This is a genomic window from Pseudomonadota bacterium, assembly GCA_018823135.1.
Taxonomy (GTDB): Bacteria; Desulfobacterota; Desulfobulbia; order Desulfobulbales; family CALZHT01; genus JAHJJF01.
In genome coordinates this window covers 57,672-100,562 of the sequence record JAHJJF010000086.1, presented here as the reverse complement: position 1 = coordinate 100,562, position 42,891 = coordinate 57,672, and the positions used below count along the sequence as shown (strand labels likewise).

General features: G+C 48.2%; 42 protein-coding genes (1 of these 42 cut by a window edge). 29 read left to right on the top strand and 13 right to left on the bottom strand.

Annotation, left to right across the window (positions count from 1 at the left end; translation table 11 throughout):
- The 17 genes from KKE17_09370 to KKE17_09290 form a co-directional block, all read left to right on the top strand.
- The coding region (locus KKE17_09370; protein MBU1710199.1) for an electron transfer flavoprotein subunit beta/FixA family protein at nucleotides 1–767 on the top strand (767 nt) is incomplete at its 5' end.
- A 59-nt stretch (nucleotides 768–826) separates the two neighbouring features.
- Nucleotides 827–2,020 carry an electron transfer flavoprotein subunit alpha gene (locus KKE17_09365; protein ID MBU1710198.1) on the top strand — a complete coding sequence of 398 codons (1,194 nt, stop codon included), beginning with the start codon at nucleotides 827–829 and terminating at the stop codon, nucleotides 2,018–2,020.
- Nucleotides 2,017–2,763, top strand: coding sequence for a 3-oxoacyl-[acyl-carrier-protein] reductase (gene fabG, locus KKE17_09360; GenBank protein MBU1710197.1), 747 nt, complete (start codon nucleotides 2,017–2,019; stop codon nucleotides 2,761–2,763). The genes KKE17_09365 and fabG overlap by 4 nt, the downstream gene beginning before the upstream one ends.
- 61 nt (nucleotides 2,764–2,824) lie before the next feature.
- On the top strand, nucleotides 2,825–3,058 hold the full coding sequence (gene acpP / locus KKE17_09355; protein ID MBU1710196.1) for an acyl carrier protein: 234 nt from the start codon (nucleotides 2,825–2,827) through the stop codon (nucleotides 3,056–3,058).
- A gap of 200 nt (nucleotides 3,059–3,258) precedes the next feature.
- The gene (gene fabF, locus KKE17_09350; GenBank protein MBU1710195.1) at nucleotides 3,259–4,500 is read left to right on the top strand and encodes a beta-ketoacyl-ACP synthase II; all 1,242 of its coding nucleotides are present in this window, start codon (nucleotides 3,259–3,261) and stop codon (nucleotides 4,498–4,500) included.
- Nucleotides 4,501–4,502: 2 nt separating this feature from the next.
- A complete protein-coding gene (gene rpiB, locus KKE17_09345; GenBank protein ID MBU1710194.1) occupies nucleotides 4,503–4,925 on the top strand; it encodes a ribose 5-phosphate isomerase B in 423 nt (140 codons plus the stop codon).
- 248 nt (nucleotides 4,926–5,173) lie between these two features.
- Nucleotides 5,174–6,430: a serine hydroxymethyltransferase gene (locus KKE17_09340; protein ID MBU1710193.1), complete on the top strand. Its 1,257-nt coding sequence runs from the start codon at nucleotides 5,174–5,176 to the stop codon at nucleotides 6,428–6,430.
- Between the two features lie 8 nt (nucleotides 6,431–6,438).
- The gene (locus KKE17_09335) at nucleotides 6,439–6,885 is read left to right on the top strand and encodes a cytidine/deoxycytidylate deaminase family protein (GenBank protein ID MBU1710192.1); all 447 of its coding nucleotides are present in this window, start codon (nucleotides 6,439–6,441) and stop codon (nucleotides 6,883–6,885) included.
- 88 nt (nucleotides 6,886–6,973) lie between these two features.
- Nucleotides 6,974–7,447, top strand: coding sequence for a transcriptional regulator NrdR (nrdR, locus tag KKE17_09330; GenBank protein ID MBU1710191.1), 474 nt, complete (start codon nucleotides 6,974–6,976; stop codon nucleotides 7,445–7,447).
- A gap of 123 nt (nucleotides 7,448–7,570) precedes the next feature.
- Complete coding sequence (ribD, locus tag KKE17_09325; protein ID MBU1710190.1) at nucleotides 7,571–8,656, top strand: bifunctional diaminohydroxyphosphoribosylaminopyrimidine deaminase/5-amino-6-(5-phosphoribosylamino)uracil reductase RibD; 1,086 nt, start codon at nucleotides 7,571–7,573, stop codon at nucleotides 8,654–8,656.
- Nucleotides 8,657–8,682: 26 nt separating this feature from the next.
- The gene (locus tag KKE17_09320; GenBank protein MBU1710189.1) at nucleotides 8,683–9,348 is read left to right on the top strand and encodes a riboflavin synthase; all 666 of its coding nucleotides are present in this window, start codon (nucleotides 8,683–8,685) and stop codon (nucleotides 9,346–9,348) included.
- 97 nt (nucleotides 9,349–9,445) lie between these two features.
- Nucleotides 9,446–10,666 carry a bifunctional 3,4-dihydroxy-2-butanone-4-phosphate synthase/GTP cyclohydrolase II gene (locus KKE17_09315; protein MBU1710188.1) on the top strand — a complete coding sequence of 407 codons (1,221 nt, stop codon included), beginning with the start codon at nucleotides 9,446–9,448 and terminating at the stop codon, nucleotides 10,664–10,666.
- 29 nt (nucleotides 10,667–10,695) lie between these two features.
- Nucleotides 10,696–11,160, top strand: a complete 465-nt coding sequence (ribE, locus tag KKE17_09310) for a 6,7-dimethyl-8-ribityllumazine synthase (GenBank protein ID MBU1710187.1) — start codon at nucleotides 10,696–10,698, stop codon at nucleotides 11,158–11,160.
- A gap of 38 nt (nucleotides 11,161–11,198) precedes the next feature.
- Complete coding sequence (nusB, locus tag KKE17_09305) at nucleotides 11,199–11,615, top strand: transcription antitermination factor NusB (protein ID MBU1710186.1); 417 nt, start codon at nucleotides 11,199–11,201, stop codon at nucleotides 11,613–11,615.
- Nucleotides 11,616–11,701: 86 nt separating this feature from the next.
- Nucleotides 11,702–13,846, top strand: a complete 2,145-nt coding sequence (locus KKE17_09300) for a DNA translocase FtsK 4TM domain-containing protein (protein MBU1710185.1) — start codon at nucleotides 11,702–11,704, stop codon at nucleotides 13,844–13,846.
- 98 nt (nucleotides 13,847–13,944) lie between these two features.
- On the top strand, nucleotides 13,945–14,133 hold the full coding sequence (locus KKE17_09295) for a hypothetical protein (protein MBU1710184.1): 189 nt from the start codon (nucleotides 13,945–13,947) through the stop codon (nucleotides 14,131–14,133).
- Nucleotides 14,134–14,233: 100 nt separating this feature from the next.
- Complete coding sequence (locus tag KKE17_09290) at nucleotides 14,234–15,076, top strand: inositol monophosphatase (GenBank protein ID MBU1710183.1); 843 nt, start codon at nucleotides 14,234–14,236, stop codon at nucleotides 15,074–15,076.
- Nucleotides 15,077–15,174: 98 nt separating this feature from the next.
- Here KKE17_09290 and KKE17_09285 read toward each other — a convergent pair whose 3' ends face one another.
- Nucleotides 15,175–16,101 carry a radical SAM protein gene (locus KKE17_09285; protein ID MBU1710182.1) on the bottom strand — a complete coding sequence of 309 codons (927 nt, stop codon included), beginning with the start codon at nucleotides 16,099–16,101 and terminating at the stop codon, nucleotides 15,175–15,177.
- 441 nt (nucleotides 16,102–16,542) lie between these two features.
- On the opposite strand from KKE17_09285, the gene KKE17_09280 reads away from it, so the two are divergent.
- The 3 genes from KKE17_09280 to KKE17_09270 all read left to right on the top strand — a co-directional run bounded on the left by KKE17_09280 (nucleotide 16,543) and on the right by KKE17_09270 (nucleotide 20,144).
- On the top strand, nucleotides 16,543–16,743 hold the full coding sequence (locus tag KKE17_09280) for a cold-shock protein (GenBank protein MBU1710181.1): 201 nt from the start codon (nucleotides 16,543–16,545) through the stop codon (nucleotides 16,741–16,743).
- Nucleotides 16,744–16,996: 253 nt separating this feature from the next.
- Nucleotides 16,997–18,583, top strand: a complete 1,587-nt coding sequence (locus tag KKE17_09275; GenBank protein MBU1710180.1) for a peptide chain release factor 3 — start codon at nucleotides 16,997–16,999, stop codon at nucleotides 18,581–18,583.
- Nucleotides 18,584–18,638: 55 nt separating this feature from the next.
- Nucleotides 18,639–20,144: a radical SAM protein gene (locus KKE17_09270; GenBank protein MBU1710179.1), complete on the top strand. Its 1,506-nt coding sequence runs from the start codon at nucleotides 18,639–18,641 to the stop codon at nucleotides 20,142–20,144.
- A 248-nt stretch (nucleotides 20,145–20,392) separates the two neighbouring features.
- Here KKE17_09270 and KKE17_09265 read toward each other — a convergent pair whose 3' ends face one another.
- Both KKE17_09265 and KKE17_09260 read right to left on the bottom strand, forming a co-directional pair.
- Entirely contained in the window at nucleotides 20,393–21,442 is a 1,050-nt protein-coding gene (locus KKE17_09265; protein ID MBU1710178.1) for a WYL domain-containing protein, read from the bottom strand.
- A 752-nt stretch (nucleotides 21,443–22,194) separates the two neighbouring features.
- Entirely contained in the window at nucleotides 22,195–22,713 is a 519-nt protein-coding gene (locus tag KKE17_09260) for a nitroreductase family protein (protein MBU1710177.1), read from the bottom strand.
- Between the two features lie 388 nt (nucleotides 22,714–23,101).
- Between KKE17_09260 and KKE17_09255 the strand changes: the two genes are divergently transcribed.
- On the top strand, nucleotides 23,102–24,601 hold the full coding sequence (locus KKE17_09255; protein MBU1710176.1) for a DEAD/DEAH box helicase: 1,500 nt from the start codon (nucleotides 23,102–23,104) through the stop codon (nucleotides 24,599–24,601).
- 488 nt (nucleotides 24,602–25,089) lie between these two features.
- Here the strand turns inward: KKE17_09255 and gdhA are convergent, their stop codons facing one another.
- The 6 genes from gdhA to KKE17_09225 all read right to left on the bottom strand — a co-directional run bounded on the left by gdhA (nucleotide 25,090) and on the right by KKE17_09225 (nucleotide 32,837).
- Nucleotides 25,090–26,439: an NADP-specific glutamate dehydrogenase gene (gene gdhA / locus KKE17_09250; GenBank protein MBU1710175.1), complete on the bottom strand. Its 1,350-nt coding sequence runs from the start codon at nucleotides 26,437–26,439 to the stop codon at nucleotides 25,090–25,092.
- A 245-nt stretch (nucleotides 26,440–26,684) separates the two neighbouring features.
- Nucleotides 26,685–29,645, bottom strand: coding sequence for a phosphoenolpyruvate synthase/pyruvate phosphate dikinase (locus KKE17_09245; protein ID MBU1710174.1), 2,961 nt, complete (start codon nucleotides 29,643–29,645; stop codon nucleotides 26,685–26,687).
- 291 nt (nucleotides 29,646–29,936) lie between these two features.
- Entirely contained in the window at nucleotides 29,937–30,506 is a 570-nt protein-coding gene (locus tag KKE17_09240; protein ID MBU1710173.1) for a 2-oxoacid:acceptor oxidoreductase family protein, read from the bottom strand.
- A gap of 35 nt (nucleotides 30,507–30,541) precedes the next feature.
- Complete coding sequence (locus tag KKE17_09235; protein MBU1710172.1) at nucleotides 30,542–31,378, bottom strand: 2-oxoacid:ferredoxin oxidoreductase subunit beta; 837 nt, start codon at nucleotides 31,376–31,378, stop codon at nucleotides 30,542–30,544.
- 12 nt (nucleotides 31,379–31,390) lie between these two features.
- Nucleotides 31,391–32,533, bottom strand: a complete 1,143-nt coding sequence (locus tag KKE17_09230; GenBank protein MBU1710171.1) for a 2-oxoacid:acceptor oxidoreductase subunit alpha — start codon at nucleotides 32,531–32,533, stop codon at nucleotides 31,391–31,393.
- On the bottom strand, nucleotides 32,520–32,837 hold the full coding sequence (locus KKE17_09225) for a 2-ketoglutarate oxidoreductase subunit delta (protein MBU1710170.1): 318 nt from the start codon (nucleotides 32,835–32,837) through the stop codon (nucleotides 32,520–32,522). The genes KKE17_09230 and KKE17_09225 overlap by 14 nt, the downstream gene beginning before the upstream one ends.
- 225 nt (nucleotides 32,838–33,062) lie before the next feature.
- Between KKE17_09225 and KKE17_09220 the strand changes: the two genes are divergently transcribed.
- Nucleotides 33,063–33,488, top strand: coding sequence for an ankyrin repeat domain-containing protein (locus KKE17_09220; protein ID MBU1710169.1), 426 nt, complete (start codon nucleotides 33,063–33,065; stop codon nucleotides 33,486–33,488).
- Between the two features lie 32 nt (nucleotides 33,489–33,520).
- Here the strand turns inward: KKE17_09220 and KKE17_09215 are convergent, their stop codons facing one another.
- Nucleotides 33,521–33,739 (bottom strand): hypothetical protein, encoded by a 219-nt coding sequence (locus KKE17_09215; protein MBU1710168.1) that lies wholly within the window; start codon nucleotides 33,737–33,739, stop codon nucleotides 33,521–33,523.
- A 596-nt stretch (nucleotides 33,740–34,335) separates the two neighbouring features.
- On the opposite strand from KKE17_09215, the gene pckA reads away from it, so the two are divergent.
- The 4 genes from pckA to KKE17_09195 all read left to right on the top strand — a co-directional run bounded on the left by pckA (nucleotide 34,336) and on the right by KKE17_09195 (nucleotide 38,654).
- The gene (gene pckA, locus KKE17_09210) at nucleotides 34,336–35,946 is read left to right on the top strand and encodes a phosphoenolpyruvate carboxykinase (ATP) (GenBank protein ID MBU1710167.1); all 1,611 of its coding nucleotides are present in this window, start codon (nucleotides 34,336–34,338) and stop codon (nucleotides 35,944–35,946) included.
- Nucleotides 35,947–36,033: 87 nt separating this feature from the next.
- Nucleotides 36,034–36,366: a PilZ domain-containing protein gene (locus tag KKE17_09205; GenBank protein ID MBU1710166.1), complete on the top strand. Its 333-nt coding sequence runs from the start codon at nucleotides 36,034–36,036 to the stop codon at nucleotides 36,364–36,366.
- A 208-nt stretch (nucleotides 36,367–36,574) separates the two neighbouring features.
- Nucleotides 36,575–37,363 (top strand): AMP nucleosidase, encoded by a 789-nt coding sequence (locus KKE17_09200; protein MBU1710165.1) that lies wholly within the window; start codon nucleotides 36,575–36,577, stop codon nucleotides 37,361–37,363.
- Between the two features lie 217 nt (nucleotides 37,364–37,580).
- Nucleotides 37,581–38,654: a glycosyltransferase gene (locus tag KKE17_09195; protein MBU1710164.1), complete on the top strand. Its 1,074-nt coding sequence runs from the start codon at nucleotides 37,581–37,583 to the stop codon at nucleotides 38,652–38,654.
- Here the strand turns inward: KKE17_09195 and KKE17_09190 are convergent.
- Nucleotides 38,637–38,903 carry a hypothetical protein gene (locus tag KKE17_09190; protein MBU1710163.1) on the bottom strand — a complete coding sequence of 89 codons (267 nt, stop codon included), beginning with the start codon at nucleotides 38,901–38,903 and terminating at the stop codon, nucleotides 38,637–38,639. The two genes, KKE17_09195 and KKE17_09190, sit on opposite strands and share 18 nt — an antisense overlap.
- A 222-nt stretch (nucleotides 38,904–39,125) precedes the next feature.
- Here KKE17_09190 and KKE17_09185 point away from each other — a divergent pair, with 222 nt between their 5' ends.
- The 3 genes from KKE17_09185 to KKE17_09175 all read left to right on the top strand — a co-directional run bounded on the left by KKE17_09185 (nucleotide 39,126) and on the right by KKE17_09175 (nucleotide 42,365).
- A complete protein-coding gene (locus tag KKE17_09185; GenBank protein ID MBU1710162.1) occupies nucleotides 39,126–39,782 on the top strand; it encodes a hypothetical protein in 657 nt (218 codons plus the stop codon).
- Nucleotides 39,783–39,987: 205 nt separating this feature from the next.
- Nucleotides 39,988–41,901 (top strand): ATP-binding cassette domain-containing protein, encoded by a 1,914-nt coding sequence (locus KKE17_09180; GenBank protein ID MBU1710161.1) that lies wholly within the window; start codon nucleotides 39,988–39,990, stop codon nucleotides 41,899–41,901.
- Nucleotides 41,898–42,365, top strand: a complete 468-nt coding sequence (locus tag KKE17_09175; protein ID MBU1710160.1) for an SEC-C domain-containing protein — start codon at nucleotides 41,898–41,900, stop codon at nucleotides 42,363–42,365. Before KKE17_09180 ends, KKE17_09175 begins: the two co-directional genes overlap by 4 nt.
- 87 nt (nucleotides 42,366–42,452) lie before the next feature.
- Here KKE17_09175 and KKE17_09170 read toward each other — a convergent pair whose 3' ends face one another.
- Nucleotides 42,453–42,851 (bottom strand): response regulator, encoded by a 399-nt coding sequence (locus KKE17_09170; GenBank protein MBU1710159.1) that lies wholly within the window; start codon nucleotides 42,849–42,851, stop codon nucleotides 42,453–42,455.
- Nucleotides 42,851–42,891, bottom strand: the end of a protein-coding gene (locus KKE17_09165) for a two-component sensor histidine kinase (protein MBU1710158.1). Its footprint extends 1,696 nt past the window's final position; the window shows 41 of its 1,737 coding nt (coding positions 1,697–1,737); its start codon lies off the right edge, out of view; the stop codon is at nucleotides 42,851–42,853. The genes KKE17_09170 and KKE17_09165 overlap by 1 nt, the downstream gene beginning before the upstream one ends.

Here is a 42,891-nt window from a genome sequence, read left to right as displayed (position 1 = left end):
TTTGTGTAAAACAGGTTCCTGATGCCAAGGATGTCAGGCTTGACCCGAAGACCAACACCCTGGCCCGCGAAGGGGTTCAAAGTATAATGAATCCCTATGACCGCCATGCCTTGGAAGAAAGTGTCAGGCTTAAGGAAAGATTCGGCGGTACGGTAACCGTGATAACCATGGGGCCGCCTCAGGCTGCGGAAGTCTTGCGTGATGCAGTGGCCTGCGGCGCGGATGAGGCTGTGCTTGTTTCAGACCGGGCTTTTGCCGGGGCGGACACCTGGGCAACCACGTATACGTTGTCGCGGGCTATCAAGAAACTTGGCGGGTTTGACCTGATTCTCTGCGGCAAGCAGGCGATTGACGGCGATACTGCCCAGGTTGGTCCGGGTTTGGCCGAACGGCTTGATATTCCTTATATCACCTATGTCAGAAAAGTTTCGGACTGCAATGAAACCGTCATTTATCTCGAAAGAATGATGGACGACGGATACGATGAAGTGGAAATGCAACTTCCCGCCCTGCTCACGGTGGTCAAGGAGATAAATGATCCGAGGATTCCCGGACTTAAAGGGAAGATGAAGGCCAAAAAACTTGAAATCACCACGATGAACGCCTCTGATATCGGCGCTGACCCGGATTGTCTGGGGCTCAAGGGATCCACGACACAGGTTGTGCGGGTATTCTCTCCCGCAGCCAAGGCGGATCGTTCCATGTTGACCGGCACTGTTGAAGAACAGGTGGATCAGCTGCTGGATAAACTCGAAGGGGTGATTTAATCCATTGTCCTTCTTCGAATTTTAATGAAACCATTGACTTATAATTATACTATTTGGTTATGTTGAAGATAGATCTTGAAATATGTATCGGCTGTGGCGCATGTGCGGAAACCTGCACATTCGGCGCTATCGAAATGGTTGATGATCAGCCGGTTGTAAACGATAAATGCACCCTCTGCGGAAGCTGCGTCGATGCCTGTGAAGCTGAAGCAATTACTCTGGAAAGGGAAGAACGAGAAGCGCTGAACGATCTTGCCGATTGGTCCGGGGTATGGGTTTATGCAGAATTCAGAAACGGGCGGATTGCGCCTGTTTCTTTTGAACTCCTTGGAATTGGACGGGAACTGGCTGCGCAGCGCAAGGTGCGACTTTCCGCAGTGCTTATCGGTTCGGGGTTGGAGGGGCAGGCTGAAGAGCTGGTTGCTTACGGTGCTGATACGGTTTACCGGGTAGATGCCCCGGCACTGGAATACTTTACCGATGATGCCTATGGCAATGTTCTGGAAGATTTGATCCGTGAGCACAGGCCTGAAATAGTACTTGCCGGCGCCACGGCAATCGGCCGCTCATTTATCCCCAGGGTAGCTACCCTGATGGGAACCGGACTCACTGCAGATTGCACGAATCTGGAGATCCGGGAAGAAGACGGCGCTTTATTGCAAACCCGCCCGGCATTCGGTGGCAATGTTATGGCAACGATAGTCTGCCCTTATACCAGACCCCAGATGGCGACAGTCCGACCATTGGTCATGCGTCCCAATGAATATGACAAGGTTCGCCGCGGGGAGATTATTGATTTCACGCCCGCTCCAGGCAGGATGGATTCCCGGGTCAAGGTGTTGCGTAATGTCAATGAAGAGGCCGATCAAGTCAATATCACCGAGGCAGATATCATTGTCGCCGGTGGACGCGGCCTTGAAAGCGAAAAGGGTTTTTCCTTGATAAAAGACCTGGCGGATGTCCTTGGCGGAGCTGTGGCAGCATCGAGAGCTGCGGTGGACAGCGGCTGGATTTCTTATCCCCATCAGGTTGGCCAGACCGGCAAGACCGTATGCCCGAAAGTGTATTTTGCCTGTGGAATTTCCGGCGCCATTCAGCATGTTGTCGGCATGCAGTCGTCAAAAACCATAGTCGCAATCAACAGAGACTCGGAAGCATCGATTTTTGATGTGGCGACCTATGGCATCCAGGGTGATCTTTTTGAGGTGCTGCCTGTGCTGGTTGATAAATTGAAGCAAAGGAAAGGGCGATGAGTCTTGCTGGAAAAGTTGCCGTAGTTACCGGAGGCAGCAGGGGAATCGGTAAAGCAGTATCCCTGCGTCTTGCAGCAATGGGAGCCAGGGTGGTTGTCAACTATGTCAGCCGTCCGGAAATGGCCGAAGATACGGTAAGGATAATCCAGGATGCCGGAGGCGAGGCCGCTTCCATTCAATTTAATATTGCTCAGCCCGCCGAGGTTCAGGAGGCTTTTGCTACTATACTCGCAGAACATGGCCGGGTCGATATTCTGGTAAATAATGCCGGTGTGACCCGTGACGGATTGCTTTTGAAAATGAAGGACGAGGATTGGGATACTGTCCTTGATATCAATTTGAAAGGTGCGTTCAATTGTATCCGTTCCATCTACAGGCCGATGATGAAGCAGCGATGGGGGCGTATCGTCAACATTACCTCGGTGATCGGTTTTGCCGGAAATGCCGGACAGGCTAATTATGCCGCTGCAAAGGCAGGTCTGATGGGGCTGACCAGGTCGGTCTCAAAGGAATTGGCTACAAGAGCAATTACCGTGAATGCGGTGGCACCGGGCTATATCGATACGGATATGACTCGCGAACTGCCTGAAGCAGTTAAGGAAAAAGTGCTTTCCGAAGTACCCATGGGAACATTGGGTACCGGAGAGGATGTTGCCGGGGCCGTAGCATTTCTGGTTTCGGAAGATGCAAAATATGTAACCGGTCAGTGCATTCACGTCAACGGTGGCATGTTCATGGGATGAACGGACTGTTTATTATTATCTGATTCATTAGTTTTTATCATAAAAATAAGGAGAACACATTATGGCTGTAGAAGACAAACTCATTGATATTATTGCAGAGCAACTGAGTGTTGATAAAGATAAAGTTGTGCCAGGAGCTTCTTTTGTTGATGATCTCGGCGCTGACTCACTTGATCTTGTTGAGTTGATCATGGCGATGGAAGAAGCCTTTGATATTGAAATCGCTGATGAGATTGCAGAAAAGATCATCACGGTCCAGCATGCTATTGACCATGTAAAGACTGTAACCGAATAAGTTTTGCGGTTATACCGATAATTCGATTTTGTCATAAGCAAAATGTTTATGGCATGGAAGTGTTATTGGAATTATAGAATGCTATGCCCCTTTTTTGGGGCACTTGCATTTTAGAAGATGTTTCTGTAGACAGGCGTTGATCCAAGAGGATAAGGATTAATGATTTTGAATCGAAACAAGTTTTCTGAGAGGGCTTTAAGGTGAGCAGAAGAGTTGTTGTGACAGGGTTGGGACTGGTTACTCCACTTGGAACCGGAGTCGATAAAACCTGGCAGGCGATTTGTGCCGGTCAAAGCGGCGTCGGTCCAATCACCAAGTTTGATGCAAGTGACCACGGGGTCCGAATCGCCGCAGAGGTGAAGGACTTTGATGTAGAGAATTTTATTGATAGCAAGGTCGCCAAACATCTTGAGCTTTTTGTCCAGTATGCGGTGGCTGCTGCCGGAATGGCCATTGAAGATGCCGGACTTGAGATTACTGATGAAAATACCCATAGAATAGGGGTTGTTACCGGAAACGGCATCGGCGGACTTCCCACCATTGAAAAGTATCATCAGATTTTATTGGAAAAGGGGAATAAAAGGATTACGCCTTTTTTCATTCCCATGGTCATTTCCAATATGAGCGCCGGGCAGATTTCGATTATCTATAAGGCGCGGGGGCCGAATCTTTCGTTGACCACCGCCTGCGCTGCGGGTTCACATGCCGTTGGCGATGCGTTCAGAATGATCAGCCGTGGAGATTGCGATATGGCAATCACCGGTGGCAGTGAATCAACCATCTGTCCGTTGGCCGTTGCCGGGTTCAATAACATGAAAGCCCTTTCCCGAAACAATGATGACCCTCATGGAGCGTCCCGGCCCTTTGACGCCCAGCGGGATGGTTTTGTTATTTCAGAAGGCGGCGGCATGCTCATCCTTGAAGAATATGAACACGCCAAGGCCCGCGGTGCAAAAATTTATGCCGAGATGGCGGGATACGGCCTCACCGGTGACGGGTACCACATGGCTGCGCCCCCGGAGGACGGTGAAGGTGCTGTCCGCTGCATGCGGATGGCCATTGCGGATGCGGGGATGATCCCTGCGGATATCGATTATATCAATGCCCACGGCACGTCGACTCCTTTGAATGATGCAGGCGAAACCCGGGCCATCAAAGCGGTATTCGGCGAGCATGCATATAAACTTGCGGTGAGTTCAACCAAGTCAATGACCGGCCATATGTTAGGTGGCGCAGGTGGTATTGAAGCGGTTTTCACGGCATTGGCAGTGCATAATCAGATCATGCCTCCGACAATAAATCTGCACCATTCTGATCCGGAGTGTGATCTTGATTATGTTCCTCATAAGGCCAGAAAGGCCAAGATCCGCGCAGCTATTTCAAATTCATTTGGTTTTGGCGGCACCAATGCCGTACTTTTGATGAAACGGTTTGAGGGCTAACGGTGAGAGTTGCAATCGGCAGTGATCATGGCGGTTATGATCTGAAAGAACAGATAATTACTGTGCTCAAGGACCTGGGACATGAAGTGGATGACCGGGGATGCTATTCCACTGCTTCTGTCGATTATCCGGATTTTGCCAGACAGGTATGCAAGGTTGTTGAACAGGGCAGTTCTCAGCGGGGTATCCTGATCTGCGGCACCGGTATCGGGATGTCCATGGCGGCAAACAGGTATAAATCAATCCGGGCGGCATTATGCCACGAGCTTTTTACCGCCAGGATGAGCAGAGAACATAATGATGCAAATATTCTCTGCATGGGGGCAAGGGTTATCGGGCCTGGACTTGCCATTGAAATGGTCAAGACCTGGATGGCAACGGACTTTGCCGGGGGGCGACATCAGACCCGGATTGATAAGATTTGATATCAATATGCATTCAAATTCTAACTTCGCCGCTTTCGCTGCTGTTGGCTTCGTCATCGGCCTCCTCAACGTACTTAGTGTACACCTCCGGGGCCTTCTTCTTGCCGTCTTGTTAGAAAAGCGAGAGGATCGAGACCCGAACAGCACTCGTCCGACAGATATTCGTTTTTTATATATTTTATAGTATAAGGCCTTGTTGATAATTACTCGATTATTTATGAATTAATCTCTTTTGGAGTAACCTGTAAGTGTCTTTCCTCAAACAAACAGATCCCGAGGTATATCGTTCAATTCAATATGAACTTGAACGGCAGAGCTATCAACTTGAATTGATTGCCTCTGAAAACATAGTCAGCGAAGCGGTGCTTGAAGCGCAGGGCTCCATTTTCACAAATAAATATGCCGAGGGCTATCCCAGCAAACGCTATTACGGCGGCTGTGAATATGCCGATGTCATCGAGACCTTGGCCGTTAATCGGGCCAAGGAGATTTTTCAGGCTGAATATGCAAATGTTCAGGCGCATTCCGGCAGTCAGGCAAATATGGCGGTTTATTTCGCCACCCTGAAACCCGGCGATAAGGTGCTTGGAATGGATCTGGCCCATGGCGGCCATCTCACTCATGGAAGTCCTGTAAGTTTTTCAGGACAATTGTATGACTTTGTTTCCTATGGGGTTGATCGCCAGACTGAGTGTATCGATATGGCGGAAGTTGAGCGAATCGCCACGGAACAAAAACCCAAGATGATCGTTGCCGGCGCCAGTGCCTATCCGCGGATTATCGATTTTGCAGGCTTCAGGAAGATTGCCGACAAGGTGGGCGCTTTATTTATGGTTGATATGGCCCATATTGCCGGTCTGGTCGCCGGCGGTGTGCATCCTTCGCCAGTGCCCTATGCCGATTTCGTCACCTCCACCACCCATAAAACCATGCGCGGCCCCCGCGGCGGGATGATCCTTGCCCGGGAAGAATTTGCCAAGCGCCTGGACAGCAAGATATTTCCAGGTATCCAGGGCGGGCCTCTGGTTCATGTCATTGCTGCCAAGGCGGTAAGCTTTAAAGAGGCAATGACCGAAGATTTCAAGATTTATCAAGGGCAGGTGGTTAAAAACGCCCGGGTGCTTGCTGATAAACTAAAAGGTTTCGGCTTCAGAATAGTTTCCGGCGGCACGGATACTCATCTTCTGCTGGTTGATCTGAGCAATAAATCAATCACCGGCAAGGATGCGGAAAATGCCCTTGAGGACGCAGGGCTGACCGTCAATAAGAACGCCATTCCCTTTGATACCCAGAGCAGGTTTGTTACCGGCGGGGTTAGAATCGGCACGCCGGCGGTGACAACCCGTGGTTTAAAAGAACCGGAAATGGAACGGATTGCCGACTGGATAAACCGGACCATCAGTAATTTGCACAACAAGGAAGAGCATGCCAGAATCCGTTTTGAAGTACGTGATCTCTGTGAGAGATACCCTCTTTATCCAGGGCTGGAAAGGGACGACAGTTAACGATGCCGATGACTGACCGTCCATCATGGGACGAATACTTTATGGGGATTACTGAACTGGTTGCGCAAAGGGCAACCTGCACCAGGCGTCGTGTCGGCGCAATCCTCGTGCGCGATCGCAGGATTATCTCAACCGGATACAATGGCGCTCCTACGAGTATCCGTCACTGTGGGGAAGTGGGATGCATCCGTGAAGTACAGGGGATTCCTTCCGGGGAGAGGCATGAATTGTGCCGCGGCCTTCATGCTGAACAGAATGCAATAATTCAGGCTGCCCTTCATGGTGTCAGCGTCGAGGGAGCGTCCCTTTATTGCACCAACATGCCCTGTTCAATCTGCAGCAAGATGCTCATCAACGCCCGAATTCTTGATGTTTTTTATAAAGAAGGGTATGCTGATTCTCTTTCATCTTCGTTGATGTCCGAGGCAGGAATGTCGTTTACGCAGATCGGCTGAAAGACTTTCCGGGTTTCGAGTTGATACTCAACAATGATGATCTCGTTTGTCTATGATATCGACAAAATAAATCCTGGAGCAAATCACTATGAAATGTCCTTATTGTGGTCACCTGGAAAACAGAGTCATCGATTCCCGTCTTAACAAGGAATACACCATCACCCGCCGCAGGCGTTCATGTGATTCGTGTGGTCGCCGGTTCACAACTTATGAAAGGTTGGAGGTGACCATGCCGATGCTGGTGAAAAAGGATGGCCGCCGTGAAGCCTGGGATCGGCACAAGGTTGTCGAGGGGCTGAAGAAGGCATGCGAAAAACGACCAGTGAGCATGGCCCAGATCGATGATTTTGTCGATGCAATGGAAAGAGAGCTTCAGGATATGGGGGAAAGAGAGATTCCCATTAAACTTGTCGGTGAAAGGGTCATGGACGGGCTTCGCCAGATCGACGGTGTCGCCTATGTCCGGTTTGCCTCGGTTTACAGACAGTTTAAGGATCTGAATGAATTCATGGATGAACTTAAGGATATGCTCGGCGGACCGGTGCAGGATCTGAAGATTTGATGAAATCGTAACAGACTGATTTCATCGAGTATATGCCTTGTAACATGATGATTTTGTTTGGTGGGCCTTTTGCTGCAGCGACTTTTACGAGTTAATCAAGATTTGACAGAAGATTTTAATTTTATGAAGCTGGCCTTGCGTGAGGCCGCTAAAGGGATTGGCAAAACTTCTCCCAATCCATGTGTCGGGGCTGTAGTGGTTCGTGGCGGCAAGGTAGTTGGCAAAGGGTATCACCGGAAAGCCGGAACCCCGCATGCTGAAGTCAACGCCCTGCGAGCTGCGGGAGAACTTGCCCGTGGCGCGACAATTTATGTAACACTTGAGCCCTGTAATCACACCGGCCGGACACCGCCGTGCACCAAGGCTATACTTGAAAGCGGTATTAAAAGAGTGGTGGTGGGAATGCCAGACCCCAACCCGCAGGTTAAAGGCGGCGGGTGTGATTTTCTTACAAAAAAAGGGTTGTCTGTAACCAGCGGTGTCCTGGAAGAGGAATGCCGGGCGATAAACCGGCCGTTTATTAAACATATCCAGACAGGCCTCCCTTGGGTAATTTTGAAGGCTGGTTGCAGTCTTGACGGCCGGATTGCTGTTGCGAACGGCCAGAGCGGCTGGATTACCAATGACCAGTCACGGGCCGAGGTTCACAGGGTGCGGAACCGGGTTGATGCCATCCTCATCGGTGTGGGGACGGTCTTGGCTGATGATCCGTCTTTAACCGCCCGCTTGCCGAATCGTCGTGGCAAAGATCCCTTGCGGGTGATATTGGATACGCAGTTGAGAATGCCGCCACAGGCGAAAATGCTTAAACAGAGGTCAGCTGCGGCCACCTGGATTTTTTGCGGTAAACAGTATGATAAGGCCCGGCGCAATATGCTGGAAGACGCCGGGGCTATTGTCAGGCCGGTGCGGGTCACTAATGGTCGGCTTGATTTAACAGCGGTGTTGGAAATACTTGGCAGCCAGCAGCTGACATCCGTTCTGGTTGAGGGCGGCAGTAAAGTGCACGGATCATTTTTGCGGGCTGATCTTATTGATCAAGCCTTGATTTTTCTGGCGCCCATACTTATTGGTTCTGATGGTATTCCTTTGATTGATACAATGGGCCTTCAGTCTGTTCAAAACGCAAGACGTTTTAAAACGATTCGCACCAGGCGTTTCGGTGATGACATCATGATCGACGCGCTTGTTAATCAGGATTTCTGTTGAAAATTTTTGGGTTGGCTTGAGTCGCTATGTTTACAGGCATAATAATGGGAAAAGGCAGGTTAATCGAAAAACGTCCGTCCGGCGGCGGCATGATTTTCGGACTTAATGCCGACTTTGATCTGAATGATCCCCAGGAGGGTGAGAGCATAGCGGTAAACGGAGTTTGTCTGACTGCCAAGCAGATTTCAGGCCGTATTTTTACCGTGGATGTCTCCCCGGAAAGCCTTTCAAGGACCAACCTCGGTGAGCTGGCCACTGGAAGTGTTGTCAATCTCGAAAGAGCGCTGCGCTTGAGTGATCGTTTGGGCGGGCATCTGGTAAGCGGTCATGTGGATGCTGTAACCACGATACTTACCCGTAAACCTCAGGGGGATTTTGTCCGGTTTACCTTCGCCGTTCCCCACGGATTAGGGAAATATATCATTGAAAAAGGCTCGATAACCATCGACGGTATCAGTCTCACGGTAAATCATTGTGATGATGCTTCCTTTTCTGTGGCGATAATCCCCCATACCCTGGAAATTACCACATTGGGGCAAAGGAAGCAGGGTGATACGGTAAATATTGAAGTTGATCTGATTGGTAAATACGTTGAGAAGCTGCTTTCAGTTCAGGATGCAAACGGTTCAGAAACCGGCTCGGAATCAAGGATCAATCCTGCTTTTCTCGCAGAGCACGGGTTTTTAAAATAAGGCTTAAAGTAGTATCGTAGTTACAATACGGTATTGTAAGAATGAACTATTAGAACTCCTGTTGATTCAGTCAGGAGTTTTCAAATTGGTGGTACAGATGGCAGTAAATACGATTGAGGAAGTAATAGAGGATATTCGCGCCGGCAAGATGATCATTCTTGTGGATGATGAAGACCGGGAAAATGAGGGTGATCTTTGCATGGCGGCGCAGATGGTAACCCCTGCCGCGATTAATTTCATGGCCACCCACGGCAGGGGGTTGATTTGTCTTACCATGACTCCTGAACAGATAGAAAAACTGCAATTGCCGATGATGGTAAGGAACAATAAGTCGCCTTTTGAGACCGCCTTCACCGTAAGCATTGAGGCCAGAACCGGTGTGACCACCGGTATTTCCGCCGCAGACCGGGCCAGGACCATCCAGGTTGCGGTTGCCCCTGACGTGAAAGCAGAAGACATTGTCAGCCCCGGGCATATTTTCCCATTACGGGCACGGCAGGGAGGTGTTCTGGTCAGAACCGGACAAACTGAAGGTTCCGTCGATCTGGCCAGGCTTGCCGGTTTGCGGACCGCTGGAGTTATCTGTGAAATCATGAAAGAAGACGGCACAATGGCACGGATGCCGGACCTTGAGATTTTTGCCAGGGAACATGATCTCAAGATTGCAACCATTGCCGATCTTGTTGCCTATCGTCTCCAGAAAGATCTTCTGGTTCACCGGGCGGCAGAGACCATACTGCCTACCCGTTACGGCGGCGAATTCAAGGCCATCGTCTATACAAACGACGTTGATGACTACGAGCATCTTGCGTTGATAAAAGGTGACATAACTCCTGATCAGGAGGTCATGGTTCGCGTTCATTCCGAGTGTCTCACCGGCGATGTCTTCGGCTCGCTGCGCTGTGATTGCGGCAGTCAGCTGCATGCGGCGATGCGGATGGTGGGTGAGGCCGGTTGCGGCGTCATCCTTTACATGCATCAGGAAGGCAGAGGGATCGGACTGGTCAACAAGCTGAAGGCATATGCTTTGCAGGACCAGGGGATGGATACGGTGGAGGCCAATCTTTCGCTGGGTTTCAAGGCAGACCTCAGGGATTATGGAATCGGCGCTCAGATATTGAGAGATCTCGGAGTCGGCAAGATGAAACTGATGACCAATAATCCGAAGAAAATCGTCGGTCTCGAAGGCTATGGACTTGAAGTAAGCAGTCGAATCTCCATTGAAATGGAGCCGGTGCCAGAGAACCTCAATTATCTGAAATGTAAAAAAGATAAAATGGGGCATATGCTTGATTTAATCCCCGCTAGCAAGGGATAACATAGAGTTTTTAATCTCGGGAGGAAAACATGGCTAAAAATATTGAAGGAAAACTGCGGGCGGACGGTAAGAAATTCGGAATAGTGCTTTCCCGCTTCAACTCATTTATTTCCGAAAGACTCCTTGAGGGTGCCCTTGACACGCTTATCAGGTTCGGTGCTTCTGATGATGCAATTGCAATCGTTCGAGTGCCCGGGGCCTACGAAATTCCCCTTATTGCCCAGAAAATGGCAAAATCCGGCAAGTATGATGCGGTTATTTGTCTCGGCGCAGTTATCCGCGGCGCAACACCGCATTTTGACTTTGTTGCCAATGAGGCGGCAAAAGGGATTGCCCAGGTCGGCATGGAAACTGAAGTGCCGGTTATTTTCGGTGTCCTGACAACCGATACCATCGAGCAGGCTATTGAGAGGGCAGGGTCTAAAGCAGGCAATAAGGGTTCTGATTGCGCCTCTGCAGCCATTGAAATGGTTAACCTGCTTGAGCAGCTTTAAGAGAAGCCATCACTTTGCAATCCGGACAACAGAAAGGAATGGGACTGAGACGAAGGGCCAGAGAAATGGCCCTGCAGGTCCTTTATCAGAGTGAACTCACTGACGTTGTTGCGACTGACGTTTTTGAGCAGTTCTGCGATAATTTTGAATTCAACAAAAAGGCCATTCCATACGGGCGGCAGCTTGTTTACGGCGTCACTCAGCACCTTGAGGATGTCAATGGCCTGATAAAGAAACATGCTGTGAACTGGCGGATTGAGCGCATGTCAATGATTGACAAATGTATTCTGCGCATTGCCGTTTTTGAGATGATTCACCTGGAACAGGTTCCTGAGTCCGTGGCGATCAATGAAGCCTTGGAAATTGCCAGACGTTACAGCACCGACGAAGCAGTCCCTTTTATCAACGGCATACTGGACGCAATTCATTTGTCGCTTAAAAAGACAAAGGATTAGCCCGAATCCTTGATCGCACGCCTCTTTTCCTGTTAATGGGATGAAATTATTGGTGTTTTTTTTCGATAAAGGATTACAATTACCGCATGGCGCAAGAAAAAAAAAATAAGGAGACGCCGGCATTCGGCCAGGAGATTGTGGCGGTCTTCGGTATTTTTATAGCTTTATTTCTCCTCCTGAGCCTGCTCAGCCTTTCTACCGGAAAATTCACATTGACTCCGGACGCTAATTCCGGCAACTGGTGTGGAATTGTTGGTGAATTTACTGCCAGCCTTCTGATAAGTTTTCTGGGGTTGAGTTCCTTCTGGTTCCCCTTCCTTCTTTTCATTTACGCAATTCAGCTTTTTTCTCCCCATTCTTCACTGAAACGACTGCCTTATATAATTGCCGGATGCAGCGGCATTGTCATTACCAGTGCCGGGCTTTGGGCCAGCATCGAAAATGATTCCATATCCCTGTTCGGCAGGCAATATCAAGTTGGAGGTAATCTCGGCGATTTGTTAGCGGTTTATTCCGGCAAAGCCTTGGGTGGTCCCGGGTCGTTATTATTTTTCATTGCGGTTTTTCTTATTTCCATGATGGTTGCCATTCGGTTTTCTCCGTATCTATGCAGCTTGAAAATATCCCAGATCGCAGAACGGCTTCGAGACAGAATTCGCCAGAGAATTAATCAACGTGAAGCACTCAATGCCTCTCAGCCTGTATCCGCAGTGTCCCCGGTTGACGGGCGGCCAGTGGCGGAGGGAAAGAGACAACTGGTTCCCAGGGTGCACGAGCCGGTGAAACTGCTTACCGATGATGAGGATGATGATTTTCATCCGTTGCCTGTGACATCAGGTGAATACCGGCTACCGGGTATCGGTCTTCTGGATAAAATTGAGGAACAGGATTTCCAGCTGGACAAGGAATATTATTATGCGGTGAGTAAAAAGCTTGAGGAAAAACTGAAAGATTTCGGAGTGGAGGGTTCTGTCTCGGGCATTTCACCAGGGCCGGTGATTACCACATATGAATACTCCCCGGCTCCGGGGGTAAAGATTAATCGTGTTGTCGCCCTTGCAGATGATCTGGCTTTGGGCCTTAAAGCCGAGAGTGTTCGAATTGTCGGGTCCATCCCGGGGAAAGCAGCTCTTGGCATAGAGATTCCCAACCCGGTGCGCCGGGTGGTTCAGATCCGCGATATTTTGGGCAGTGAGAATTTCCAGAAAGCCACATCAAAATTGACTATCGGCCTGGGCATGGATGTCGTGGGAAATCCGGTCATGGCCAATCTTGCAAAGATGCCCCATCTTCTCATTGCCGGAGCCACCGGTGCTGGGAAAAGTGTCGGGATCAATTCGATAATCTGCAGTATTCTTTTCAAGGCGTCTCCGGAAGAGGTCAGATTGTTGATGGTTGATCCCAAGCGCATAGAGTTGTCTTCCTATGAAGATATTCCTCATCTGCTTCATCCGGTGGTGGTAGATCCCAAGCTTGCCAGCCGCGCCTTACAATGGGCGGTCCGGGAAATGGAGCGGCGCTATAAATTGATGGAAGAAAAGCGGGTTAAAAGTCTGGCGGCATATAATGAAGTGTCGGAAGAGAAATTACCTCTCATTGTTATCATTATTGATGAACTGGCTGATCTCATGATGGTTTCTTCCCGGGAAGTCGAAGACGCTGTTGCCCGTCTTGCGCAAATGGCCAGAGCCGCTGGCATGCATTTGATTCTTGCAACCCAGAGACCTTCGGTTGATGTTCTGACCGGCTTGATCAAGGCTAATTTCCCAACAAGAATTTCCTATAAGGTATCCTCAAAGATCGACTCCAGGACGATTCTTGATTCTAGTGGCGCCGAGCATCTTTTAGGCGCCGGAGACATGCTCCTGCTACCTCCTGGTTCAGCAAAACTTCAGCGTATTCATGGCGCTTATATTACCGAGAAAGAGATTGAGCGGATTGTCACCTTCCTCAAGGAGCAGGGCGTTGCCCAATATGATGATTCGGTTTTGGCCATCTCGGAAGAAATTGACAGTGCTGATTTTTCAGAAGACGATTATGATGAAAAATATGATGAAGCAGTCGCCCTTGTCTGTGAAACAGGGCAGGCATCAATTTCCATGTTGCAGCGCCGGATGAGAGTTGGTTATAACCGGGCCGCACGCATGGTTGAAACCATGGAAAAAGAAGGAATCGTCGGCCCTCCTGACGGATCAAAGCCCAGGGAGGTACTGGCAAGGAAATCGTATTGATACTCCTTTCATATCTTGCCAACAAAAATTTAATGATTACTTTTCTCAAGTAGCACAGGGGAAGTTCCGATAGGTTAGTTAATACAGGAGGTGACGGAATGCAATTGTTCTCCAAACCAGTAAATATGAAAAAAGTGCGTACGGTTATTTATCATCTGCCCGATGGTGAAGCATTGGTCATGAAGGTTGATGGCGTTGTGGATGATATGAAATTCGGCTTGGGTAAGATTTGCGATACATCTGAAATTGATGGGATCATTCATTTCTATCCCCGTGGTTACGCCTGATAAATACAACAATAACGAATCAACCATAGGGCATGCTTCAAAAAGAAGCGTGCCCTTTTTTTATTGTGTGCAGATCATAAATGTGATGTTATGTGATACCATGGACCTGAGAAATAAAAGTTTTGGAAAGCCAGATGATAAGAGACTCTCTCCTATTCTTCAACTTGCCGGCAGGGCGGCCCTTGAAGCAGGGAAAGTCGTTCGGGACCTCTACGGCAAACCCCATGATATCAGGCGTAAAGGCAATATCGATCTGGTTACTGAAGCGGATACCGCTGCGGAAGTGGTTATTCTCGATATTTTAAAAGCATCATCCATCCAGGCTGATTTTCTTGCCGAGGAATCATCAGGTTTGGGAAGCTTTGCGATTCCTCAGGGCCCGACATGGGTCATTGATCCCCTTGACGGTACAACCAATTTTGCCCACGGATTTCCCTGGTTCGGGGTTTCCATCGGTTATATGGAAAAAGGGAAACCCATGGCCGGGGTGATCTACTGCCCGATGCAGGATGAGCTTTTCTCTGCAGCGGCCGGCTGTGGCGCATGGCTCAATAATGATCCGATCAAAGTTTCGGAGGCGGATGCACTTGGCATCTCGCTCATGGCAACAGGTTTTCCGTATACAATCCAGGAAGATGCCGAAGCGGTTATGGCGGCCCTTAAGGCAGTGTTGACAAAATGCCAGGGCGTTCGCCGCGCCGGGGCTGCAGCCCTGGACCTTGCCTATGTCGCCTGCGGCAGGCTTGACGGGTTCTGGGAAATACAACTCAAACCCTGGGATACGGCAGCAGGGCAGATTATTCTTGAAGAGGCAGGGGGCAAGCTTACTGATTTCAAAGGGAAAGGTTACTCACCGTTTGTCCAGGAACTGTTGGCCACCAACAGTTTAATCCATGCGGAACTCGTTGAAGTTCTTGGCCGGTTCAGTGTGGATGAAAAGTAAGCACACTTTAGTGATCGAATCCCAACAAACATGTTTTGTGCAGTTGTATTTTTTGCCGTAGGGCTTGTCCGTGAACAGTTACACTGTCGTAATCCGCTTTATATCTTTGATCCTACTTTTTCATAATGCGCATTCCTTTCTGCTTCGGGACGGGCAAGAAAGGCATTCACTTCATCAAGCATTTCCTTTTGATCGTCAGCAAGACTTCCTGAAACATGCACGTAATTATTCTCATGGTCGCACGCTAAAAAAGTTGCGGGACTATTGAGTTGTTCAAGAAGCAGTTTCAGTTCTAAAACTGTACCTTCCGGTGTTTGAGGGATAAAGTGTCCTGCTCGAATTTTTTTTATGAGCGGGCTTTCCGGTCCGCCAAAAGGGGTGTTTTCACCATAAATCCACAACCTTCTTAAGCGGATAAATTCCGGTTGGGTTTGATTGATGATTTTTGCTGTTTCAATAATATGTCGCTGCCAGTTGGTTTTACCGCCCAGTCCCAATAAAACATAAAATGATGTCTCGATTCCCGCCTCTTTGAGCCAGGGTGCGATATCGGTTATCATTTTTGCAGACTGGCCTTTACGATGATATCGGAGGGTTTCAGGGTCACCTGACTCCAGACCGATATGGACACGACTCAGGCCGTTTTCAGCAAGCGTCAGGATATTTTCCCTGCCAAACTTTTTTAGCGTTGATGCCCTGGCGTAGGTGGTAATTCTTTTTAGCGGTGAGCTTTTTTTCAGATAATCTAATATTGTCACGATTGTTTCAATGCCTGCCTGCAAAGGATCGGCATCCCCCAAAAAAACGGTATCCGCCCTGGGGCGCAGGTGAAGAAGAAGATCGATATCATTTTTTATTTCCTGCACTGTTCGTATGGAGAAAACAGGTTCACCGAGATGCGGATAGATGCCGCAGAAACAGCAGCGATTCCATTTGCAGCCGCGGGTGATCCGTACAAGCATGCTTCTCCACTCACTGGGCGGACGAATCAGGGGGATTTCCGGGAGATTCTGGTGGTCAATCATAGGGGAAGTTTAATATGCCTTTAAGTTGGTTTGGAAACATTACCATCGGTTTATTTATGAAATAATCAATGGAAAGACACAATCAATACAATAGCAGCATTTCTAAATTGTCGGTCGCGCGAAAAACCGCGATACTGATTCATCTTTTATCTGTAACCTATTGGTAGTATTTTTTGCAATTTTCTCAAATTGGTCTTACTGAAAAATCTTTACTTCTGCTCATACGGTGTGCTATCTTTTTGATATTATTTGTGCAGGCATCTATGTAGCAAAGAGATTACAGAGTATGTAACCGCACAATTCAGATACAATGAAAGTGCGGTTTTTTTTGTATAAAGCTCTTTGTGAAAGCTGGCTGCAGGCCCTTTTTATCCTTTGATAGCTGGGCACTTTTATTAAGTGGGCCATGCATGGCCCAACATTATTAAGGAGTATGTTGTTGTGAAAGAAGGCACTGTGAAATGGTTTAATGCGTCAAAGGGGTTTGGATTCATTGAGCAGGATGGGGGCAATGATGTTTTTGTTCATTATTCTGCGATCAAATCGGAAGGGTATAAAAGCCTTGAAGAGGGAGCAAGGGTGCAGTTCGAAATTGTCGACGGTCCTAAGGGGCCGGCAGCAGACAATGTTGTGCCACTGTAAGATCATAATTTGATCGGATTTGAAAACCCCGTGCAAAGCGGGGTTTTTTTTGCTGGTTCGGTTGGGTTATTGAGTGCGCAGTTCCGTATGATTGCCTCCTCTGAAAAAACGAAAGATAAGGACTCTCAGCACGCTTCAGACAAGTGGACTTTTCATAATAAATGGTGTATGATATTAAATTCTTGCGGGCCGGAAATCCGGCCCGTTTTTTTTTACGCGATGATATGAAATTAACAGGATACAGGGAAACAAAGTGAGCAGTGCACTTATAAAGGAAATCAAGCGTCGCCGGACCTTCGGGATTATCAGTCATCCCGATGCCGGCAAAACAACACTTACTGAAAAGCTCCTGCTTTTTGGGGGTGCAATCCAGATGGCCGGCGCGGTGAAATCACGTAAAACCGCAAATCACGCAGTCAGTGACTGGATGGCCATTGAACAGGAACGTGGGATTTCAGTCACCTCCTCGGTGATGAAATTCAATTACCGTAATTATGAAATAAATCTCCTGGACACCCCGGGGCATCAGGATTTCTCAGAAGACACCTATCGGGTACTCACTGCTGTGGACAGTGCCCTGATGGTGATCGACAACGCCAAGGGCGTAGAAACCCAGACCAAAAAACTCATGGAAGTATGCCGGATGCGAAACACGCCGGTAATCACCTTTATAAACAAGCTCGACCGTGAGGGGATGGATCCCCTGGAGATCCTTTCAGATATTGAGGATAAACTGCAGATCGAATGTACGCCCCTTTCGTGGCCCATCGGCATGGGGAAAGAGTTTAAGGGTGTGTATAATATTTTCAAAAAAGAAATCCACCTTTTTAAACCTGGCAAGACCACACGACCTGAAGATGTCTTGGTTGTCAGGGACATCAATGATCCGAAGCTTGACGAGATTCTGGGGACCAAAGCCGACAAGCTTCGTGAGGATCTGGATCTTCTTGAAGGCGCGGCCAACCCCTTTGAGCATGATGAATATCTCAAAGCAAGCCAGACTCCGGTGTTTTTTGGAAGTGCGATAAATAATTTCGGGGTTAAAGAGTTACTTGATTCTTTTGTTGAGCTTGCCCCGGCACCCGGGCCACGTGCAACCACGGTCAGGGCGGTGTCTCCTGAAGAGCCGCATTTTTCAGGCTTTGCGTTTAAAATCCAGGCCAATATGAATCCTGCCCATAGAGACAGAATCGCCTTTTTCCGTATCTGTTCAGGAAAATTTACCCGCGGCATGAAAGTCCGGCATCATCGGCTTGGCAAAGAAGTGGCTCTTGCCAATGCAACCATTTTCATGGCTCAGGACCGGAGCAATGTGGAAGAAGCATACCCCGGTGACATTATCGGTATCCATAACCATGGGACCATTAAGATCGGCGATACCTTTACGGAAAAGGAGGAGCTCAAATTCACCGGCATACCGAATTTTGCCCCCGAACATTTCAGAAGGGTATTGTTGAAAAATCCTCTGAAGGCAAAGCAGCTTAACAAGGGCCTCATCCAGCTGGCCGAGGAAGGCGCGGTGCAGATGTTCAAGCCGGTTATGGGCAGTGATTATATTCTCGGGGCGGTGGGGGTTCTGCAGTTCGAGGTGACAATGTCAAGGCTCAAGGCTGAATACGGGGTTGACGCGATCTACGAGGGTGTGAATTTTGCCACTGCCCGCTGGATCAGTTGTGATAATCGCAAGAAGCTTGAAGAATTCAAACACAAGAATCAGAACAATCTTGCCATGGATGCCGAAGGCCATCTGGCGTATCTGGCTGACAGTGAATGGCGCCTGGGTCGGACTATGGAGCTGTATCCGGATATTGTTTTTCATAAGACGCGAGAGTATTCATAATTTATTTACAGACACATGTTTTCATTTAGAAACGGCCTGTTTTAACAATTAAATCATGTTGCTAGTTTTCCCTCCCATTGCCAAAGCCTGTGAGCCGCCCGCCGGTATAGCGCGGCTGGCCGGAGTTCTGCGCTTTCATGATTTTCCCTGCACCTTGCTTGATGCCAATATCGAGGCGCAGCTTTTTCTGCTTGACCACCCAGTGGTTTCAACGGACACCTGGAGCCGCCGCGCCGTAAAAAACCTTTCAGCAAACCTCAGCGCCCTGCAATCCCAAGCTATTTATAATAATATTTCCCGGTATCAGCGGGCGGTGGCAGATGTCAACCGGATATTGGAGATTAACGGAAAACCCTTCGGTTTGTCCTTAAGTCTGGAAAATTATCAGGACAACGCCTTATCTCCGCAAAAAAGCAAGGATCTTCTCGCTGCGGCGGAGACACATGACAGGAATATCTTCTATCCCTATTTTTCCCAGCGACTTTCAGGACTGATTTTTGCGCAGCACCCGGCATCTATTGGATTTTCCTTGAATTATCTCAGTCAGGCGATTACCACCTTTGCGATGATCGGTTTTGTCAGGAAGCATTATCCGGAAATTACAATCATTCTGGGTGGTGGTCTTGTCACTTCCTGGTTGAGAAACCCCGCCTGGGAAAATCATTTTGCAGGCCTCGTGGATCATCTCGTTGCCGGGCCAGGTGAAGAGCAATTGCTGGCGATTCTTGGAAAGAAAGGAAAGTCTATCTCCTGTATGCCTGATTACAGCGATTTACCTCAAGGTGATTATCTGGCGCCTGGATTTATCCTTCCCTATGCAGCCTCATCAGGGTGTTATTGGAGTAAATGCTCATTCTGCCCGGAAAAGGCTGAAGATAATCCCTATCTGCCGCTGGCCCCAGATCAGGTCATGGCGGATATTCAGGCGTTGGTCAAGCAGACCGGGCCGATTCTCCTGCATATGCTTGACAACGCCATAAGTCCTAAGCTTTTACAGGCTTTTATTGATCAGCCTCCAAGGGTTGACTGGTATGGTTTTGCCAGGGTTTCCGCGAGGCTCGCAGATCTTGAGTTCTGCCGGGGGCTGCGCAAATCAGGATGTGTAATGCTTAAGCTCGGCCTTGAGTCCGGCGACGGGCAGGTGCTTGAGGCAATGAATAAAGGGATTGATCCTGGTCTGGTGTCAAAGGCCCTGGTCGCGCTTAAAGAGGCCGGGATTGCCACCTACGTTTATCTGCTGTTCGGCACGCCGCAGGAATCAATTGCCCAGGCGAGAAATACCCTGGAGTTTATTGTGCAGCATAAGGAGGCGGTGAATTTTTTTAACCTGGCAATTTTCAACATGCCGGTGTGCGGCCCGGATGCGGATGACCTTGAGTTGCGGGATTTTTATGAGGGGGACCTTGCACTGTACAGGGATTTTGTCCATCCCCGAGGCTGGAATCGTAAAGAAGTACGGAAGTTTCTCGATCAGGAGTTCAGGCGTCATCCGGATATCGCGGCAATTTTAAGGCGAGACCCGCCCCATTTCACCTCGAATCACGCGCCGTTTTTTATATAGCATTTAATCTTTTTGGTAGGCTTAACTATCTGAAATAAAATGAATTAATCCGCAACATGGATCATGTTGCACAATTTGAATTTAGATTTTTGTAGTCAGGAGTCAGGAGAAACGCTGTAAAATTTTTTATTCTGAATTCTACATTCTGACTTCTGGGTACCTAAGGCAGTGAATTAATGGCACTGATTTTTTAAAATAACTCCAGTAATTTCAGTAAATTAGAAATAATCAGAAAGCTGAGTATAGTCTTAAAACCCCGGCAGGGTTTGCATGCCAGGAGCTTTCTTTTTGGTGGATGGTTGTTTAGGCTGGGAAGCAGAATATGTTTTGGCCAGACAATTCACTTCATCCCTGATATCCACGACAAGCTGATCCGGCGCTAAAACCAAGGCGCCCCTTCCCCAGGACAATACCCAGCGTTTTACCTCGAACAGGTGGTCTGTTTCAAAACCAAGGACAAGGCTGCCATCATCATATTCTTCCATAGTCTGTTCCTTGTGCCATTCTCTCTCTTTGATGTATATCGCTGTTTCCGGGTTGAATCGTATTTTTACCTGCTGGGTTTGCTCACCGGAAAAAATCCCAAAGCGTTTTGCAGAGTATTGTGTTGAGTCGAAATCGTCGGGAATGGTGAACTCCTCCGGCAGAAGGTCAGCCTGCGTTATTCTCGAAACCGCAAAGGTCAGGGTTTTGTTCCGCAGGCCGCAATGGCCGACCAGATACCATTCACCCTGGAAACTCACGACCTGATAGGGATTTACTTTGCGTTTGCTTGGCGCATCCCCCCCAGGTTTATGATAGCTGATTGATAGAGCCAGGTTTTTCTGAAGGGCTTTGGATATTGTTTCCCAGATTTGCGGATCAATGCGGGTGCTCCGTTCACCGATGACGGTAAATCGACTGTCTATCCAGGTAGGGTCTACAATAATTTTATCCGGGAGAGCCTTTTCTATTTTTTTGAACACTGAAACAAGGTTTCCATATATCGGGGTATTTTCATGCTGCTTCAGTGCTTTTTCAGCGATCAGCAGCGCAAAGAGATCGCTTTCATTAATACTGATTGCCGGCAGGGCGTAGTTTTCTTCCGTATAATAATATCCTCTTTTCTGCGGGTCGTATTCGATGGGCGCATCCCGCTGGTTTTTCAGATAATCCATGTCCCGTAGAATGCTTTTTCTGCTCACCTCGTATTCTTCTGCCATGCTTGTGCAGTTGGCAAGCCTTCCTGATTTCATACCTTGTCTGATTTTCTGATCAATAAAAATATGGCGTAATAACTGAGTCTTATCTTTGGGCATTTTAACTATCCTTTAGGGTAAATACCTGCGGCTCGCAAAGTAGTCACGGGATTATCTGATTAAATGGTGCATGGTCAAAACATTTTGAATACAGGAGCCGGTAGTAGGAATTCAGAAGATAAGCTTGAAAAAGAAAGATCTACAGATTTTTTTTCTGGCTCCTGGCTCCTGGCTCCTGGCTCCTGGCTCCTGACATTGATGCCCCGTAGCTAGAAAATCATAACGTATCTGCCGCAGGGAAGGTGACAGTCAAAAGAATTTCCAGCATGGGACAGTATTTGTCCCACCATGGTCTTTATAGTGATAGTAAATTTTACACAAAAGATAAAGACCTGGAGGTGGAAAATGTTTGGGAAAATGAAACTTTTTTTGGGATTGCACAGGGATGAAGGGAAAATAGTACATGAAGAACATGCACATTGCTGCACTCAAAGACTGAATAGCCCAGGCTTCGCGCGAGATCAGGTAGCGATTAATCAGCAAAGGGAGTATAGTAGTGTGAAGCTTCTTGACCGGCCTACTTATCTTCGCCGCGGTATTTCCATATCATTGAGTTAATGTCGAGTAGTATTTCTCAAGACAGTATTCATTTTTGTATGCAGGAGCCAGGGGCCGGAATTCAGAAGATAAACTTAAAGGAAGCAGGAAGGCTTTAAAGATTTTGTTTCTGACTTCTGGTTTCTGAATTCTGACTGCTAATTTCTGATACCCCGTAGCCTGAGGTCATAGCGCATTTGCCGCGGGGGAGTTCCTTACCATTTCCCCATGTGTACGCAATCTTCATTATAGCGGGTTCTGGGCGGATGGTTTTCCGCCGGCCATCCCAGTGCAATGCCGCACATCGGGATGATATTTGCCGGCAGATCAAATAATTTTGTGATGTCATCCATTCTTTCCGGTCTGGGATGAACCCCGAGCCAGCAGGAGCCAAGACCAAGAGCGGTGGCGGCAAGCAGGATGTTTTCAACTGAAGCGCTCAGGTCTTGCAGCATGTAGGATTCCTGTTGGTCATGGGCTTTGCCTATCTCGCCGCAGACGATAAATGCGGCCGCAGCATTTTTGAGCATTCTTCCATGGGGCAGGACATTGGCAATTTTACCAAGGGTTTCTTTATTATTGATTACCAGGTAATGCCAGGGATCTCTTGCTACGGCTGAAGGTGCGGCCATGGCAGCTTCAAGAAGGTCGGTAATGAATGAATCCGGGATGGGTTTTTCTGTAAACTTGCGTACACTGCGTCGCTTAAAGATAAATTGCAGATCAGGGTTCATCTTGGCCTCCTTTTTGACTGCATGTCGCAATGGATAATTGTATGAAAAGATTTATTTAGGTTTTATAAGCAAACAATATAGGGTAAAGAACAGTTCTTCTATTTTAAAAGAATAGTTGTTAAAAGGAACGTAAAAAAGGTAACATCCTCGACAATTGTTTTCTGGAAACTCCCCGGAGACCAACTAGTGGTTGTCCACAAATGGTCCTTTCGTCCTCTCTCTTTGTAATACTTGTAACCGCTTTCCAGATTGACGTTCAGCTTCCTCGGAAGAAGGTGTGTTTACGAGATATCGAAAACCCATATTTTTGGACAGACACGAGGTGTTTTATTTTGCCAATAACCTCATTTATTAATCGCTCGGAGAAAAGATTCAGGATATCGATTTAATGTTTATCAGAAAAATCATCAATAAATTTACCAAGAAAATCAGTGAATTAACTCAAGGGAAAAAAGAGAAGGCTCCGATTGTGGCTAGTGCCTCGAGGTCTGAGACAGTGGATGTCTCAGGGTCGCCCCAAATTGTTCGAAAAACAAGGAAGCGCCGGCCACCTAAACGAGTACAGGACAAAACTCTTGTTTCGGAGCATGAGCCTATTTTATGGGATGAATCCCAGTTTCAGGTCCCGGTTCAAGAGGGTAAGACCCGATTTCACGACTTGAGTCTTCCCAATGAGATCATCCACGCAATTGCCGATACCGGGTTTCAGTATTGTACACCGATCCAGGCCGAGATGCTCTCAAGCACTATTACCGGAAGTGATGCTACCGGACGCGCCCAGACCGGCACTGGTAAAACCGCGGCATTTCTCATCACAATTCTGACAACGATTCTCAGTAAAGCCCCACCCCAGGGGAGAAAAAATGGTGAACCGCGGGCCTTGATCCTGGCCCCGACCCGCGAACTTGTCATGCAGATCGTTGAGGATGCCAAGATTCTCGCGAAATATGCCTCTGTAGAGGTTGTTGCGGTCTTCGGCGGTGTTGATTATGCAAAACAACAAAAACAGCTCTCCGGGCAAAAGGTGGACATTGTCGTGGCTACTCCGGGTCGGCTCATGGATTTTCAGCGTCAGAACATAATTAACCTTGGCCGTGTTGAAATTCTGGTTATTGATGAGGCGGACAGGATGCTTAATATGGGATTTATCCCTGATGTCCGGCGTATCGTTTACAGTACCCCGGATAAGGAACGGCGACAGACTTTATTGTTCAGCGCGACGTTGACCCCCGAGGTCATCCAGTTATCCTCTCAATGGACAAAAAACCCCATAGTTGTTGAAATTGAGCCGGATCAGGTTGTTACCGATACAGTGAATCAGCTGGTTTATCTGGTTACCGGCAAGAATAAATTTGCTCTTCTCTATAATATAATCCAGGGTCAGAAGTTGGAACGGGTGATTGTCTTCTGCAACAGAAAGGACCAGACCAAGACACTTTCAGATAAATTGACCAGATACGGTATCGACTGCGCAATTCTTTCCGGTGACGTGCCGCAGCATAAACGGGCGAAAACCCTTGATAATTTCCGCAACGGTAAAATACGCGTGCTGGTGGCAACCGATGTTGCCGGCCGCGGCATTCATATAGAAAAAATCAGTCATGTAATCAATTACACGCTGCCCTTTGAGGCGGAGGATTATGTGCACAGGATAGGCAGGACAGGACGTGCCGGGCTGAGTGGGACATCGGTAAGTTTTGCCGATGAAAGTGATTCGTTTTATCTGCCGGATATCGAGGAGTTCATCGGCGAAAAGCTCCACTGTATCCAGCCTGAAGATGACTGGCTTATCCTGCCTCCTCCAGTGATCAAGGCGCCCCCCAAAAAAGAGTATGATAGAAACAAGAGACCAGTGAGGCCACGCAGAGAAAAGCGTTCTTTCGGGTGATTTGCTTGTTTTGTCTTAATTGCCATATAACAGTGAGTTAAGTTTGTAATTTAATGTTGTTTGTCTGGATAATCTTTCATGAATTCCCGAATAATTCCCACCCATTTCAATCTCCCCTGAGTTAGAGTCGTGGATCAATATTTCCAGGTCCGCCGCAATCTGGGGTGTAACAGGTCACGTTCTTGAACTCGCAGGTCTGTTTGCAGCTAGGGCATGTGTTGGGCGGAGTGGCGGCAGTTAAAAGAAAACCGCAATTTCCGCACTTCCAATATGTAAGACCACAGCTTGGACACAGTTGGGCTGTGAAACCTTCAGGGATTGTCTGACCGCAGTTTGCACAATGTTTATCGCTGGTTCCTGTCATGTCTTACTCCTCCTGTAATCTTAAGTTGTTTGACACTCATACTTACTTGGTAAGCCTTTTCTGCTTAACAGGCAAGAGAGAGATGTATTAAATCGAAAGAACAGATGGTTTGATGACGATTTCGTCACACCAGTCCCTGGTCCAGCATGGCATTCACCACTTTGACAAAACCGGCTATGTTGGCCCCAGCCACATAATTGCCCGGTTTGCCGTATTCTGAAGCCGCGTCAAGACAGGTCTTGTGAATGCTCTTCATGATGAATTTGAGGCGGCTGTCCACTTCTTCCCTTGGCCAGTTGAGGCGCATGCTGTTTTGGGCCATTTCAAGACCTGATACCGCAACCCCGCCGGCATTGGCCGCTTTTCCCGGAGCGTAGAGGATTTTATTGTGAAGGAATATGTCGATTGCCTCAGGTGTTGACGGCATATTGGCGCCTTCACTTACCAGGTTCACGCCATTATTAATCATATTCTGGGCGTCTTTGCCGTTTATCTCGTTTTCCGTGGCGCTTGGAAAGGCGCAATGGGCCTGATGATTCCATAAGGGGTTGTGCCCCAGTGATGCATCCGTCTTGGTATACACTGCCGTCGGGTATTGTTCGGTATATTCCTGGATTCTGCCCCTTCTGATTGTCTTGAGTTCTTTGACAAACTTGAGTTTATCCGCATCAATTCCCTCCTGGTCATAGATATAGCCGGATGAATCCGAAAGGGTGACCACTTTTGCATTGAGTTCGAGAAGTTTTTCAGTGGTGAATTGCGCAACATTGCCACTTCCGGAAACCAGGCAAACCTTATTCTCAAGGGTTTCATTTCTGGTGGCAAGCATTTCTGCAGCGAAATAAACGTTTCCGTATCCCGTGGCCTCCGGGCGGATAAGACTGCCGCCCCAGTTGAGACTTTTGCCGGTGAGGACTCCGGTGAATTCATTTTTCAGTTTTCGATACATGCCGAAGAGAAAGCCGATTTCCCGGGCGCCGACGCCGATATCACCGGCCGGAACATCGGTGTTCGGGCCGATATGGCGGAAAAGCTCTGCCATGAAACTCTGGCAGAACCGCATGACTTCATTGTCTGATTTTCTTTTGGGATCGAAATCTGAGCCGCCCTTGCCGCCGCCCATGGCCAGGGTAGTCAGGGCATTTTTATAGACCTGTTCAAAGGCCAGAAATTTCATGATGCCAAGATTGACCGAAGGGTGAAATCGCAATCCGCCTTTATAGGGGCCGATGGCGCTGTTCATTTCCACCCGGAAGCCGCGGTTGACCTGGACCTGCTCCTGGTCGTCCATCCAGGGCACTCTGAAGATGATAACCCGCTCCGGTTCGGTTATTCTTTGAAGAACCCCGGCTTTGCGGTATTCAGGGTTTCGATCCAACACCGGTTTCACCGATTCCAGTACCTCGCTCACCGCCTGATGGAATTCTTTTTCCCCTGGATTTTTCTCGATTATTCGCTCCATGAATTCAGACATTGAAAACCTCTTTGTTTGTTTAATTGAGAATTAGAAACCCGGTCTTCAGGTCCAGGTCAGAGTCAGTTGCTTTGCCTTAAAAAGTGTCAAGGCACAGAGGCAGAAGGCAGAAAGCATAAAACAGGAAATGAAAGAGTGATCCTGAAATGATTTTTAACTCACTGTAATGTTAGAGGATTTCATGAGGCTGCGGTTCAGGACCTCGATGTCCCCGCTTATATGTGCCTTTGTGCCTGCATTTATTATTATTCCCGGTCTGTGATCATAACGCATTGCCTGGTTCCTGCTCCATCCACTTTCAGAGTGAATGGCTTTTTCAAACAAACATGCCGCAGGTATCTGGTTTCTTCAATTACGGGTATGGAGCTGAGCCATTGCCAGTCGAGAATGTCTTTGCCCTCAGTCACGGTGATATAGGGGATGCCCAGTGATGTGATGTTGTGGAAAAAATGTGATCCCTGGGAAGGGTCGGCCTTGAGTTGCTCATTTCTCAATTCAATCATTGCACCGACCCCTGAAATGTCCTGCCATTGGACAGGGATGCCCAGCCAGGGGTCGGCCGATCCCCATCTTCCGGGTCCGATGAGCAGATACGGTTGATTATCTTTTGACAACAAGGCATTGATCTTTTTGATTTCATCAGCTATCCGTCTGGTTTGTGCCGGATCAAAGCTATCGGGCTTTACATAGACGATTTCGGAGATTTTCCGGTCATGGGCAAATCCCATGCTTTCTTGAGAGTAACAGAAAGCCTTTTGTATCTCCTCTTCGGTTATTTCCACCTTCAAACGTTCATTGCCGGCCACCATGGGACGGATTTGTAAAAAAAAGAAATCCCCCGAATGATCCTTTTCTGAAAGATCGGCTGAAAACTCGATTTCAACCGGGCAGCCCATGCCTTTTCTGCCTATGGCAAGGAGTTCGATAAGAATTTCAGGCAATGGGAATATGCCATGTTTTAACACATTGGCAAAAGTGAGAACCTTGGGGCCCGGATTGAAACTGTCTCTGATGCGGTTTTCTTCCGGAAAATAAGTGCTGCACAACCGTTGCACGGGAAATTCCTGTTCTGCATCAGCAAGCTCTCTTTTTTCCAGGTTGGAGTTCTTGGAAAATTTGAGGGATTCGGGGTAATCTTTTATGCGCAGTGCGTAGAAATAGCGCTGGCTGTAGTTGAGCATATCTTCAACCGTGGAAAATTGTGGCAGTATTTTCTGATACTTTGGGGTAAAGCGTAAGGATTTTTCGCCTTCAACCACGGTCTTGCCAAAACCCAGGGCAATCATTGCCGTGCCTTCTTCTGGCTGTACATTTCCGAACGGATAATAATTATGGGACTGCGCAACCCCGGAAATGGCCGGGTAATAATATTCTCCGTGATGACTGCCCACCAGGTGCTGGATGATTACTGCCATGCTTTCGCGGCCGGTGGTCTGAACTGCCTTTGAAAAGGCCCGTGGACCTGCAAAGCAGGAAGATGCAAACACCAGTTTGACTGATGCCAGGAGGTGCGTCAGCCGTACCTTGAAATACTCATGGTTATTGGGGATCATGAATGTTTCAAAGAGGCCGGCGTATGGCTTGTATTGCGCATCTTCAAGCAGGCTGGAGGAACGGATAGATAATGGGGTGTTTATATGAGCCAGATAGTCACTGAGCTCTTTTTCCAGCCATTCAGGCATTTGGGCCTGCAGAAAGAGATCGGCGATGTCCTGGTCTTTATCCGGCAGTTTTTGCAGATTCAAGCTGTTGTGAGTGACAAAGGCGTCAAATCCGTCAGTGGTGATCACGCAGGTTTGCGGGATCTTAATCGCGATACCGGGAAATTTATCAAACAGCTCCAGGTTGTTCCGAAACTGGGCTGCCATGAATGCCAGGCCCAAGGCTTTGCCACCCAGGGAACCTTTGCCGATTGTCACGAAATCCATGATTGCCGGATCAAAATCCTTGGAATCAAAGGGCGCGACAACTCCAAGTTGCCGGCATTTTCTCAGGAGGTGAATTTTTGAGACGATGTCATGGCGCAGCTCCTCCAGGTCAACTATTGCGGAAAGCCGGTTTTTATCGAGCAATGCCGCAAGGCCGATCTCGGAACGGGCCATGACCCAATGGGAAAAATGATTTCCCATGGCATGATATTTCAGTGATTCAGCCGGCAGGATGCGGATGGTATTTTCAAATGCATGGAGGTTTGCCGCATTGCCGATAACCACTCCGTCCGGGTTGCGGAAGATGAAATCACCAAATCCCAGATGCGCAAGAAAAAAAGCCTCAATCTCATCGTTTAATGACTGGGAGTTCTTGTCAATAAAGGTTGCCGGGATCCGGGCGGCATGTTGTTTATTGCCAGGCTCGGAACTGAGCAACAGAAGCGGCAGGTCAGGGGTTTGACGGCGGATTTTTCTGAGCAGGGAGACGCCGGTATTATCGGTCAGTTTGCTTTTTTTAGGGAACCGCACGTCCGAAAGCACTGCAAATACAAAGGGCTGGTAACGGTTATAGAGCGAGATTGCGTCCTCATAGTTTTCCGCAACCAGGATTTTGGGCCTGGCCCGCATTTTCAATAACCGGTGTTCCTGGTTCAGGCTTTCGTCAAGAACCGCCTGGGTCTGCTGGACGATTTCCCTATACAGGAAAGGCAGGAATCTGGAACGGTAATAGGGGGAATCCTCAACCAGAATGATTACCCGGACCATGGCGGTACGGGTGTCGGCTGCCGCGTTGAGGTGGTCCTCGACATTTTTTACAAGGGACATGAGGAAATCTGGATCAACAGACCAGAGAAACATTTTATCAATGCCGTTTACAGCAAGTTCCCGAGGATCAGAGCAAATGCCCTTGAGGCTGTGGGTTAAAAGAATAACCGGCAGATGCGGATTGATTTTTTTGATCTCTCTGCCCAGAGTAAAATAATCCATGTCATCCACCTGGGGCAGGGTGATGACCAGGTCAAAATCAGTTGTTTTGAGTATTTTTAAGGCTTCTTTTCCGGATGGGACCCGGACCAGACGGGGAGGATGGCTGAGGTTGAGCCCGCGGTATTCGCTGACGATCTTGGAAGTGAGGCTTCCTCCTTCTTCGAGGATGAAGGCATCAAAGAGGCTCAGAACCAGCAGGACCTTTCTGATCCTGTTGGGCATCAGCTCGTGAAAAACCTTGAAATCAGCCTCAAAGTCCTGGAAGCTGAGATCTTTTGTTAACCCCATGTAATTATATCCATATCGGTAAAACGGATTTTTTATTAGTCTCAAGTCAAGGTTAAAACTACCGTCTTAAGACTGTCAGTTTTGAGCATGTATATATTAGGAGTTACAGGCACAGAGGCACAAAGGCAGAAGGAACAGAGTAAAAAGGGAATAAATAAATACAATATGAAGAAGTAACGGCACGAAGTGACAGTCGACCTGGTTGGTGCTTGTATTTTTACACTTTGTGCCTTCTGCCTTTGTGCCTTACGCTATCGACTTCAGGCGATAGTCGTTGACTTCTATGGCCGCTTATATTTCTTCCTCTTCCTCAGGATTTATCGATCGGGGCAGGGAAGCAAGATCAATTTTCTTTGCCGCCCTTATTCCCTCTTTAAGCGCCTTGCGATTTAATTCCTTGGTGTCGCCGGGCGCCCTTGCAAGAACGGCTTTTTCAAGTTTCGGCAGGGATATCAGTGAGCACAATTGTCCTATTGCGCCCAGGGCAATCATATTGGCGACAATTTCCTTTTTGAATTTGTCTCTGGCGATCCGGGTGAAAGGAATGGCAACCGAACGGCTGGTGGGGATCTGGGTTACAAAGGTGGAATCGACCAGCAATATGCCGTTGGGCTTGAAATCAAAGAAGTAGGCATCACATGATTCCTGGTTCATGGCCAGGAGGAAATCGAGTTTTATCGCCTTGGGGTAGTCAATGGGGTGGTCGCTGACCACGACCTCGGCCTTGCTTTTGCCGCCTCTGGCTTCAGGGCCGTAACTCTGGGTCTGGCAGACGTATTTGTTGTCATGTACTCCAAAGGCCTCGGCCAGAATCACTGCAGCAAGAATAATTCCCTGGCCGCCTGAGCCGCTCAGGCGGATTTCATAGCGATCTTCTTTTGTTTTTTTGTTTTCGGTCACTGTTTCAGTTCCTTGGCCTTTTGACGAATCCTGGCATATTCTTCGATATAATCAGGTTTTTCCAGGTCGGCAAGGACGCCGATGGTGAAAGACCCGCCCTCGCTTTCAGAATCCATGCTGCCATCCGGCTTGATGTTTTTTGCACTGTCCCGTAGCCACTTCATCATGGTGACCGGATCTCCCATATTGTTCCTGCGGCCATACTGGACATGGCAGTTGGACATTACCTCGATAACGCTGAAGCCTTTTTTCCGGATTGCCTGGGCAATGAGTTTATCAAGAAGCTTTACGTGAAATACCGTGCCTCTTGCAACAAAAGAAGCGCCGGCAGTAACTGCAAGTTCTGCAATGGAAAAGGCATGCTCGATATTGCCGTAAAGAGCAGTCGAGGCCTTGCTGCCGTAAGGTGTTGTCGGGGAATATTGTCCGCCGGTCATCCCGTAGATCTGGTTATTGATTATGATGGCGGTAAGATCAAGGTTTCGCCTTGCCGCATGAATGAAATGATTGCCGCCGATTGCGGTGGCGTCGCCGTCACCCATTACCGCAATGACGTTGAGGGAAGGGTTGGCAAGCTTAATACCGGTTGCAAAGGTAAGGGCCCGGCCGTGGGTCGTGTGCAGGGTGTTGAAATCGACATACACCGGCAATCTCCCGGAACAGCCGATTCCCGAAGCCAGAACGATATCATCCTTGGCCATTTCCAGGCTGTCGATGGCGCGGATTAAAGAGCCGAGAACTATACCGTTGCCGCAGCCCGGACACCAGACATGGGGGAATTTCTTGTCATGCCTTAAATAATCATGGGAAAATTTCTCACTGTTATTCAGCATCTCAGGCACCTTTTACATATCTTTGAGTTTGGCATAAATTTCATCCGGGGTAATGGTCTGGCCGTCAATGCGGTTTAACTTCACAATATGACAACCATGGGAGTTTACCCTTTTCACTTCCCGGCTGATCTGGCCGACATTCATCTCAGGCACCAGGGCGGCCCGGCATTGGCGGAGGATGATGTCAACCGCATTTTTCGGAAACGGAAACAGGGTGACCAGTTGGATAAGTCCGGCCTTGATATTATGTTCACGGGCCTTAACCACCGCCCGGTGCGCCGATCTGGTAACCGAACCATAGGCGATAACCGCGATCTCCGCATCTTCCATTAAAATTGATTTGGTGATCTGGATTTCATAAAAGCCAGTGGTGATTTTCCGAAACAGCCGTTTTAAAAAGGCTTCAATTTCCTTGGGGTTCTGAGTGGGAAACCCTTTCGGATCATGGATCAGTCCGGTGATATGATGCCGGTAACCGTCTCCCATGGAGGCCATGGGCGGCACGCCTCGACTGTTATCTTCATAGGGGATGAACCACTCAGGAGGAGTGTTTGGATGAATGCGGTCCACCACCGCGATGGTGTTTGCTGCTGGAATATTGAGGATCTCCCGGGTGTGGGCAACGATTTCGTCGGAAAGAATAATCACCGGTACCCGGTATTTTTCAGAAAGATTAAAGGCGATGACGGTTAGATCAAAACAATCTCTCACCGAGGAGACCGCAAGCACGATAATCGGGTGGTCGCCGTGGGTTCCCCAGCGGGCCTGCATGACATCGCCCTGGGAGGGATTGGTTGCCAGTCCGGTGCTGGGGCCGCCGCGCATGACATTTACAATGACGCACGGGGTTTCGGTGATGCAGGCAAAGCCTAAGTTTTCCTGCATCAGGGAGAATCCCGGGCCGCTGGTTGCGGTCATGCTTTTTACACCGGCAAGGGAAGCGCCGATTATCGCGCCCATACTGGCAATTTCATCCTCCATCTGGATGAAGGTGCCATCCAGTTGAGGAAGGCGGACGGACATCAGTTCACTGATTTCCGAGGCCGGGGTTATGGGGTATCCGGCAAAGAACCGACAGCCGGCGGCAAGGGCGCCTTCGACAATCGCCTCATTTCCCTGAAGAAGGACTTTTTCAGGGGATTTATTTTTCGCCATTGTTTTTCCTCCTGCGGTCCGGATAGCGTTCATGGATGGTAATGGCGAAATCAGGACAATGGAGTTCGCAGAAAAGACATCCTATACAATCAGCAGGTTTTTGGGCCACAGGTTTTCCTTCATTGTCGCGAACGAAAACCTCTTTGGGGCAGAAAGCGATACAGATGCCGCAGGCTTTGCACCAGTCACGGAAAATTACCTGATTAAAAAGCTTCGTCTTTTTATTTTTCAGGTCGGTCTTTATGTCCCAGTAATCATCAGGGCCGTTCTCTGTTTTGTTGCCGGCCTGTTTTTTTCCAGTCATTGGTCACCTCTGAAAATTATCTGTGATTCATCTGGGGCATGGAAACTGAATAGTACAACAAAAGACGTGTGGAAGCATTTTATCAGGCAGAATTATCATAGCATACTGGAATGATGCGAAAAAACATTTTTAAGTTTTTTATTGGATTGACCATGGAAATTGAATGGATGATAATGTAATTTTTTTGAGATAATTTTAAAAACTGAAGGTGCCCCTTTGAATAATATGGAAAATTCTGAAAAAGAACCCACAGTACTTTTCAAATTCCGGCAGGCAATGGATGCAGGCGATGCAGCCGAGGTCATGAAGATGCTCCACAACGAGATCGCCGTGGATGTGGATTTCGGCGGCGGTGTCAGGCCGCTGCATCTTGCTGTTCAGCAGGGTCCGGATGAAATCGTCCAGATACTCATTGCGCAAGGCGCCGACCCGGATGCGGTTACCGAATCAGGATGGACCGCACTGCATACCGCAGCCCTTATGGGTAATCTGGAAACCGCCCAAGTGCTTATTGATCACGGGGCCACCCTGAATATTGCCAACGATCTTGGTCACAGACCCATTGATCTTGCCAGGGCCCATAAACGGCAAAGCATGATCAGCCTGCTTGACAAGGCCGGTAAAAAGCCCTGGCAGTTCTGGAAAAAGTAGGTCCGGCCAACAGGTGCGCCTGCCTGTGGCGGTTATGCCGCAATCAGCACCATTTCCCGATCCACATTGAGAATCCCTGATACGTCATGGACGATATCATTCACCGACAGGTATCCTGAATTGTCCAGCAGATCATGATGATAGGTCTCCTCGCCGTTTTCATCCTCGGCGACTACATAGCCGCATCGCAGGGTGCCGTCCATGAATTCGAGTTCATTGTCATCGAGAAACACCGTTACATTTGCAATCATTTTAATTTCTCCCAGAGTTAGATTGATTGTAATTCTGTCAAACGTATGTTGGGACAATAATCGACTGCCTGGGACAGATGGTGTCCCAGGCCTTATTTGTTTTGTATTTTTATTTAAAATCGGCGTAGGATTAATTTTATCATCGGAGAATTTTTTTTGGGAAGGGCTGTTCCGGTTTCAAGAGCAAGAATGAGAGCGCAACATTTCATATCATTATCCGATACCAGGGACTTTCATCTAAACCCTCATCTTTTATGGAGGCGCATCATGGCTTTTCGCAGATTAGAAAATAACAGGGGAATGCTGTATGAGCCTGAATCCGGACCGTACCTGAAAAAGCATGCCTGCCCTGATTGCTTTTCCTGTCAATGGTGCTCAAATGATCGATGCCTTTCCTGCAGGTGCCAGGAAGATCGCCGGAGCAAAAAACGTTGTCGGAACAGGAAAGAAATCATAAACCCGGTGAATTAAAGCATCGGGAACCCGGCGTGATTTTTCATACGCTGTGGCAGGACGAATTTTTAACCGGTGAAGGAATTGGACCGACACTGATTTAAATCTGCCTATTATTAAAAAATTTCACCAGGAGCAGGACAATGGAACTGGATGAACTTGTACCGAAATATGGCCTTGAGTATCTGGGGTTGCACAGTCTTGGCGAGGTGTATTGGAACCTTTCGACGCCGGCCCTGTATGAGGTCTCGGTTCGGCGTTTTGAGGCTCAGATCGCCCATCTGGGGCCGCTGGTTGTATCCATGGGGCAGCATACGGGCCGCGCTGCAAAGGATAAGTACATAGTCGAGGAACCCGAGACCCGCGATGAGATCTGGTGGAGCAAGGTCAATGTCCGTTATCCTGAAGAACGGTTTGAATCGCTTTTTAACCGGATGCTGGCATATCTGCGGGGAAAAACGGTTTTTGTACAGGACTGCTTTGCCGGGGCTGATCCTAATTTCAGACATCCGGTGCGGGTGATTACCGAATATGCCTGGCATAGCCTGTTTGCCAGAAATATGTTTATTCAGCCCCATGACCCGCAGACCGTTAAGAATTTCCGCCCGGAATTCACCGTGCTTCAATGTCCGAATTTTCATGCCGACAGTGAAGAAGACAAGACCCGAAGCGGCACTTTCGTGGTGCTTAATGTCAGCCGCAAACTGATCATCATCGGCGGCACTGCCTACGCGGGGGAGATCAAGAAATCAATTTTTTCAGCGCTTAATTTTCTGCTGCCGACAAAAGAAATACTTTCCATGCACTGCTCGGCAAATGTCAGCAGAAAAGACCCTGATGATGTGGCGATTTTCTTCGGTCTTTCCGGGACCGGCAAGACAACCCTTTCCGCGGACCCCAACCGTGATCTGATCGGCGATGACGAGCACGGCTGGTCCGATGACGGCATCTTTAACTTTGAGGGTGGCTGCTATGCCAAGGTGATCAAGCTGTCCAAGGAGGCTGAGCCTGAAATATATGATTGCACCCGGCGTTTCGGAACAATCTTAGAAAATGTCAGTGTTGATCCGGGGAACAGAAAGGTGGATCTGGACGATGACAGCCTTACGGAAAACACCCGCGCTTCCTATCCGCTTTCACACCTGCCGAGCTATGTAGAGTCCGGCATGGGAGTCCACCCGCGAACAATTATCATGCTTACCGCCGATGCCTTTGGCGTATTGCCGCCCCTGGCAAAGCTTTCAACCGAACAGGCAATGTATCATTTTATCAGCGGCTACACTGCGAAAGTGGCGGGCACCGAAAAAGGCGTCACCGAACCCACGGCAACCTTCAGCGCCTGTTTCGGAGCGCCGTTCATGATGCGCCATCCTTCGGTCTATGCTCAGCTTCTGGAAAAAAAGATCAAAAAGAATAATTCCATCTGCTGGCTGGTGAATACCGGTTGGTCCGGCGGGCCATACGGGGTCGGCTCCAGGATGAAGATCCGGTTCACCCGCGCCCTGCTCAATGCCGTTCTGGATGGCACTATCGCAAACATTGAAATGTATGAGGATCCGATTTTCGGGTTTCAAGTGCCACGGCAGGTTCCCGGGGTTCCTGATGAAATTCTTGATCCTCGCGGGACCTGGGCCGACAAGGAGGCTTATGATGCCCAGGCGAGCAAGCTTGCCCGGCTTTTTATAGAGAATTTCGAACAGTATAAAGACAAGTCACCGGCGAAAGTTATTGCCGCCGGGCCTCGCATTGTCTAACTTATCATTGTTTGGTAATAATTTAATCTTGCATAGTGAGGCAGGCATGGATTTTTTATTGAAATATAACGAATAAAGGGGGAAGAAATGGACTACAGGGAAAACAGGATTCAAGTGGCAATGTCATCCACCGTTTCCGACGGAAATTTCTTTTATGAAGGCATGGTGGCTAATGTTTCACGATCGGGTCTGCGGATATCAGATCTCCCCAAACGGTTTGATCCTCATGCAAAAAAATGCACTACTGTCATAACCGGCAAAGGTGAAAGTTATAAGCTCGTGCTGGAGCCTTGCTGGTCAAAAGACGACGGTCTTTATCAGGAAGTTGGTTTCAGAATTATTTCATCCCCTTTAGATTGGGCATTGTTCATGGATGAAATTGATTCTGATGATGCTGATATCTGGGGCGCCAACGCCTGAAGTCAACCAATCTATTCACCAATGAGTCTTCTTGAGCTGTTCTGATCCTGTATTGCGCCTGGTGCTGGTATTCTGTCGACGATCCTTTTTTTAGCGTATCTGAGTTTTAAGCAGGATATTATGCTTTTTATATAATATCATAGGGTTGGTTTGTTCATTTTCAGAGAAATTGTATTGATTATACACGTTATTATCGGAGAAACGGCGAATGTCACTGAAAGAGCATGAGTATGTAAGACACACATTGGAAAGATATACGAATTGCAGTCTTGATGAATTCTGTGATCATATTCTGATCACCAATTTCAGACAGTATCTCAATGAGTTTAAAGAAAGAACAGGCGGAGAATATCACGAGGGTAATTTCAGGATTGTCAATGCCCCGGATATAAACTGTACGATGATCGATTTCGGGATCGGCTCGCCACAGGCCGCCCTGATCATTAACTGCCTGGCCTATCTTGATAATCTTAAATCAGTCATCATGCTGGGTATGTGCGGCGGCATAGAGGACAGCCTTGAAATAGGGGATTTTGTTGTGCCTTCCGCCGCAATCCGCGGTGACGGAACCAGCAGACATTATCTGCCTCTGGAGTTTCCGGCAATTCCTGCTTCGTCAATAAACCTGTACTGTATCGGCGCAGTCAGGAAAACGGAAACCCTGGAACCGCGTTGCGGGATTGTTTACACCACTGACCGGCGTTTGTGGGAATTTGATGAGGATTTTGTTCAATACCTGCGACAGCTCAGGATTATTGCCATTGATATGGAACTGGCAACGCTTTTTTCCGTGGCTTATCATTATGAAGTTCCCATCGGTTCAATCATGCTGGTTTCCGATATGCCGCTTCAAAAGCGGGGAGTAAAGGACAAGAAGATTTCTGATATGGTTTATGAGCAGCATATGGGCGTGCATCTTGATCTTGCCCTGGAGGCGGTGATGAAGATTCAGGAAAACTGGAAAGAGGTGGAGCGGACCCTTACCAGTGAGTGGTAGTCAATGCGTTCAGTCGACAGTGCGCGGCTCGAATGTCATTACAGAGTGGCTGAGGGGCAAAGGGGCAAAGTTACAGAGTGACAGAGGCACAAAGTTACACAGTATAGGAAAAGTAATGAAGGGGGATGTCTCTGTCTCGAAGCGGGACTTCTGATGATTCCTTTCATGGTCCTTAACCAGATCCAATACAAAAACACCATGTGCCGTTTCTATTATCATGACTGATCATGATTTCGATTTATCCGTGATTATCCCCACCCTGAATGAGGAACAGTCAATTCCTCGTCTTTTGCAGGATCTTGCCGTGCAAAAGAAAATTATCTTTGAAATAATCGTCGTGGATGGCGGCAGCGCCGATTTGACCCTGGATCATTGTTCTGAGTTTCTGGATCAAAAAACTGTGCCGACGACTCTTTTTAAAACAAGGGCCGGGCGTGGCCATCAGATGAATGTCGGCGCGAAAGCAGCCTGCGCCAGGAATTTACTTTTCCTGCATGCCGACAGTGCAATCAGCGATGATCTTCTGCTGCACAATGCCTTGAAACATCTGAGCGAGCAAAGGGCTGCCCGTTTTCCATCGGAGGTTGCCGGGCATTTCCGTATGCGGTTCAAGAGAAAAGGCTCGGGAAATGAGAAGGCATATTATTTTTACGAGAGCAAAACATCCCTTAATCGGCAGGAGTGTTTCAACGGTGATCAGGGATTGATGCTTGCCAAAACCTATTTCGAATCTCTCGGGCGATTTGATGAATCCCGGCATTATATGGAAGATGCGGATATCGGCTCTAAACTTTTCGTCTCAGGCAAGTTAATTACCCTTCCGGGAACAATAGGTACCTCTGCAAGGCGGTTTGAGGTTGAAGGCTTGCAAGAGCGGCAGATCCTCAATGCCTTGATGCGGAATTTCTTTTCCAGCGGTTTTCACGAGTTTTTTGAGAGAGCTGAGCATGCCTACCATAGCCAGCAGAAGACAGAAAAACTCCAATTGAAACCCTTTTTGGAATTGATCCACAAAACGGTTCTGGCCAGAGGATTCAAGTCTGCCTTCATTCTCTGGTATAAAACCGGAGGCTATGTGGCAAATAACGCCTGGCAACTGGCATATGCCCTGGATTGCCGCAGCAATTATCGAAACCATATGCCACAGGGTGAAGGATCCGTCCCGCGTCTTGCGGTTTATGATAAATTGATCGGGCCCCTTTTGACCTCAAAACCTGGCAGTTTCCTCACCGCCCTTGCAACCCTTGTCTGGTTTTATGGATTGCGGCTGAAATTATCCCTTAAAAAATAATGGTGTTGATGCTCGCTTTTCTCTACGATGCCTATAAATCTGATTTTTTATTCGGGAAGCAATCCTGGGTTCTTCATCTTTCGCTTTTCTCAATTTTTGCGGCAGACACTCAAGGTTGATGCTTTCGAAAGGATAAAGGATTACAGCCCGTTCAACGGCATTTTCAAGCTCCCGGACATTGCCGGGCCAGGCATAATTGATTAATGCATCAATTACCTCTTGGTCGAACCTCCTAAAGATCTTTTTCAATGGCCTGCTCAATGTCAAGATTGCCCTGACTACTGAAGTTGTTTACAACTTCAGTAGTACAAAAAAGGAGATGAGCTAAACCCTCAGCTCCTTTTTTTATTATCGCTTTTTTAAAATCCTTGACACCGATGATGCGCCGTATAGGATATGTTAGAAGTCTCAGGGTTTTTGTGATGACTTGGCAAACTATCAGGTAAAAAACAACAAGAGAAATAAAGCGACATGAAAAATAAAACCACGTGCAGTAGTTTGTTTCTGCTTATCTTTCTTTTCAATTTTACCCATGCCAGTGCTGAAATCGATACGGCATCGATTTTCCCGGATGCCCGTCTGGCAGCTTCCAAGCTCGATCTCATCCTTCTTGAAAAAGAGATCAACTGGCAGGGAAAATACCTGCTGGATCCACCTGATAAATTACGGCGGCAGTATCCTCTCATCACCAAGATGGAAGTATCGATCAAGCTGGAATATAAAGAAAACAAGATACATGCGACAGGGTTAATCAACGATACCGTGAGTTTTATGCGGATCAGGGAAGATGATAGAAAGCAGCTGGTAAAAAATGTCGTGGACAACCTGTATGAATCCCTGGTGACCGGTAACCGCCCTGAAGTTGACAGAAACGGCCGACTTCAGCCGATTTCAAAAAAGGACATTGTTTTCAGTATAATTCTTAAAGATTTCAAGATAGACAGAAAGGGCAGGAATCTCACCGCTCTTCTTCCTCCCGAATATAACGGCGGCATCGGCCAGGCCGGATACCGGGACGGGACCTTTATATTCAGCACTGACTATTTCGCCAAAATCCAGATAGAACAGGGCGCCATAGTATCCGGGATTGCCAACAGTTTTATTTTTGAAAAAGACAGCGTAAAGTAGTCTCTCCGTTTTCCGGCATTCTGCTGATTATTTCTTCCTGCCGCCACCCCCAATCATTCCGGATGCAATTATGTATTTTCCTTGCAGGGAAAATCCTGCTGTGCCGCGTTTTCTCAAGTATGGATTGTGTAATTCTTCTAAAAGGGCTATATAGCCTGCATATTTTTCAGGTTTAAGCTTTTGTAAATATTTCGAAGGGTTGTTTATGAATTTGCTTGCATTACAGGAGATCACTATCAGTTTCGGCGCCTTGCCGGTTCTTAATCGTATTGATCTCAATATAGAGGAAGGGCAGAAAATCTGCCTGGTGGGTCGAAACGGCGAAGGGAAATCCACCCTGCTCAAACTCATTGCCGGCGATCTGCAACCGGACAGCGGCAGGATGATCAAACGGTCGGGGCTCAAGACCGCGATGCTGTCGCAGGATGTTCCCCATGAAATTGCCGGGACAATTTATGATGTTGTTGCCGGTGGCCTTGGTGAATCTTTTGAACTGCTGCGCCGGCATCATGCCATCAGCCTGAGGCTTGCTGAAAAAGAGGATCCCGGCCTGCTTGACGAGCTCATGGAGGTGGAACATGGGCTTGAGGCGGCAGGGGGCTGGCATGCCCGACAGCGCATCGAGACAGTGCTATCGCATCTTGAACTGAATGCGGACCTGCTGTTTAACGAACTTTCCGGTGGCTTACGAAGACGGGTGATGCTTGCCCGGGCACTGGTGAATGAACCGGAGTTGCTGCTCCTTGACGAACCGACAAATCATCTTGATATCGATTCCATTGCCTGGCTTGAGGAATTTCTTAAATCATCCGCCGGGACGATTATTTTTATCACCCATGACCGGATGCTTGCCGGAAAACTGGCTGATCGGATTCTTGATCTTGACCGGGGCAAAATAACCAGCTGGCCCGGAAGTATGGGGGAATATCTCAGGAAAAAGGATGAGCTGCTCGAAGTTGAGGCTTTGCACCAGAAAAAATTCGATAAGAAGCTTTCCCAGGAGGAGACCTGGATACGGCAGGGGATCAAGGCCCGGCGCACCAGAAACGAAGGCAGGGTGCGGGCGCTGATTGATCTGCGCAATGAGCGGAGCGCCCGGAGGGAAAAAATCGGCAAGGCCACTATGAAGCTCCATGAAGCGGATATTTCCGGAAAGCTCGTGGCCAAGGCTGAAAACATTTCCTTCCGTTTTGGCCAATCGTGGCTGGTGAAGGATTTCAGCACCACGGTTTTACGGGGCGACAAAGTGGGCATCCTCGGACCCAATGGCTGCGGCAAGACGACGCTGATTAAAATTCTTTTCGGCGAGCTCGTGCCTGAGACCGGTTCCGTCCATCTTGGTTCCAAGATTCAACTTGCCTATTCTGATCAGTTGCGATCCAAGCTTGATGAGGATAAAACAGTTGCGGAAAATGTCGGTGAAGGCAAAGAGACGGTAACCATAAACGGTTTTGAGCGGCATATAATCAGCTATCTGAAGGATTTTCTGTTTACCCCGGATCGGGCCCGGTCGCCGGTTTCCATTCTTTCCGGAGGCGAGCGTAACCGGCTCATGCTGGCAAAGCTGTTCTGCAGACCGGCAAACGTCCTGGTTCTTGACGAACCCACCAACGATCTTGATGTTGAATCCCTTGAGCTGTTGGAGGAAATATTGCTGGACTTCAAGGGAACGGTTATTCTTGTCAGCCATGACCGGGCTTTTTTAAACAACGTTGTGACCAGCACCTTTGTTTTTGAAGGAAACGGCAAAGTCCAGGAGTATGCCGGCGGCTATGATGACTGGCTCATGCAGCGTCCGGTAAAACGGAAGAATGGTCTTTCCTCTGAATTGAAAAAAAAGGAGAAAGCAAAGCTCGCTCCTTCCAGTGCGAGAAAACTCACCTTTAAGGAAGAAAGAGAGCTTGAAGGCCTTCACAAAAGGATCGAGGAAATGGAGGCCGAGCAAAGTGATCTTTTGGGGAAAATGGCCGATGGCGGCTTTTTTCAGCGGGATGGAGATGCAATCAGCAAGGCAAAAAACCGCCTTCAGGAGCTTGAACAAGACCTTGCTCGGTCTTATTTCCGTTGGGAAGCCCTTGAAGCGATTAAGGAAGAATACATGAACAGGAGAAAATCATGACACAATGTCCCTGCAGTCCGGATAAAAAATTCAATAAATGTTGCGGTCCGTTTCATAAGGGAGCTGCCGCCCCCACAGCAGAAAAGCTCATGCGCTCCCGCTATTCCGCGTATGTTCTCAAGGATTATGATTATCTCAACCGGACATGCCATCCTGATCATCAGGCCGATGCCGCTGATTTTGCCGACCAGGGGGACATTATCTGGAAGGGGTTGGAGATTGTCGACACCGAAGCAGGCGGTGAGGATGATCAGGACGGTATTGTGGAGTTTGTCGCCAGATACAGTCTCAAAGGTGCTGAATACCGGCAGCATGAACGGAGTAATTTCATCAGGCAGGACGGGCAGTGGATATACCTGGACGGCGAGTTTGTCAAACCTGCGCCGGTTCATTCGGAAAAAGTCGGCCGCAATGAGCCATGCCCGTGCGGCAGCGGCAAGAAGCATAAGAAGTGCTGTTTGTGATAACATTTTTTTGATTGTTCGGCGTGGTGCACGGTGTTGGTATCAGTTGAAATCTACATATAGATTGTGAGCTTAATCCCTGGCGTTCTAATCTTGAACACTCAGTCTCAAGTTAATGGCTTGATGGATTTTTTCTACCAACTCATCAAGTTCCACTGGTTTCATGAGAAAGTCGAATAAACCCCTCTGCATTCCGGAAATCCCGTGTTCGGTTGAACCGTGGGCAGTGATCAGGATAACCTCAATGCGTGGATCGTAATTTTTTATCATATCCAGGACCTCAAGACCATCAATCTCCGGCATTTTAAGATCCAAAAGCACGACATCCGGTTTCCAGTCCGATCGTATGAAGTTCATGGCTTCGTTGGCATCACCAAAGGCCATGACCTCAAAGTCGCGTAAGGCAAGGCATTCGGCACAGGTCTCGGCAAACTCGATTTCATCATCGATAATCAATACTTTGTTTTTAGAAATTGTTTTTTTCACTAATCTTGCCTCTGTTCTGGAAAACTTAGAATGAAGGTTG

Excerpts from the sequence above, each read along its gene's own strand:
- KKE17_09225 (MBU1710170.1), bottom strand. The coding sequence starts at position 32,837 with ATGACTGGAAAAAAACAGGCCGGCAACAAAACAGAGAACGGCCCTGAT.
- KKE17_09270 (MBU1710179.1), top strand. The coding sequence starts at position 18,639 with ATGTTGCTAGTTTTCCCTCCCATTGCCAAAGCCTGTGAGCCGCCCGCC.
- KKE17_09335 (MBU1710192.1), top strand. The coding sequence starts at position 6,439 with ATGACTGACCGTCCATCATGGGACGAATACTTTATGGGGATTACTGAA.
- fabG (MBU1710197.1), top strand. The coding sequence starts at position 2,017 with ATGAGTCTTGCTGGAAAAGTTGCCGTAGTTACCGGAGGCAGCAGGGGA.
- KKE17_09220 (MBU1710169.1), top strand. The coding sequence starts at position 33,063 with ATGGAAAATTCTGAAAAAGAACCCACAGTACTTTTCAAATTCCGGCAG.
- KKE17_09265 (MBU1710178.1), bottom strand. The coding sequence starts at position 21,442 with ATGCCCAAAGATAAGACTCAGTTATTACGCCATATTTTTATTGATCAG.
- KKE17_09365 (MBU1710198.1), top strand. The coding sequence starts at position 827 with ATGTTGAAGATAGATCTTGAAATATGTATCGGCTGTGGCGCATGTGCG.
- KKE17_09185 (MBU1710162.1), top strand. The coding sequence starts at position 39,126 with ATGAAAAATAAAACCACGTGCAGTAGTTTGTTTCTGCTTATCTTTCTT.
- nrdR (MBU1710191.1), top strand. The coding sequence starts at position 6,974 with ATGAAATGTCCTTATTGTGGTCACCTGGAAAACAGAGTCATCGATTCC.
- KKE17_09205 (MBU1710166.1), top strand. The coding sequence starts at position 36,034 with ATGGACTACAGGGAAAACAGGATTCAAGTGGCAATGTCATCCACCGTT.
- KKE17_09300 (MBU1710185.1), top strand. The coding sequence starts at position 11,702 with ATGGCGCAAGAAAAAAAAAATAAGGAGACGCCGGCATTCGGCCAGGAG.
- gdhA (MBU1710175.1), bottom strand. The coding sequence starts at position 26,439 with ATGTCTGAATTCATGGAGCGAATAATCGAGAAAAATCCAGGGGAAAAA.
- KKE17_09245 (MBU1710174.1), bottom strand. The coding sequence starts at position 29,645 with ATGGGGTTAACAAAAGATCTCAGCTTCCAGGACTTTGAGGCTGATTTC.
- KKE17_09230 (MBU1710171.1), bottom strand. The coding sequence starts at position 32,533 with ATGGCGAAAAATAAATCCCCTGAAAAAGTCCTTCTTCAGGGAAATGAG.
- KKE17_09315 (MBU1710188.1), top strand. The coding sequence starts at position 9,446 with ATGGCAGTAAATACGATTGAGGAAGTAATAGAGGATATTCGCGCCGGC.
- KKE17_09195 (MBU1710164.1), top strand. The coding sequence starts at position 37,581 with ATGACTGATCATGATTTCGATTTATCCGTGATTATCCCCACCCTGAAT.
- ribD (MBU1710190.1), top strand. The coding sequence starts at position 7,571 with ATGAAGCTGGCCTTGCGTGAGGCCGCTAAAGGGATTGGCAAAACTTCT.
- KKE17_09295 (MBU1710184.1), top strand. The coding sequence starts at position 13,945 with ATGCAATTGTTCTCCAAACCAGTAAATATGAAAAAAGTGCGTACGGTT.
- KKE17_09255 (MBU1710176.1), top strand. The coding sequence starts at position 23,102 with ATGTTTATCAGAAAAATCATCAATAAATTTACCAAGAAAATCAGTGAA.
- ribE (MBU1710187.1), top strand. The coding sequence starts at position 10,696 with ATGGCTAAAAATATTGAAGGAAAACTGCGGGCGGACGGTAAGAAATTC.
- KKE17_09215 (MBU1710168.1), bottom strand. The coding sequence starts at position 33,739 with ATGATTGCAAATGTAACGGTGTTTCTCGATGACAATGAACTCGAATTC.
- nusB (MBU1710186.1), top strand. The coding sequence starts at position 11,199 with ATGGGACTGAGACGAAGGGCCAGAGAAATGGCCCTGCAGGTCCTTTAT.
- KKE17_09200 (MBU1710165.1), top strand. The coding sequence starts at position 36,575 with ATGTCACTGAAAGAGCATGAGTATGTAAGACACACATTGGAAAGATAT.
- KKE17_09320 (MBU1710189.1), top strand. The coding sequence starts at position 8,683 with ATGTTTACAGGCATAATAATGGGAAAAGGCAGGTTAATCGAAAAACGT.
- KKE17_09260 (MBU1710177.1), bottom strand. The coding sequence starts at position 22,713 with ATGAACCCTGATCTGCAATTTATCTTTAAGCGACGCAGTGTACGCAAG.
- acpP (MBU1710196.1), top strand. The coding sequence starts at position 2,825 with ATGGCTGTAGAAGACAAACTCATTGATATTATTGCAGAGCAACTGAGT.
- KKE17_09180 (MBU1710161.1), top strand. The coding sequence starts at position 39,988 with ATGAATTTGCTTGCATTACAGGAGATCACTATCAGTTTCGGCGCCTTG.
- KKE17_09290 (MBU1710183.1), top strand. The coding sequence starts at position 14,234 with ATGGACCTGAGAAATAAAAGTTTTGGAAAGCCAGATGATAAGAGACTC.
- KKE17_09175 (MBU1710160.1), top strand. The coding sequence starts at position 41,898 with ATGACACAATGTCCCTGCAGTCCGGATAAAAAATTCAATAAATGTTGC.
- KKE17_09285 (MBU1710182.1), bottom strand. The coding sequence starts at position 16,101 with ATGATTGACCACCAGAATCTCCCGGAAATCCCCCTGATTCGTCCGCCC.
- KKE17_09235 (MBU1710172.1), bottom strand. The coding sequence starts at position 31,378 with ATGCTGAATAACAGTGAGAAATTTTCCCATGATTATTTAAGGCATGAC.
- pckA (MBU1710167.1), top strand. The coding sequence starts at position 34,336 with ATGGAACTGGATGAACTTGTACCGAAATATGGCCTTGAGTATCTGGGG.